The sequence below is a fragment of the Ruegeria sp. AE4 genome (genome assembly GCF_056542185.1).
Window position 1 is genome coordinate 57,672 of record NZ_JBQFZK010000014.1, and the last position, 54,390, is coordinate 112,061.

The following is a 54,390-nucleotide window of genomic DNA, read 5'->3' on the forward strand; positions in this document are numbered from 1 at the left end:
AAAGTTGCTTCCTGATCCCAAAGGTGACGAATAAGCCAGGGTTGCCAAGAACATGAGAAACCCCTCTCCACCCTACAGGTGGATGCTTGCCGGAATGGGTATCTGGTTAGTGCTGTCCCCATTTGTACTGTTCAGCCAGAAAACCCTAGCTCACGGTTCGTCTGACCGTGAGTCGCTCGCCTTCATGACGATCGGTATTGGTGTGTTGGTCATGTCAGGCGCTAGCGGCCGGGGCCACCTTCTCGCACGGGTGGCTCCGGTATTGGCGGTCGGGGCATTGCTGATCGCCGCGCCCGAGGTGCTGCATTTTACCGGTCATGGTGTGGCAGTGGCAAATGCTTGGCTCACGGGATCTGCGCTGATCGCGCTCGCCGCTTGGGAGGCGCTGGCGAGCAACAGATTGCGTGCGATCCTGTAGGCTGGCGCGGGGCAGGCAACTGCCCCGCGTTTCTTTTGGCTCCGGCGTCTAAATGATCTCGTCCTCATCGAACATCGGATCGCCGTCAAGCTGGCTGGCAATTGTATCGACCCGCATTTCGACATCCGAGCCGGTCGTTTCCGCAATATGAAACAACGCGTCACCTTCATGAACGACAGGCAGATTAGTGCGCCCCACGATGATACCCGTGGTTTCGCAGATGATATCGGTCCTGAGTTCTCCGAACGGGTCGGAAATGCGTCCAAGCAGGTCACCGGCGGCCACGTATTCTCCGGTCGCTTTGAAAGTCCGCAACAGGCCACCGGCGGGCGCGCGCATCCATGAGCTTGACCGGACATGGACAGGCTTTTCGCGCACAGCGGCGATGCCACGCTTGGCAACCATGCCCTTTGCGTTCATCACCCGAAGGATGCCTGCAACCCCCGCCCGCGCAGACAGTTCGTCGAAACGCAGACCCTCACCGCCCTCGAACAGCAGGATATCCACACCACGCTCTTGCGCGGCCTTGCGCAGTGACCCGTCGCGCAGCTTTGAAATCATCACCACGGGCGCACCGAAGGCATCCGCGTATCTAAGGGTGACATCCGAAGCCGGAGAGACGCGGATCTGCGGCAGATTGGTGCGATGAATCGCGGCAGAATGAAGATCGATCCCCAGGTCCGACCGCTCGACGATCTCGGTCATGAAAAGATGCGCCAGCCGACCGGCCAGCGACCCCCCCTCGCTGCCGGGGAAGGAACGGTTCAGGTCGCGCCGGTCGGGAAGGTATCGGGAATGTGTCATGAAACCAAAGGCATTCACGATCGGGATAACCAGCAAGGTACCCGCAAGCTTGTCAAGTTGTGGCGCCCGAAGCAGTCGCCGCGCGATTTCCACGCCGATCACTTCATCGCCGTGAACGGCGGCACTGACGAACAGGACCGGTCCGGGGCGGCGACCGTGAACCACGTGTACTGACATGCTTACCGGCGTGTGATCCGACAGTACGCTAACCGGCAAATCCAGAGTGGTTCGTGTGCCGGGCGGTACGCGAAAACCTCCGATTTCAAAGGGACCGCGCATCACCTTTACCCACGGCCTCGTGTCTTTGTGTTGCCTTTGGCTGCATTCTTTTCGAGAAACTCGATGATTTTGCCCGCGACATCAATGCCGGTGGCCTTTTCAACACCTTCAAGCCCGGGCGAAGAGTTTACTTCCATCACCACGGCGCCGTGATTGGCGCGCAGCATATCGACACCGCACACATTAAGACCCATGGCCTTGGCCGCACGCACGGCTGTCGAGCGTTCCTCGGGTGAGATTTTGATAGGCTTGGCGCTGCCACCCCGATGCAGGTTTGATCTGAACTCGCCCTCTGCCCCTTTTCGTTGCATCGCCGCGATCACCTTTCCACCGACCACAAGCGCACGAATATCCGTGCCGCCTGCTTCCTTGATGAACTCCTGTACCATGATGTTGACCTTGGCGCCGCGAAACGCCTCGACCACGGATTTTGCCGACCGGTTTGAATCCGCAAGCACCACTCCGATGCCCTGCGTGCCCTCCAGCAGCTTGACCACCAGCGGAGCGTCCCCCGCCAGTTTGAGAACTTCGTCGGTCTGTTTCGGGTCATGCGCGAAGGTGGTGACCGGCAATCCGATCCCGTCACGTGCCATCAGCTGCATGGACCGCAACTTGTCACGGGATCTGCCAATTGCAACCGACTCGTTGAGCGGAAATACACCCATGATTTCGAACTGCCGCAACACGGCCAGCCCATAGAATGTGACCGAAGCGCCGATCCGTGGGATCACCGCGTCATAGCGCCCAAGCTTTTTGCCGTCGTAATAAACCTCGGGTCGGCGCGACGCGATATTCATGTAACAGCGTAGCGTGTTCACGATATCCAACTGGTGCCCGCGTTGTTCAGCAGCCTCTTTCAGACGCTGGTGGGAATACAGGTTTGGATTTCGGGCAAGCATGACAAGCTTCATTGATGTCGTCCTTCTGCGTCCTTGGATCTTGTCTTGCTCTTCATCTTTTTCGGGTCTTTTCGTGCATCCAGAAGATATGAGTGGCCGGGATCGACAAGGATCCCGCGCCGTCGAATGGCGGTACGGCCAAGGATCAGATCAAACTCCATCCTCGCGCGATTGGCCAGCGAAACGTCGATCAGCCAGCGATGCCGTCCAAGCAGAAGTTGCGTTCTGACAATCAACCGGCGTTCCGGAATGCCACCAGTGTTCTTGATTTCCCGCTCGTCTACAACCCGCGTGCGCACCCGACCCGATGAACGGCGGTTATGGACCGGGATCATGAACTCGACCCATCGTTCGCCATCAACCTCGAACACGGTCTGGTCCACGGCATGCAGGGCCGCGGTTCTGGCGCCTGTGTCTATCTTTGCTGGAATATGCTCGATCCCGAACTCGGGCAGGCTGATCCGCTCGCGCCATCCTATGACTTCGGGGTATCCTGTTTGTTTAGCCATGGCGACTAAGCCACGCAGTCATCATTGGCGCGCCGGTAATTCACAAACGAATTCGCGCTCATCACAACGTAAAAACTATCCATATCGATTAACACATACCCAAGTTCAAAAAGTGCGATCGACAGGGCGCGGATATCTGCTTCATACAAACGCCTGCGCCCGGCGATCCGACGCACCAGCTTGTCCGGAATGCGATACCGTCCGCTGGCCTTGCCGCCAAACTCCTGATCGTACAAGACGGCCAGACGTTCGGCTGCGGCGGATATCCAGTCATTTTCCTGCATGCACTTTCTTACAAATCAAAAATTTTTTTGTCTATAGGCAAATAATTTCTGCTATATCGGCGTAAGTTAAGAATCTATACCCCCACAGGTCGGCGGATGAGCGATACGGACTCCTTACCAAAGGAAACAGGGACGCAGCTTCAGCTGGCGTTGGAAAATCGCGACGGGGCGGCGCTGGCAGACCTGCTTGATCCGCTTTCGTTAAGCGATGCACTGCGGGAATTGCTCAACCTGCCCGTTGACCAGCGAAGCGCCGCGCTCTCGTTGCTGCCACCGGAACGTGCGGCCGAACTGGTCGAAGAAGCGCCAAACGCGCTGGCGGTCGATCTTGTCGAACGCTTGGTATCCGATCAGGCCGCCGAGATCATCCTTGAGCTGGATTCCGACATTCAGGCGGATGTGATCGGTGAACTGGAAGACGCCGATGCAGAAGCGATCCTTGCCCGGATGGACCCGGAAGATGCGGCGGATGTCCGGCGGCTGGTTGAATATGACGACGATGTCGCCGGTGGTCTGATGGTGGCCGAAGCCTTTACCTTTTCCGATGGCGATACAGTCGGAAAGGTTTTGCGGCGTTTCGCTCATGAAGAATACGATCTGGAACGTTACCGTGGCCAGCACCCCTACGTTTTGAATTCCGATGGCGTGCCTGTCGGAGTGCTGTCCTTACGCAGCCTGCTGTCCACACGGCGAAGCATCAAACTCACCGATATCATGGTGCCCCCTATCACGGTTCCGGCCAGCATGCCGCTGGAAGAACTGGAGGACCTTTTCGATGAGCACCCTTTTCTTGGGTTGCCGGTTGTCGAAACGGACGGGAATCTTGTGGGTGTCGTTTCCCGCTCTGCCGTGGATGAGGCCCTGCTAGAGCGCGCGGAATCGGCAAGCCTGAAACGTCAGGGTGTCTTTGGGGACGAACTGCGATCGATGCCCTTGCCGCTCAGGGCGCGGCGGCGGCTTCAATGGCTGTCGGCCAACATCGTGCTCAACGTGATCGCGGCCAGCGTGATTGCCGCCTATGAACAGACCCTTGCCGCCGTGATCGCTCTGGCTGTGTTTCTGCCGATGGTCTCGGATATGAGCGGTTGTTCCGGCAATCAGGCCGTTGCTGTCAGCATGCGCGAGCTGTCGCTTGGTCTGGTTCGGCCCATTGATGCTATGCGGGTCTGGTTAAAAGAGGTCTCGGTCGGCATCATCAACGGCTGTGTCCTTGGCCTGCTAATCGGACTCGTTGCTTGGATGTGGAAAGGAAACCCGTTTCTGGGTTTGGTGATTGGCGGCGCGCTGGGCCTGAACACGATCATCGCGGTATCGATCGGTGGCGTTCTGCCATTGTTGTTAAAGCGCATCGGTCAGGACCCGGCGGTCGCCAGTGGCCCTTTGCTGACAACGATCACTGACATGGCGGGTTTTTTTCTGGTCCTGAGCCTTGCAACGGCGATGATGCCGCTCCTGAATTAGTGTTTTTCATGCGCCCTGATCAACACAAGGGTCGGGCGCTCAGCCACGAGGAAGACATGACGATCTCAAGCATTGTCAAAACGCAGAACCTGAAAAAGCCGCCATTTTGCGATACTGACACAACGGTGTTCGATGCGGCCGTCACCATTGCGTTGCTGGACGTGAATGCGCTGGCGGTTCTCAGCGATGGGAAGCTGGTCGGGATTATCACGGATCATGACGTGCTGCTGTGCCTGGCGGATTCCGGCTCGGCTTTTTACAAGCAGACTGTGGGTGACTGGATGACGGAAAAACCCGTCACCTGCGCGCTGGGCTCGAAGTTGTCCAATGGCCTTAATCTGATGGCCAAACACAAGATCCGAAACCTTGTCGTAACTCAGAATGGAAAAGCAATTGCCGTTGTGAGCAGTAAAGAAATCCTGGCACGGGTGCATGAGGAAGACGAGCTGGAGCTGAAGGTGTTGCGCGATATCGCCCGCGGGGCTCAGGGCCAGTCAATAGCCTGACACCGCGGTTCCATGTCTGCTCACTCTCTATTCAGGGCCGCTAAGGAAGGTCACTGTTGAAGATGGAAATGCTGACTTTCCAGGTGCCGTCCGTCTGGCGTTTCAGGACGTTCACAAACTTCCCTTTTTCCGGCGGATCAGAGTCAGCAAATGCAAAGGATCCGACCTGATAGGCGGTATCACTATCGACACCGAAATCGATCAACTCATTTGTATGTGTTCCGCCGATGTTTTCCTTCATTCTTTCCTTATAGGCTTCGATGAACGCTTCGCGCCCGCGCAGCAGGGGCTCGCCGGGCGCCAACAACATGACGTCTTCGGTAAAGAACGCAGCTGACGCGAACAAACGTCCCGGCCACCGCCAGGATTCTGAATTGCGCGACCTGCCAAAGCAGGCTTGATCGCACATATGCACTGCGTTAGGCACCGAGGATGAGGAGACTTGCTGAAATGCTGTGCCGCAATGGCTTACGCCCGCCCGCATGTTGCGGGTATCCGACGGCACGGGTCGGGATCGCGACTCTTCTTTTTCATTCGCCCAAGTCACCAAGCTGACACTGCCATGCTGCACATCACCGATGATATCGCGCTGCAAGACTGGGAAATGACCGAAAGCTTTGTACGGTCGTCCGGTCCCGGAGGGCAGAATGTCAACAAGGTGTCGACCGCAGTCGAGCTGCGCTTCGAAGCTGCACGCTCGCCGTCCTTGCCCGATCCGGTCAAGGCCCGGTTAAAGCGACTGGCCGGGCGACGCTGGACCAAAGACGGCGCAATCATCATTCAATGTGAGGAAACACGCTCGCAGGCCCGCAACCGTGAAATCGCGCGCGCAAGGCTGGCAGAACTGATCTCCCGCGCGCTGGTCAAACCTAAACGGCGGATCGCAACGAAACCGACCTATGGCTCGGTCAAGCGTCGGCTTGCCGCGAAAAAGGCGCGTGGCGACGTCAAGGCGCTGCGGGGCAAGGTGTCTGAAGATTGATCTGGCATCTTGCCGGGGCGTTGATAGTCTGGCCCGCAAAGGCTGCAAAAGGGTAACGTCATGAGGCTGGAGGGAAAAACCGCAATCGTCACCGGCGGCGCATCCGGGTTCGGTGCGGGGATCGTGCAGAAATTCCAAGCCGAAGGCGCACGCGTCATGATTGCGGATATCAACGGTGACGCAGCCGCTGAGATGGCGGCGCAACTTGGGGCCGGGGCATTGGCGCATCAGGTCGACGTCGGCGACGGGGCTTCGGTTCAAGTGATGGCGGACACGGCACTTGCCGCCTTTGGGGCGCTCGATATTCTGGTAAACAATGCAGGTGTCACCCACTTGCCAACCCCTCTGGAAAACGTCACCGAGGATGATTTCGACCGGGTCTTCAACGTGAACATGAAGTCCGTCTATCTGACCGCCCGGGCATTTGTTCCCCATATGAAGGTGCGCGGCGCGGGCGCAATTCTGAACGTGGCCTCGACAGCGGGCCTGTCACCGCGCCCGAATCTGAACTGGTACAACGCGTCCAAAGGGTGGATGATCACGGCAACCAAAACTATGGCGGTCGAACTGGCCCCAACCGGCATTCGCGTGAACGCGATCTGTCCAGTCGCGGGTGAAACACCGCTGTTGAAATCTTTCATGGGCGAAGACACGCCCGAGATTCGCGCCAAGTTCCTGGCGACCATCCCATTGGGACGGTTTTCAACACCCGAAGACATGGCCAACGCCGCCTGTTTCCTGTGTTCGGACGAGGCCAGCATGATCACCGGCACCGCGCTCGAGGTTGATGGCGGCCGATGTATCTGATCCGCTCTTCATCTGGCCAAAAATATCCCCGCCGGAGGCAGCGCGCGCCCGCGCGCTTCCCCGCACCAATCCCGAGTTCAAGATGATCCCTGGACCAAGAAACCTGATTACCGATGTCCCCGGCCTGAAGGTTGGAAACGCACAGGACGACGCTCTGAAGTCCGGGACCACGGTTCTCACGGCAGATAAACCGTTTGTAGCGTCGGTCCATGTGATGGGCGGGGCACCGGGTACGCGCGAAACCGATCTGCTTGCGCCTGACAAAACCGTCACAGGGGTGGACGCGCTGGTTCTGTCCGGCGGATCGGCATTTGGACTGGACGCCTGCTCGGGTGTTTCAGATGCGATGCGGGCCGAAGGGCGCGGATTTCCCGTTGGGTCCGCGAAGGTTCCGATCATTCCCGGCGCGATCCTGTTTGATCTGCTCAATGGCGGTGCAAAGGATTGGGCGGAAAACCCCTATCGTGCGCTGGGGCGAGCCGCTTATCTGGCCGCTTCAAAAGATTTTGATTTGGGGTCCGTCGGGGCGGGCACCGGGGCGTTGGCCGCAATGCAGAAGGGCGGGCTTGGCTCTGCTTCGTCCATTCTGCCTGATGGGGTCACGGTCGGGGCCCTCGTTGCGACGAACCCGCTGGGCAGTGTCACAACACCGGGTGACCGGCACTTTTGGGCGGCACCCTTTGAACAAGGTGCAGAATTTGGCGGGCTGGGCCCCGATATGTCGCCGGATCAAAGCCGGATCCGCCCCAGCCGCAAAGCGATGGCCATGAGTCCAGCGCAACCCGAACAGACAAACACGACCATCGCCATCGTTGCCACGGATGCCGCATTGACCAAACCACAATGCCAAAGATTGGCCGTTGCCGCCCACGACGGAATTGCCCGGGCGATCCTTCCCGCACACACACCCGGCGACGGTGATCTGGTTTTTGGCATCAGTACCGGCGCCCGCCCCATCGCATCCGAGGCCGATCTCGCTCTGATCGGGCACGCGGCTTCGCTGTGCCTGTCCCGCGCCATCGCGCGGGCGGTTTATCTGGCGACCCCGGCGGAAGGAGACCTGTTGCCCTGCTGGACCGCTGTACATGACTTAAGTTAAGGACACACCATGTGTCGCAGTGGCACTGTAGATGCGCGCGGCAATCCGCGCGTTGACACTTTTATGCGCCGGGGGTCCATTCGGTGCAGCCAATTTGTATCGGAGCACAAGCTATGAATCGTATCCTCACTATCGCAATCGCTGGCCTGCTGGCGCTGCCCGCCCATGCCGAAGGCGATGCCGAAGCCGGTGAGAAAGCTTTCAACAAATGCAAGTCCTGCCACATGATCGCTGACCCGGCCGGAGAAGTCATTGTCAAAGGCGGAAAAACCGGTCCCAACCTCTTTGGTGTCGCCGGCCGCACTGCCGGAACCTACGAAGACTTCAAATATGGCGACAGCATCGTCGCAGCCGGTGAGAAGGGTTTGGTCTGGGATGAGGCCTCCTTTGCGGAATACACGCAGGACCCTAAGGGCTTCCTGAAATCGTATCTGGACGACACCGCTGCCAAGTCGAAAATGACCTTCAAACTGAAAAGCGGCGGTGAAGACGTCTACGCCTATATCGTCAGTGTATCAGGCGAATAAACGCTAGCATTGTGCACCCATGCACAAGGACCAAAGGCCGCAGCCCCTGCGGCCTTTGGTGCGATTGATACCAGTGTAGAACAGCGCCACTTTGGTATCTGACGGCAAACCGCAGAGTGTGCCGCAACGCCAAGCCGACCCGGCAACAGCTAAACCCAACATCAGCGCCCGTCAGGCGGATTGGCAACAGGAGAGGACAGATGGGCATTATGATCCCGGCTTGGGTCAATGGTGAATTGACCCCGGTAGACAAACTTGAAGCTCACGAAAAGGGCCTCAAGCACAAGGCCGTGTCGGTGTTTGTCGTTAGGGGCACCGAGATTTTGTTGCAGCGTCGGGCGCTGGGCAAGTACCACACGCCCGGCCTGTGGGCGAACACTTGCTGCACACACCCCGACTGGGACGAAAGCTCGTCAACCTGCGCCGTGCGCCGTTTGAACGAAGAACTGGGGATCACAGGTCTTTATCCTGAATACCGTCACCGTTTGGAATACCACGCCGATGTTGGGAACTGCATGGTGGAAAACGAAGTGGTCGACGTTTTTCTGGCCCATGTGCGCGGACCGCTGAAAATCGCGCCTGATCCGGACGAAGTCATGGATATCCGCTGGATCGACTACCATGACCTGTTGGCCGAAGTGGCCCGCCACCCGGATCGGTTTACACCGTGGCTCAAGATCTACCTGCACAACCATGCGGACACGATTTTCGGCCCGGACCTGATCATTTCAGCTAAATCCTGAGGCACACCGAAAATCCCTGCCTTGCAAGGGCGGCCCAAGCCGCCTAAATCAACGCGTCATGGCCAAGCAGAAGACAGACCCGAATTACAAGGTAATCGCCGAAAACCGGCGCGCCCGCTTCGATTACGCAATCGAAGAGGACATTGAATGTGGCATCATCCTGCAGGGGTCCGAGGTCAAATCCCTGCGCGCGGGCGGCTCGAACATCGCCGAAAGCTATGCCACGGTCGATGACGGAGAACTGTGGCTGGTCAACAGCTATATCGCGCCGTATGAGCAGGCCAAGATGTTCAAGCATGAAGAACGTCGCCGCCGGAAACTGCTGGTGTCCCGCAAGCAGATGTCGAACCTGTGGAACGCGACGCAGCGCAAGGGCATGACGCTGGTGCCGCTGGTTCTGTATTTCAACCACAGAGGACTGGCCAAGATCAAAATCGGCATCGCCAAGGGTAAGAAAACCCACGACAAGCGCGAAACCCAGGCCAAGCGCGACTGGTCACGGCAAAAGCAGCGCTTGTTGAAAGATCACAGCTAGAACGCCATCGCCGCCTGAACCGCCCGTTGCCAGCGATCATAGGCCGCGTCGCGTTCGGCTTGCTCTTGCGTTGGCTCGAACCGGCGGTCCAGCGCCCATGTTTCGGCAAAACCGGCCTGATCCGGGTAAATCCCGGCTTTCATACCTGCCAGCCATGCGGCGCCTAGGGCGGTCGTTTCCTGCATAACCGGGCGATCCACCGGGGCACCCAGACAATCTGAAAGACCCTGCATGGTCCAGTCAGATGCACTCATCCCGCCGTCGACGCGCAAGATGACATCCGCCTCGGCCCCCCAGTCGCCCTGCATGGCGTGCCACAGGTCGCGGGTCTGAAAGGCGATGCTTTCCAGCGTGGCGCGGGCAATCTCGGCCCGGCCGGAATTGCGTGTCAGCCCGAACATCGCACCGCGGCAATCCGGCTTCCAGTAAGGAGCCCCAAGGCCCGTGAACGCCGGCACCAGAATCACATGCTGGTTCGGGTCGGCCTGCGCCGCCAGATCGCCGCTTTGCGGGGCCGAATCGATGATCTGCAACGCATCGCGCAGCCATTGCACGGCGGCCCCGGCGATAAAGATCGACCCTTCCAGCGCATAGGTGCGCTGACCGTCCAATTGGTAAGCGATTGTTGTCAGCAGGCGGTTTTTCGATTCAACCGGCTGCGCGCCCGTGTTCAGCAGCGCGAAACAGCCCGTGCCATAGGTGGATTTCATCATACCGGGCTGGAAACAGGCCTGACCGATGGTGGCTGCCTGCTGATCGCCTGCCACACCCAGAATGGGGATATTCCCACCAAGCAAGGTGGTTGCGCCGAAATCCGAGGCGCAATCCTGCACGGTCGGCAACATTTGAACGGGTACATCCAGCAATTCGCAAATCTCAGCGCTCCAGGCGCCTTTGTGAATGTCGAACAGCAGGGTGCGGGCGGCGTTGGTGGCGTCAGTGGCATGGACACGACCTTCGGTCAGACGCCAGATCAGGAAACTGTCGATGGTGCCGAACAGCAACTCTCCGGCCTCAGCCCGCGCGCGTGCGCCTGAAACGGTGTCCAGCAGCCATTTGACCTTGGTGCCCGAGAAATAAGGGTCCAGCAGCAGGCCGGTCTGGGCGGTGACGTCATCTTCACACCCGGCTTGCTTGTATCGGGCGCAGATTTCGGCGGTGCGGCGGTCCTGCCAGACAATCGCGTTATGGATGGCCTTGCCGGTCTGCTTGTCCCAGACCACGGTGGTTTCACGCTGGTTGGTGATACCAATACCCGTGATCTGGTCAGCCGAAACACCGGCGCTTTCCATCACCTCGCGACACACATGCATGACGCTGGACCAGATATCCTCGGGGTCGTGTTCAACCCAACCTTCTTGCGGGAAATGCTGGGGGAACTCCTGCTGAGCGGTGCCAACACGGTTCATCTGCCCGTCGAACAGGATCGCGCGCGAGGACGTGGTGCCCTGATCAATTGCCAGAATAAAGGTCATGTCCGCTCTCCCCGGTGTCATTTTGCGCGACTTTAGCGCAAACAACGGCGCCGGGGCCAGAGCAGAAATCAGACCGGATCGACGGGAATATTGTCGATCAGGCGGACGCCATCGGCCCAGGCCGTAACGAACAAGCGCGCGGGTTTGCTGGCATTGGGCAGGCTTTCCAGCGTCTCGGCGCAGCGCAGATCGATATATTCCACTTCGGTAAAACCAGCGTCCAGCAATGCGGCTTTTGCGTCTTGCGCCAGCGCCGCGAAATCCTTGCCAGCGGCAAGCTTATCTGCCACCCGCCGCATGATCTCGTTCATGCGGGACGCGACCTTTACACCCTCAGGCGACAAAAGCAGATTGCGCGACGACATTGCCAGCCCAGAAGGCTCGCGCACGGTTGGGCAGCCGACAACCTCGATGGGAATGTCCAGATCGCGGGCCATGCGGCGCACCACCAGCAGTTGCTGATAGTCTTTTTCCCCGAAGTAGGCTCGGTCCGCCTGCGTTTGCAGGAACAGTTTGGCCACTACAGTGGCCACGCCTTCGAAATGGCCGGGACGAAACGGGCCTTCCATCATGTCGGTCAAACCGGTCACGGATACCGTGGTGGAAAAGCCGTCGGGATAGATTTCCTGAGGGTCCGGCACATAGATCGCATCCACGCCATAAGGGGCCAGCTTTTGGGCGTCTTCATGTTCCGTGCGGGGATAGTTCGCCAGGTCTTCGGGGTTGTTGAACTGCTTGGGGTTCACAAAGATCGTCACGATCACCCGGTCACAGTTCTCCTCGGCGGCCTTCGCCAGCGACAAATGCCCTTCGTGCAATGCGCCCATGGTCGGAACAACGCCGATAACGTCACCTGCGCGGTGCCATTCTGTCGTCTTGGTTCGCAGTTCCGCCAGCGAGCGCAGGATCGGCGCGGTCACGTCTTTGGTCCTTTCGCCGGAGCCTGATCAGCAAACACATGTTCGTCTGCCGGAAATGTTCGCGCACGCACTTCGGCCGCGTAATCTGCGATGGCGGCTTCGGCCAACGGGCCAAGCTCGGCATAGCGTTTGACGAATTTGGGTTTGAAGGCGGTGAAAAAGCCAACCATGTCATCGACGACCAGAATCTGCCCGTCACAACCGGCTGACGCTCCGATTCCGATGGTGGGGATGGAAACCTGTTCGGTGATCCTGTCGGCCAGACCTTGCGGCACTTTCTCAAGCACCACGGAAAACGCACCGGCCTCGGCCACGGCGCGGGCATCTGCCATGACGGTTTCGGCCTGTTCGTCGCGCCCCTGCACCTTGTAGCCGCCCAGCGTGTTGATCGATTGCGGGGTCAGACCGATATGCGCCATCACCGGGATGCCGCGCTTGACCAGAAAGCGGATGGTTTCAGCCATCTCGACACCGCCTTCCAGCTTGACTGCCCCTGCACCGGTTTCCGCCATCAGCCGCGCCGCGTTGCGAAACGCTTGTGCCGGGCTTTCCTCATAGCTGCCAAACGGCATGTCGATGACCATCATCGCCGTGCTCAACCCGCGTGCGACGGCCTGACCGTGCAGGATCATCATCTCCATCGTGACACCAAGGGTGGATTCCAGCCCGTGCAAAACCATCCCGACGCTGTCCCCCACAAGAACAAAGTCACAATGCGTGTCCATCAGGCGCGCCATAGGCGTTGTGTATGCGGTCAGTGAGACCAGAGGCACGCCGCCTTTTCGGGCGCGAATATCTTCGGCGTTCGGGGCCTTTTTGCGGGCGGTGGCGCTCATGGTTGGCTCCTGCAGGGCTTATGTTGCAGTGCGGCATAGCAGATCGGCTGGGGCCAAAGAAACCCCGGTTGCGCGAACATTCCCTTGATTGACCTCAGGTTTAAAGGAACACTGCCGATAAAACGGCCCGAAAAACATGGGCGCAGATTTTCAGTTGGGAGAGTTCACATGACAAAACACGTGCTTCGGACATTCGCGTCGACCGTGGCGATCGGCGCCAGCCTGTTGGCGACGCAGGTTTTGGCCAAATCCGACATCACCATCGCCATGCAGCTGGAACCCCCGCATCTGGATCCGACCAGCGCCGCTGCTCAGGCCATCGATTCGGTTGTCTACACCAACATCTTCGAAGGTCTGACCCGTTTCATGGGCGACGGCTCGGTCGTGCCCGGCCTTGCGGAAAGCTGGGAGATTTCCGAAGACGGCAAAACTTATACCTTCAAACTGCGCGACGGCGTGACCTTCCATGACGGCACGACCATGGATGCCGAGGATGTTAAATTCACCCTTGACCGGGCCACGGCCGAGGACAGCGCCAACGCGCAGAAAGCTCTGTTTGCAGGGATCGAAAGCGTCGAGGCCGTGGATCCGCTGACAGTCAGGATCACCCTGGCCGATCCGAACGGCAATTTCCTGTTCAACCTTGCCTGGGGTGACGCGGTGATCGTCGCGCCTGAAAGCATCGAGAACATCAAGACAAACCCGGTTGGTACAGGTGCATTTACCTTTGGCGACTGGGTTCAGGGCGACAGCATAACACTGAACCGCAACCCCAATTATTGGGGCGATCAACCCGCTTTAGAGACTGCGACGTTCAAATTCATCTCAGACCCGACCGCCGCTTTCGCGGCCATGATGGCCGAAGACGTGGACGTGTTCGACAACTTCCCGGCACCGGAAAACCTGCCCCAGTTCGAGGCTGACCCGCGGTTTCAGGTTCTGGTTGGATCGACCGAGGGGGAAACGATCCTGTCCACCAACAACAAACAGCCGCCATTCGATGATATTCGGGTCCGGCAGGCGTTGGCCCATGCGATTGACCGGCAGGCCATCATCGACGGCGCCATGTTCGGGTACGGCACCCCTATCGGCACGCATTTTGCGCCACACAACCCCGCTTATGTCGATCTGACGGGCCAGTCCGCGTATGATCCCGAAAAGGCCAGGGCTTTGCTGGCAGAGGCGGGATTTGAAAACGGGTTCGAGACAACTCTGCACTTGCCACCGCCATCTTATGCGCGCCGGGGCGGTGAAATCATCGCCGCACAGCTGGCCGAGGTCGGCATCACGGCCGAGATCATCAACGTCGAATGGGCCCAGTGGCTGGAATCGGTGTTCAAGGGCAAGGAATTTGGTCTGACCATCGTCAGCCATACCGAACCGATGGATATCGGCATCTATGCGCGGCCCGACTATTACTTCCAGTATGACAGCATCGACTTTCAGACGCTGATGGAGACGCTGAACACCACCACCGACCCCGAGGAACGGACCCGTCTTCTGGGTGAGGCACAGCGCCTCATCTCGAACGATTATGTCAATGGGTACCTGTTCCAGCTGGCCAAGCTGGGCGTCGCCAAGGCCGGTGTTCAGGGCCTTTGGGAAAACGCACCAACTGCGGCAATCGACCTGACCGCCATTTCCTGGTCTGAATGACATCAGTTGACTGGGCCTGCTTAACGGGCCCAGTCTCACCATTGCGAAATGCGTTTCTAACGATCATGAAAAGCTTGTTTGCAGGTTTCGTTCTTTTGCTTTTCGCGTCTGTCCTTCCAGGCGCTGTTTTTGCGCAGGGCTTGTTCCAAGGGCAGCAGGATACGCTGGTGGGAACCCCGGACAACCCGCTGCAGGTCGGGGTTGGTATCAAGATCGACCAGATTACCGGCGTCGATCAGCAATCCGAAAACTATGGTGCCGTGGTTGTACTGCGGTTCGAATGGACAGACCCGGAACTGGCGTTTGATGCAGCAAGCCTTGGTCGTGATTTTCGGGTTTTTGAACCGCCCGCTTTCGTGCAATACGCCGCTGAGCTGGATGTGGTAACCCCGGCTTTTGTTATCCACAACCAACAGTCCAATCGATGGATTCATGAATCCGCAGTTGCCGTGCGTCATGACGGTCACGTGACTTTTGTCGAAAAATCCTCGCTGACCTTGCAGGCTCCGCATTTCAACTTTCGCAAATACCCGTTCGATACGCAGGAATTTCACTTTGAGGTCGTATCGGTGTTTCCTTCGCAATTCGTTCACTATCACGCGCTTGATGAATACTCCGGCCTGGGTGACATGCTGGGCGAAGAGGAATGGATACTTGGCAATGCCAGGGCTCTGACGTCAACGACGACCGGTTTGTCGGGAAACGAAAGCGACCGGGTCGAACTTGTCTTCGAAGGCACCCGGCACCTGACATATTACACCATCCGCATATTCCTGCCGATGCTAGTGCTGATCACGGTAGGATGGGCGCTTTTCTTTCTGGATGAATACCGAAAACGGATCGAGATCGCAGGCGGCAACCTGTTGGTCTTTGTGGCCTTCAACTGGGCCATTTCCGCCGACTTGCCCAAGCTTGGCTATCTGACGTTTCTGGATTTCATTCTGCAATGCATGTTCCTGATGACAGGAACGATTATCGTCTTCAGCGTGATGTTGCGTAAACTGAAAGTTTCCGGTCGGGAAGAGACGGCCAGAAAGCTCGACAATTACGCGATCAAATGGATTTACCCGTTGGGATATGCCGCCATCATCGGCTATGCCGTCGTTGTCTTTCTGATGACGTCTTAGGCGCTGAATCCCACATCTATGTGGTTCTGAAATCGCGTGTATAGCTTTGGCTACCGGCTGTTCTGACCCTTGTCGGCGCAGCAGGACGGCGTGGCGGACACCGCGCGCTGCCAGCAACAGTAAAAATCGCAAGATTAAGCATACCCTGCTGATTGTTGTGGTGTCTGATTCAACACAGCAGATGTCGGATTCAAGAGTATCCAAAACCCGCTTTTTCGCGGACTCTGAAAAAAAAGGTCCGATTCATGCGATACTCTGGTTTCAAGGTCATCAAAGAGGCTCTTACCGGGCACAAAGGGTGGACACCGGCCTGGCGCGAGCCGGAGCCCAAGCCACATTACGACATTGTCATCATCGGCGGTGGCGGTCATGGCCTTTCAACGGCGCATTACCTGTCAAAGGTATTTGGCCTCCGCAATGTGGCGGTGATTGAAAAAGGCTGGATCGGTGGCGGCAATGTCGGGCGCAATACAACCATTATCCGCTCGAATTATTTGCTGGACGGCAACGAACCTTTCTACGAGTTCTCGCTGAAACTGTGGGAAGGTCTTGAGCAGGACGTAAACTACAACGCGATGGTCAGCCAGCGCGGGATCATCAACCTGATCCACACGGACGCCCAGCGCGACGCCTTTACGCGACGGGGCAACGCCATGATCCTGAACGGCGCGGATGCTGAGCTGCTGGATGCCGAACAGGTGCGCAAGGAATACCCATTCCTGAACTTCAACGATGCCCGGTTCCCGATCAAGGGTGGGCTGGCCCAGCGGCGCGGCGGCACGGTTCGGCACGACGCGGTGGCCTGGGGATATGCCCGTTCAGCAGACAGCCACGGTGTCGATATCATCCAAAACTGCGAAGTGACCGGTTTCCGGATCGAAAACGGAAAATGTCTGGGGGTTGAGACGTCGAAAGGGTTCATTGGCGCAGGCAAGGTTGGCTGTGCCGTGGCCGGAAATTCGGGGCGTGTCATGGGCATGGCGGGTATGCGGTTGCCAGTTGAAAGCCATGTCCTGCAAGCCTTCGTGTCAGAAGGTCTGAAGCCGGTTCTGCCCGGGGTGATCACTTTTGGCGCGGGGCATTTCTATGTCAGCCAGTCCGACAAGGGCGGGCTGGTCTTTGGTGGCGATATCGACGGGTACAATTCGTACGCACAACGCGGCAACCTGCCCGTGGTCGAAGATGTCTGCGAGGGCGGCATGGCCCTGATGCCGATGATTGGTCGCGCGCGCCTGCTGCGGATGTGGGGCGGGATCATGGATATGTCCATGGATGGATCGCCCATCATCGACCGGACCGGCATAGATGGCCTCTATTTCAATGGCGGCTGGTGCTACGGCGGGTTCAAGGCAACTCCGGCGTCGGGGTTTTGCTTTGCGCATCTACTGGCAAAGGATGAACCGCACCCGACCGCAACCGCCTACCGGTTCGACCGGTTCCGCAAAGGTCGCATGATCGACGAAAAAGGCATGGGCAATCAGCCCAACCTGCACTGAGGGGAGCAGCACCATGATCATCCATCATCCCTTGCTGGGCCCGCGTGACAGTTCCGAATTCGTCTATCTGGGAGACGCTTCGCTGATCAACAGGCCCGACTGGCAGGCCGAAAACGCGGCCGAAGCGTTTTTTGACTACGCCTATCTGCGCGACAATCCAGCTGGCGAACACCGCGAGTTGTGGTTCCACGAGGGGGGCGACCGATCCTGGCTGGTCGTGACCCGCAATACCGCGACACATGAGATTTCCAAAGTGGAACTGGCCCGTGACGTGGCCCGGGCACAGGGGCGCTCCAAATGACTCAAGACAACAGGCTGAGCGGCGGTCAGATCGACCGCACCAAAACCCTGAACTTCAAATTCGACAACCGCAGTTACACTGCGCATCCGGGCGATACGCTGGCCTCGGCCCTTCTGGCCAATGGCGTGCGCCTGATGGGCCGGTCGTTCAAATACCATCGCCCGCGTGGCGTGCTGACTGCCGGTTCGGAAGAACCCAATGCCCTTGTCGAGCTGCGCACCGGCAACCGTCAGGAACCCAACACCCGTGCCACGACCGTTGAGATGTTCGAGGGGCTTGAGGCCCATTCCCAAAACCGCTGGCCCAGCCTGAAATTCGATGCTCTGGCGATCAACGACAGATTCTCGACCTTTCTGACGGCGGGGTTCTACTACAAAACCTTCATGTGGCCTGCTGCGTTCTGGGAAAAGCTGTATGAGCCGATGATCCGCCGCGCTGCGGGACTTGGGTCGTTGTCGATGCAGGAAGACCCCGATGAGTATGACAAAGGGTTCCGGCATTGCGATCTGCTGATAATCGGCGCGGGTCCAGCCGGATTGATGGCGGCACTGACTGCGGGCCGGGCCGGTTCCGAGGTCATTCTTGCGGATGAGGATTTCGCACTTGGTGGGCGGCTCAACAGTGAAACCTTTTCGCTGAACGACGGCGATGCGACCGAATGGGTTAAGCAGAGTGTCGCTGAACTGTCAGCAATGCCCAACGTCCGCCTGATGCCGCGCACGACCGTGATCGGTGCCTTTGATCACGGCATCTATGGTGCAGTTGAGCGGACGGGCGATCATCTTGCTTCTCTGCCTTCCGGTAAACCGCGCCAGATACTCTGGCGCATCTACGCCAAACGCGCCCTGTTATGCGCTGGCGCGACCGAGCGGCCCATCGCGTTTGAAAACAACGACAGGCCTGGCATCATGCTGGCAAGTGCTCTGCGCACCTATGCCAATCGGTTTGCAACCACGGCGGCGCAACGTGTCGCCATCTTTACGAACAACGATGACGGCCACCGCACAGCTGCGGATCTGCACGCAAAAGGTATCAGGATTGCTGCCGTCGTCGACGTTCGTGACGACGCTCCGACCAGCCATGACTATGAGGTTCTGCGGGGCGCGCAGGTCAGGGACACCAAAGGCCGACTGGGGCTGACCTTTGTCGAGGTTGAGCTGGCAGACGGGTCGTCGCGCACGCTGGACTGCGGGGCGCTTGGCGTCTCGGGTGGCTGGAACCCCAACGTGCATCTGACCTGCCATCAACGAGGGCGTCCCGCGTGGAACGACGATCTGGCGGCCTTTGTCCCCGGAGCGGACTTGCCGCCTGGGCTGTCCGTCGCGGGGGCGGCAAATGGTGTGATGTCCACCCATGGCGCCCTGCAATCCGGGGCAGAAGGCGCGGCGCAGGCGCTGGGCCTGAAAGGCCCGCTGCCCGATCTGCCTAAGGCCGAGGATACCCCGATCTCGCAGATACCGTTCTGGTATGTTCAGGGTTGCAGCCGCGCGTGGCTGGATCAGCAGAATGACGTGACCGTCAAGGATGTGAAGCTCAGCCATCAGGAAGGGTTCCGCTCGGTCGAGCACTTGAAACGCTATACCACCTTGGGCATGGCCACCGATCAGGGCAAGACGTCGAACATGGGCGGGCTTGCAATCATGGCCGAGCTTGCGGGTAAGTCCATTCCGGAAACCGGCACAACGATCTTCCGCCCGCCCTATACGCCCGTTCCGATTGCAACCTTTGCTGGCCGGATGAAAGGCAAGGAGTTTCATCCCACTCGCCTGACCCCGTCACATCACTGGGCCAAGGAACGCGGCGCGGTGTTTGTCGAGGTCGGCAATTGGCTGCGCGCGCAGTGGTTCCCGCTGCACGGTGAAACCCATTGGCGCGAATCCGTGGACCGTGAAGTGCGCCAGACCCGCGCCTCGGTCGGGGTGTGCGACTGCACCACGCTTGGAAAGATTGATGTTCAGGGTGCGGATGCGGCGGATTTCCTGAACAGGGTCTATTGCAACGGATTTGCCAAACTGGCCGTCGGCAAAACCCGTTATGGGCTGATGTTGCGCGAAGACGGAATTGCGATGGATGACGGTACCGCCGCACGTCTGGCCGAGGATCATTTCGTGGTCACCACCACAACCGCCAATGCGGTCAAGGTCTACCAGCATATGGAATTTGTCCGGCAATGCCTGTTCCCGGACATGGATGTGCAGCTGATCTCGACCACCGAAGCCTGGGCACAATACGCGGTAGCCGGGCCCAATTCGCGCAAACTTCTGCAAAAGATCGTGGACCCCGAGTTCGACATCTCGAACGAAGGCTTCCCGTTCATGGCTTGCGGCAACATCACCGTATGCGGCGGGTTGCGGGCGCGGTTGTTCCGGATTTCCTTCTCGGGCGAGTTGGCCTTTGAAATCGCGGTCCCATCGCGATACGGCGACGCGCTGATGCGGCGGTTGATGCAGGAAGGCGACGAGTTCGACGTCGTACCCTACGGCACCGAAGCGCTGGGCGTCATGCGGATCGAAAAGGGTCACGCCGCAGGCAACGAGTTGAACGGAACCACCACCGCCCTGAACCTTGGAATGGGTCGGATGGTATCCAAGAATAAAGACAGCATCGGCTCAATCCTGTCCGAGCGTGAAGGGCTGAACGAACCAGGCGCTTTGATGATGGTTGGCATCAAGCCTGTGAACGCTGGCGACAAGGTAACCGCCGGAGGGCATCTGATGGATGCCACGGGTCCCGTGGATGCTGCCCATGATCAGGGCTATGTCACATCGGCGGCATTTTCGCCGTCGCTGGACAGCCATATCGGCCTTGGCTTTTTGAAAAACGGCGGCACACGTCAGGGCGAAAAGATGCGCCTTGTGTCGCCAGTGACCGATCTGACGATCGAGGTTGAAATCGTCTCGGCCCATTTCGTCGACCCCGAGGGAGAACGGCTCCGTGCATGATCTTGTAGCAATAACCGCGCTGGGTGGAACCGAACCCAAGATCGACAGGGTCGGAAGCGTGACCTGTACCGAAACTCCGGGTGTGGCGCTGGCCTCGATCGCCGCTCGGCTGGGTCGGGAAGACAAAACCCGGAATGCCGTATCCCAAGTGATCGGAGCGGAAACGCCTGCCGTCGGGCAATTTACCGGCGGGCCGATCATTGCCTTCTGGACCGGGCCTGATCAATGGATGATCGAAGCGCCCTTTGAGACACATGAAGATCTGGCGCATCTGGTGAAAGAAAACACTGGGGACAACGCATCGGTTTCCGAACAGACAGACGCATGGGTCAGGTTTGATCTGGACGGAGAGGGCGTGTTGGCAGTGCTGGAGTTGCTAAGCAGTCTGGATTGCCGAAAAATGGCGGCCGGTGCCGCATCCCGCACGTCTATCCATCACCTGGGGTGTTTCGTCCTGTGCCGCGCTTCTGGTTCGTTCAGCGTCTACGGGCCAAGATCGTCTGCCGGGTCACTGCATCATGCGATTGTGGCCGCAATGAAATCGGCGCTTTGAAGGCAAGATCAGCTTGAGGGTAGCGGAGCGTTATCCTCGACCCGAAACCGGTTGATCCGTCGCCGGTCCTCGCTGGGGCTCAAACCAAAGGCAGATCGGTAGTGCGTCACCAACGGCGTGACCGAGCTGTATCCGATGGCCGCGGCAATGTCGGCAATAGGGTCCTTGGTATAGACAACCATCTGACGGGCCGCCTTCATCCGCATGGACCGGAAATAATGGCTGGGGCTTTGCCCTGTGGCCTGTTTGAAGGCGCGCTCGATCTGGCGGGGGGTGACGCCCGTTTGATCCGCTATGTCCGCGATCGAGATTGGATTGCCGATACGGCTTGCGAACAGGTCGACACATCGGGCCACAAGCGGCGGCAGCTTTTCACCCGTGGCAGGTTTGCTTGCACTGGGCACCTGTTGTTGAACACCTTCCCCTCGCATCATCGGATGCTGGAACCAGCAGGCCACCTCATGCGCGACTTCGCCGCCCAACCGGTCCTGAATCAGATGCAGGGCCAGATCAAACGCGGCCGCCGCCCCGGCCGCTGTATACCGCGTGGCATCCGACACGATCACTTCGCGCCTTGCATCGATCTGTGGAAACTCGGCCAGAAACGCGGCTTCGTAGCACCAGTGCACCGATACCGGATGGCCAGTCATGACTCCCGACCGCACGAGCGGGAAAACGCCGCCGCTGATACCGCCCAGAATTGTCCCGTGGCGTGACAAAGCCCTCAACGCACCATTCCCCTGGGTCGGGTTTCTGAAGCCCGAGGTCGGACTGCTGAGCAGGAACAGAATATCAATCGGCTTACAGTCTGCGAGGTTGCGTTCAGCCTCAAAACGCACATGAGCGCTGGAGCTGACCTTTCCCCCGTTTTCCGCCACAAGAGACCAGCGAAATGCCTCTTGCCCGGCGATCTCATTTGCAGCGCGCAGCGGTTCGATGACCGAGGTCAGGCAAGCCATCGGAAAGCCATCGAACAGCAGAAACCCGATCTCAATTCTATTTTCTGTCAGCATGAGCGCTACACTATCAGTAAATCCTGGTTCGGCCCGGATTGCTCCTTGGCCGCTCTGGCCTGCGGAAACGGTTCGAACAAGTGTAGCAAAACTCGGAACGTGCGAAATCGAAAAAACGCGCAACAAACATGGTGAAAATCGGGGTCAGGTCCTGCATTCGGATTGACAGGCGGAAAGGAACAAAGGTTGCGCAGCGCCATTTGCCGGTCTGCCGATGCCGTAGATGCTGGACCCGTGACGGCTGAGACCCTAACGTGGCCTCAATGCTTCGCTATACCCTTAAACGACTGATCTCATTGCTTGCCAGCCTTGCCGTCGCCTCGGTGGTCATCTTCGCCGTGATCGAGGTCGCACCGGGGGACCCGGCATCGTTCATGCTGGGTGTCAACGCGCAGGAGGATACGTTGGCCGCGCTGCGGGCTGAACTGGGTCTGGATGGATCCAGGGTGCAGCGGTATTTCAACTGGGTCGGAGGGATGGTAGCCGGAGATTTCGGCACCTCGTACACCTATCGCACACCGGTGTCGCAGATGATTGCGGACCGGCTGTGGGTATCGTTGCCCTTGGCTTTGTATGCGCTCACGCTGTCCACGCTCATCGCCTTTCCTGCCGGGATCTATGCCGCCGCGCGCCGGGGCAAGCCCGGGGATCTGGCGGTGATGGGGGCGACACAGCTTGGTATCGCTGTGCCCAATTTCTGGTTCGCGATGATGCTGGTGCTGATCTTCGCCATAAACCTGCGCTGGTTCAATGCCGGTGGGTTTGTTGGCTGGGGCGAGGGCCTTTGGGCGGGGCTGCGTTCGCTGACTTTGCCCGCCATTGCGTTGGCCCTTCCTCAGGCCGCGATCCTGGCCCGCGTTATGCGATCAGCGCTGCTGGATATTCTGGGTGAGGATTTCATGCGCACCGCGCGGGCCAAGGGATTGTCGCGTCGTCAGGCTCTGTGGCGGCATGGGGTGCGGAACGCGCTGATCCCCGTGCTGACGATCATCGGCTTGCAGTTTTCCTTCCTGCTGGCCGGGTCGATCATCATCGAACAGGTGTTCTACCTGCCGGGCCTCGGGCGGTTGGTGTTTCAGGCCATTTCGGCCCGCGATCTGATCGTGGTTGAATCGGTGGTGATGCTGCTGGTCTTTGCGGTGATCACCGTGAATTTTCTGGTGGATCTGGCCTACGCAGCCGTTGACCCACGGTTGAGGAGCCGGTCATGAGCCGCAACCTGATTCTGGGCGCGGCGCTGTCGTCGCTGGTGGTGCTGGCGGCGCTGATCTCGTTTGTCTGGACACCCTACGACTATGCCGCGCTGGATATCCCCAACAAACTTCAGACGCCCGATGCACAACACTGGTTTGGAACAGATCACTTCGGCCGCGACATGTTCTCGATGATCATGGTCGGTGCACGCACTTCGATTGCGGTGGCTCTGGTGGCCGTGGGGATTGGCATGGCGCTGGGCGTACCCCTTGGCCTGACAGCCGCCGCACGCAAAGGGTCGTGGTTGGATGAGGTGATCATGCGTGGCAACGATCTGGTCTTTGCCTTTCCCTCGCTGGTCATCGCCATCCTGATCACGGCTGTGTTCGGTGCCGGTGCCATCAACGCGATCATTGCGATCGGTATTTTCAACATCCCCGTCTTTGCCCGCATCACCCGAGGGGCCGCATTGTCGCTGTGGGAGCGCGAGTTCATCCTTGCCGCCCGTGTGTCGGGCAAAGGTGCCGCACGGATATCAGCCGAACACATCCTGCCCAATGTCGCCAACTTGCTGATCGTTCAGGGCACCATCCAATTTTCGCTGGGCATACTGGCCGAGGCGGGCCTGTCCTATGTCGGTCTGGGCGCGCAACCTCCGACGCCCAGTTGGGGCCGGATGCTGGCGGACGCCCAGACTATGGTCAGTTTTGCCCCGCATTTGGCTCTGATTCCGGGCTTGGCGATTATTGTCACGGTATTGGGTTTGAACCTGCTGGGTGATGGTCTGCGCGACTGGCTGGACCCAAGGATCAGGGTGGCGCGGGCATGACGTTGCTGCAAGTCGAAAACCTGTCCCTGTCGATCCACGGGGTGCCGATCCTGAAGCGGGTCAACTTGTCCATCGACCCGGGCCAAATCGTGGCGGTGACAGGTGAAAGTGGGTCGGGCAAATCCATGACAGCACTGGCTGTGATGCAGCTTCTGCCAAACGGGGCAACGGCAGACGGCGCAATCCGACTGGACGGCAAAGACCTGCTGACCCAATCCGAGGCCGAGATGTGCGCCTTGCGTGGCGCGTCCATCGGGATGGTATTTCAGGAACCGATGACCGCGCTCAACCCGGTGAAAACCATCGGCGATCAGGTGATGGAGACCATCCTGATCCACAAGGCGATGCCTCCTGCTCAGGCCCGGACCCGCGCTGCCGAGGTGCTCACGCGGGTTGGACTGCCGCCCGACAGGTTTCCTCTGTCGCGCTATCCGCATGAGCTGTCGGGCGGGCAGCGTCAGCGTGTCGTCATCGCAATGGCCATCGCATTGCGTCCCAGGCTTTTGATCGCGGATGAGCCGACCACGGCGCTGGATGTCACCACGCAGGCGCAGATCCTTGATCTGCTGAAAGGGCTGGTTCGCGAATATGATATGGGCCTGCTGATGATCACCCATGATCTGGCTGTGGTCTCGGACATGGCCGATCAGATTGTCGTCATGCGTCACGGCGAGGTCGTCGAAAGTGGCGCGACGCGAAACCTGTTTCGAGATATGCAGCACCCCTATACCCGTATGTTGTTCGAAGCTTCGGGTCATCAGGTCACTCTGCCTGAACCTACACAGCAACGCCCGCTTCTGGAGGTTTCGCAGGTCGTCCGGGATTACCGCCTTCCCCGCAAAGGTCTGCTGGACGCGCCGGGCCACCACCGCGCGGTGGATGGTGTCAGCTTTACCCTTAACCGAGGGGAGCGTTTGGGGCTGGTGGGCGAGTCAGGTTGCGGAAAATCGACCCTAACACGGGCTATTTTAGGGTTGGAAGAGATCCAATCCGGTCAGATTATGCTGGATGGTCAGCCGGTTTTCACCGGCCACAGGCCCAACCTTGCGGTACGTCGCAAGATGCAGGTCGTGTTTCAGGACCCCTATGGCAGCTTCAATCCCCGCCACCGTGTCGCGCGCCTGATCACTGAACCTTTTCACCTGTTGGAAACGCCACCAAAGGGTTCCGAACGCCAGGACCGGATCACAGAGATGCTGACGGCAGTGGGCCTCGGCCCTGATGATGCGGGCAAGTACATTCACGAGTTTTCGGGCGGGCAACGCCAGCGGATCGCCATTGCCCGCGCCCTGATCATTCGGCCGGAACTGATCCTGTTCGATGAGGCGGTTTCAGCCCTCGACGTATCGGTGCGCGCCCAAATCCTCGATCTGCTTGCCGAACTCTGCGAGGCTTATGATCTGACTTACCTGTTCATCAGCCACGATCTGAGCGTGGTGCGCACCATCACCGATCATGTTCTGGTGATGCAATCCGGACGAATTGTCGAACAAGGCAAGACCGAACAGGTATTCTCGGACCCGCAGCATTCCTACACGCAAACCCTGATCGCCGCCGCGCCCCAATTGCCTGAAATCGGGAAGTTATCGGCGTAAAACCATTTGTTAGAGCCTGAACGGAGGCCAAAATGACCCAACCACTCTGGTTTGATCCCACCCTGTGCCTGATTGGCGGAAACTGGATACCTGCGACATCAGGCGACTCATTGCCTTTGACCAACCCGTCAGACGGGACCGAGATATGCAGGATTGCACGCGGCTCGGGTGTGGATATTGACGCGGCGATCGCCGCCGCCAGATCTGCGCTAAAGGGCGACTGGGGGCGCAAGACGGCCTTGGAGCGCGGCCGCATCCTGACCCGGCTGGGCCAGCTGGTGCTGGAACGGGTGGACGATCTGGCGCGGCTTGAGGCGATGGATGTCGGCAAGCCCCTGACGCAGGCCCGCGCCGATGCCATCGCGCTGGCGCGCTATTGTGAATTCTACGGCGGTGCAGCGGATAAGGTGATGGGTGAGACCATTCCCTATCTCGATGGCTACACCGTCTATACCCTGCGCGAACCCCATGGGGTGACGGGCCACATCGTGCCCTGGAACTATCCAATGCAGATCATTGGGCGCTCGGTCGGGGCCGCGCTAGCCATGGGCAACGCCTGTGTTCTGAAACCTGCGGAAGAGGCCTGCCTGACCGCGCTGGCCTTTGCCCATCTCGCGCAGCAAGCGGGTCTGCCAGCAGGTGCGCTGAATGTTGTGCCCGGTCTGGGGGCCGAGGCCGGTGCCGCATTATCCGGGCATCCGGGGGTCAACCATATCTCGTTTACTGGTTCGGTGGCCACGGGTGCATTGGTGCAGCAGGCCGCAGGGCGAAACGTTGTGCCTGTGACACTGGAACTGGGCGGAAAATCCCCGCAGCTGGTGTTTGACGATGCCGATCTGGATGCCGCCCTGCCGTTTCTGGTGAATGCGGGCATTCAGAACGCAGGACAGACCTGCTCGGCCTCCTCCCGCATTCTGGTACAGCGCGGTGTCTATGATCAGGTCAAATCTCGCATGGCCGAGGCCTATGAACAGCTCAGCGTTGGACCCGCGATGCAGGATCTTCGCGTTGGACCGCTGATTTCCGAGCGGCAAAAACAGATCGTAAACAGTTTTCTGGACAAAGGCGCCGATCTGACCATTGCGGCAGAAGGGACGATCATAATGGATGCGCCGGAAACCGGGGCTTATGTCCGGCCCACCTTGTTTGCGAACGTGCCACCGGATCACCCGCTCGCCCGTGATGAAATCTTCGGCCCGGTCCAGGTTCTGATCCCGTTTGACACCGAAGAACAGGCTCTAAATATAGCCAATAGCACTGATTACGGTCTTGTCGCCAGCGTCTGGACACGTGACGGTGCGCGGCAGATGCGGTTGGCAAAAGGGCTGCACGCGGGTCAGGTGTTCCTCAACAACTATGGGGCAGGTGGCGGCGTTGAACTGCCATTTGGCGGCGTGGGCAAATCCGGCCATGGCCGCGAGAAAGGCTTTGAGGCGCTTTATGGCTTTTCGCAACTCAAGACAGTGGCTGCCTATCACGGGTAACAGCGCCCCGGTCTGTCAGATCAACGTTTCTTTCGCGCATATGCGCCCCAGAACAATCTCCTTGATCTCTTTAAGGGAATGGGCAACGGACAATCCAAAGGGCGGTTGGTATCAGTGATTTGTCGTCTCAAGTCACTTTTGAAGCAAAGACCGTTCGGGTCAGGACCAGAAAATCGCAATGAAGGACCCGGGTGGCGCTTGGCATTCCCGCTCTGTTCTGGATTGTCGGCCTCCTGCTTGTAAAAGCGTCGAAACCAAAAGCGGGCGTCTCAACGCCGCTATTACGCGCGCTTTTCACCGATCGAGGTTACGCCCAGAACATCCAGCACCCTGGCTTCGATCTGCTCGGCATTCATACCCGCAACGGCATACATGTCCGCGGGGCTGGCCTGATCGATGAAGATGTCAGGCAAGACCATCGAGCGGTATTTCAAGCCCCGGTCAAAAACACCCTCATCCGCCAGAAGCTGTGCCACATGGCTGCCAAACCCGCCAACTGCGCCTTCTTCGATGGTGATCAACGCCTCATGATCCGCAGCCAGGTCCAGGATCAGTTCCCGATCCAGCGGCTTGGCAAATCGGGCGTCGGCGATGGTTGGGCTAATGCCTTTGGCGGTCAGAGACTCGGCTGCTTTCTGAACTTCCGCCAGCCGCGTGCCAAAAGACAAAAGCGCGACGCGCGCGCCTTTTCGGATCATGCGGCCTTTGCCGATCTCCAGTACCTCACCGCGTTCGGGCAGGTCCACTCCGACACCTTCGCCGCGCGGATAGCGAAAGGCAATCGGCCCTTCATCATGCGCGACAGCGGTTGCCACCATGTGCATTAATTCCGCCTCATCCGCGGCGGCCATGACGACCATGCCCGGCAGATTGGCCAAATAGGCAATATCGAACGACCCGGCATGGGTGGCACCGTCAGCACCCACCAAACCCGCGCGGTCAATGGCAAACCGAACGGGCAAGCGCTGGATTGCGACGTCATGCACAACTTGGTCGTACCCCCGCTGCAGAAAGGTCGAATACATGGCGCAGAATGGTTTCATCCCCCCTGCCGCGAGCGCAGCCGAGAAGGTCACGCCGTGCTGCTCGGCAATCGCCACATCGAAACAGCGCGACGGGTACCGTTCGGCAAACAGGCCCAACCCGGTGCCATCTGGCATCGCGGCAGTCACCGCAACGATCTTGTCATCGCGCGCGGCGGCATCCACCAGAGCCCTGCCAAAGACAGACGTGTAAGAAGGGGCGTTTGAAGGGGCCTTTTTCTGCTCGCCCGTAACCACATCGAATTTGGCTGTCGCGTGGCCTTTGTCGCGGGCCTGTTCGGCTGGTGCGTACCCTTTGCCCTTCTTGGTCAAGACGTGGATCAGGATCGGCCCGGTTGCCCGCGCCTTGACGGTGCGCAGAACCGGCAACAGCTGATCCAGGTCATGCCCATCAATAGGCCCGAGATAGGAAAACCCGAGCTCTTCGAACAGGGTCCCGCCCACGGCCATACCTTTCAGCATTTCCTTAGCGCGTTTGGCCCCTTCGCGGAACGGTTCGGGCAAAAGTGAAACAGCGCCCTTTGCGGCGGCTTTCAGATCGTGGAATGGCGCCTCGGCGTAGATTCGGGACAGATAGCTGGACAGGGCACCAACAGGGGGGGCGATGCTCATTTCATTGTCATTCAGAATGACGATCAGGCGTTTCTTCAGGTGACCTGCGTTATTCATCGCCTCAAAGGCCATGCCTGCGGACATCGATCCATCACCGATCACGGCAATCGCGTCACCCAACCCTTCAGGGGTTACACCGCCCAGATCACGCGCGACGGCAAAACCCAGTGCCGCACTGATCGAAGTGCTAGAATGCGCGGCGCCAAACGGGTCATAGGGGCTTTCGCTGCGCTTGGTAAAACCGCTCAGGCCATCTTTCATGCGCAGCGTGCGAATGCGGTCGCGCCGTTCGGTCAGGATTTTGTGCGGATAGCACTGATGGCCCACATCCCAGATGATCTTGTCGCGCGGCGTGTCGAAAACAGCGTGCAGCGCGGTTGTCAGTTCCACAACACCCAGACCCGCGCCCAGATGCCCGCCGGTCACAGAAACCGCCGAAATCGTCTCGGCCCGCAATTCCTGCGCAACCTGATGCAGCTGCGCGTCCGAGAACCGCTTGAGATCAGCGGGGCGGTTCACAAGGTCCAGCAGGGGCGTTTTGGGGCGGTCAGACATTTGGCGCGTTCCTGGCTTAGCTGTCCCGGGCAATAACGAAGCGAGCGGCTTCCTTCAAGGTTTCTGCCGTCGGGCCATACCCGTCCAGTGCGGCGCAGGCCTGATCAACAAGTTCACTGGCGCGGGTTCTGGCAGCATCCAAACCCAGAAGCGATACGAAAGTGGCCTTTCCCGCATCCGCATCTTTCTGAAGGCGTTTGCCTGCCTTTGTCGCATCACCTTCAACATCAAGGATGTCGTCTGCAATCTGAAAAGCAAGACCAAGGGCTCGGGCATATTGGCGCAAGGGCTCTGGATCCGCTTTCGCCAGACGCGCACCCGCACAGGTGGACCATTCGATCAAAGCGCCCGTTTTGCCGCCCTGAAGCCGTGTTATCGCATTCAGCGTCAGAGGTTCAGAAGCGGTTTCCGCCGCGATATCAAGCGCCTGCCCCAAAACCATACCTTGCGCACCGCTTGCCCTGGCCAGTGTCAGTGCCAGATCAGCGCGAACGTCTGCATCTCCAACCTCGGGCCGGGTACACAGCTCAAAGGCCAGTGTTTGCAGCGCGTCCCCGGCAAGTACAGCCGTGCCTTCATCCCATTTCACATGCACCGTGGGGCGTCCGCGCCGCAGATCGTCGTCATCCATGCAGGGCAGATCGTCGTGAACCAGCGAATAGGCGTGCAGGGCCTCTATCGCGGTCGCGGGCCAGATCGCGCGGGACTCGTCGATTTGGTGCAGGCGCGCACTTTCCAGAACCAGAAACCCGCGCAGCCGCTTACCGCCCCGGGTGGCGTAGGCCATTGCCCGTGTCACATCCAGATCGTCCAGCGCGCCCATTATCAGGTCAAAATGATCCTGAAGGCGCGCCGCGTCCTGCGCCAGTCTTTCCTGAAACATTTACTGACCTTCGACAGGTGTGGTCCCGGTCGGTTGGCCATTCGCGTCCAGAGTGATCGCGGCCACTTTTTCCTCGGCCCGCTTCAACTCGTCCTCGCAACGTTTTTTCAAAGCGGCCCCGCGTTCATAAAGCGCAATCGACTGATCCAGCGCCACGTCGCCGCGCTCAAGCTGACCAACCACGGTCTCAAGCTCTTTCATGGCCTGCTCGAATGTCATCTGCTCAACTGGGGTATCGGTCATCGTGCTGCCTTCATCAGTTCTTCCACATGGGCGCGTGTCGCCTCGGCCAGTGCGTTCAGATCATACCCGCCCTCCAGAGTCGAGACGATACGGCCCTGACACACCTCATCGGCTATCCCGCACAGCTCTGCCGTGATCCAGGCGAAATCGCCAGTCGACCAGTTCAGATTGGCCAGAGGGTCGTCCTGATGCGCATCGAACCCGGCCGAGATGATGATCAGCTCCGGCCGGAATGCCCGCAGGCGCGGAAAGGCCTGCGTTTCATAGGCGGATCGCATCTCAGCCCCGCCGGTGCCCGGGGCCAGCGGGATATTCAGAACGTTATCGTAAGCGCCTGCCTCGTCCGGGCGGCCTGATCCGGGCCATAACGGCATTTGCTGGCTGGTGATCACAAGGGCCCGATCTTCATCCCACAGCAGGTCCTGCGTGCCGTTGCCATGATGAACGTCGAAATCGACCACAGCGACCCGCTTCAGCCCGTGGTAATCCAGCGCGTGTTTCGCAGCCAGCGCCGCGTTGCCAAACAGGCAGAACCCCATGGCTTTCTCGGCTTCGGCATGGTGCCCAGGCGGGCGAATGGCACAAAAGGCGTTCGGCGCCTCACCGCCCAAAACCAGATCAACGGCGCGCACTGCCGCACCCGCCGCGCGATAGGCCGCATCCACGGAACCCGGCGACATGAAGGTGTCCCCGTCGATCTGCGCAAACCCGTCAGTGGGGCGCGACGATCTGATGTCGCGGATATGGCTTTCGGGATGAACACGCAGCAAATCATCGTCTGCCGCCAGCGGAGCGGTCACGCGCTTCAGATCCAGCCCCTCCAGCGCGTGCAGGATATGCTCCAGCCGCGCCACCTGTTCCGGATGACCCTGGGGTGTGACATGTCCAAGGCAATCGGCATGTGTCAAAAGGGCGGTTTTCATCGGGATCCCATCTTCATCTGGCTAAAAATATCCTCGCCGAAGGCATTAATCGCCGCGCAGCGGCTCATTCAATCGGGTGCCAGCATATAGCCTGCGCCCCGGACTGTCTGCAGATACCGGGGCTGTTTCGGGTCCTGTTCGATCTTCCGGCGCAGGCGGGTGATCTGCACGTCCACGGCACGTTCTTGCGCCTGTCCTTTATCCCGGCCCAGATCTTCCACCAGTTTTGCACGGCTGATCGGCTCGCCAGGTTGGGCCGAGAAAATTTTCATCAGCTGGCTTTCGGTTGCCGTCAGGCGGACCGGCATTTCGCCCTGCCACATTTCACCACGTTCAATGTCATACCGGATGGGACCAAGATGCAGGATCTTCGCCGCTGTTTCCTCGGCCGGGGTTTCCGGCATTCGGCGCAGGATCGCATTGATCCGCAGCAACAACTCTTTCGGCTCGAAAGGTTTGGCGAGATAATCATCCGCCCCGGCTTCAAGCCCTGCAATCCGATGCTCGGTCTCGCCCTTGGCGGTCAACAACAGGATCGGTGTCGTATGGGTGTCACGCAGTGATCTGGTCAGACTGACGCCATCTTCGCCCGGCATCATCACATCCATGACGATCATGTCGAAATCCAATCCCGACAGAACCCGCCGCGCATGGGCCGCATCCCGTGCCGCTGTCACCAGAAACCCGTTTCGCATCAGGAATTTCTTGAGCAGATCGCGAATGCGTTCGTCATCATCAACAATCAGCAGATGGGCATCCATTTCGCTCATGAACTCGTATCCCGCAATTTCGTATAGGCATGACGCATATCAGCATCCATCATTGCTTCAAGTACTTTGCGAAACCCGGCCACGGCCTCGGGACCGGCATCCTTGAAGGCTGCGCGCATTCTTGTTCGTTGCGCATCTGACAACGTGGCCTCCAACGTTTCGCCCTTTTCCGTCAGAAATAGGTGCCGTTCGCGTTTATCCACGGTTCCGACCCGGCTTTCCACCAGACCATCCTCGATCAATGTCCGAAGAACCCTGTTCAGAGACTGTTTTGTAACCCCGAGGATCGCCAGCAAATTGTTCACCGTGGTGCCCGGAGCACGGTTGATAAAATGGATCGCGCGGTGATGGGCGCGGCCATAGGCCATCTCGGACAGGATACGATCAGGATCCGCGGTAAAGCCGCGATAGGCAAAGAACATGGCCTCGATCCCCTGGCGCAACTGTTCATCCGTCAAAAACAACAGGCTCTCGCCCCCATATCGCGGGGCTGGGCGGATTTCGGACATATCATGCCTCATTCGTTACTCGGGTTTGACTTTATGTCAGCGTTATTGACATTCCAAGGGCGGAGCGGTATCGAATCGCAGTTTTTGCGCAACATTGTGTCCGCATCGGACCTAAGTAGCGCAACAATCGGAAATTTAACCCGGTTCAGGAGGTTTCGCATGGCGGGGTATGATGATCGTGACGGTGTCATCTGGATGGATGGTAAGCTGGTGCCCTGGCGCGATGCCAATGTGCATATTCTGACCCACGCGATGCACTATGCCTCATCCGTGTTCGAGGGCGAACGGGCTTATAACGGCAAGATTTTCAAAAGCCGCGAACATTCCGAACGTCTTATCGCCAGCGCCGAGGCGCTGGACATGCCGATGCCTTACACAGTCGATCAGATTGAAGCGGCCAAGGAAGAGACCCTGAAAGCCAGTGGCCTTCAGGATGCCTATGTCCGCGCATTGGTCTGGCGCGGGTCTGGCGAAGACATGGGCGTGGCGTCGGCCCGCAACCCGGTACGGATGGCCATCGCGGTCTGGCCCTGGGGCGCCTATTACGGCGACGCCAAGATGCAGGGCGCAAAACTGGACATCGCCGAATGGAAACGCCCCAGCCCGGAAACCATCCCGGTCCACGCCAAGGCAGCGGGCCTTTACATGATCTGCACCATTTCCAAGCACAAGGCCGAAGCCAAGGGATGCTCGGACGCGCTGTTCATGGACTGGCGTGGTTACGTGGCCGAGGCAACAGGTGCCAACGTGTTCTTCGTCAAGGATGGAGAGGTTCACACCCCGCTGGCGGATTGCTTCCTGAACGGCATCACCCGTCAGACCGTCATTCAGATGCTGAAGGATAAAGGCATCACTGTGCATGAGCGGCGCATCAAGCCCGAAGAAATGGCTGATTTCGAACAGTGCTGGCTGACCGGAACCGCCGCCGAGGTCACTCCGGTCGGGCAAATCGGAGATTACACTTTCGAAGTCGGCGACCTGACCCGCGAAATCGCAGAAGATTACGAAAAGCTGGTCCGCTCGTAATAACTTGCAAAACCCCGCTTCGGCGGGGTTTTTGTTGCAGATCGTGCAAATTGTCGTGCAAAGCGTTCCGTGATCTGGACGATCGGATCAGTTCCCGTATCTTCACCGCATGTTGGACCTTCTCAGCGATATTCTCACCCGTCTGTCCCTGCGTGGCACGTTCTACTTCCGCACCTCGTTCACACCACCTTTTGGTATTCAGGTGCCGGAATTCGAAAACGTCGCGCGGTTTCATTTTGTTCAACGGGGTGAGCTCAAGGTCCATGTCTCATCCACCGGAGAAACGTTGAGGCTGCGGCAGGGGGATCTGATCCTGATCCCTCATGGGGCGCCACATGCGTTGTTGTGTGCTGAGGTCAGGCCACCGGATGCGCTTCCTCTGGAACAGGTTCTTGAGATTGCCGGCTACAAGGGCGATGGCGTCCTTGTCTATGGCGGTGCAGACGAGGACCGGGACACGCAACTGATCTGCGGTCATTTTTCTTTCACCGGCCCGGCAGGGCGAAAAGGCACCGGGCATATGCTGATCGACCGACTGCCGCCCTACATCCTGATCGAGAATTATGGTGAAGAGGCGGGATCGTGGATGGAATCGACCCTGCGCATGATCGGATCCGAAGTGTCCGGGGCCCGTATTGGCGGCGATCTGATTGCGCTGAAGCTGTCCGAAGTTCTGTTTGCGCAGGCGATCCGAACCTACCTGGAACGGCAAAGCCCGCAGGACACCGCCCTTGCGGGCTTTGCGGATACGCGCATCTCACGCGCATTGACGGCGTTCCACCAAGCCCCAGCGCAAGACTGGAGCGTTGCAACACTGGCACGCGAATCCGGCATGTCCCGCACAGCCTTTTCTCAGTTGTTTGCCCAGAAGATGGGCACGACGCCGATGCAATACCTCACCGACTGGCGCATGCAGATTGCGTGCCATGGCCTTACAGAGGCACGATGGAACGTCGCAGATGCAGCAGCCGAAGTTGGATATGCCTCTGAAGCCGCGTTTTCCCGTGTTTTCAAGAAGCAGGTCGGCTTGTCACCAGCCGCATACAGGTCCATGCACTAATACGCCAAGAATTCTGTACGATCTGCAAGATTTTTAAAACGATCGAGAATTCAGCGTTCGGGTCAGGCTTTCTATCTTTCTTTCATCACTGATTGAAAAGAGGAAAATCCTATGTCCCTGCGTTTCGTTACCCGCTCTGTCCACGCGTATCTGGACTACCCGGTTGCCATTGCCCTGATGACACTGCCTTTCCTGCTGGGATTGGGTCAGTCCAATCCGCTGGCGCTGTGGCTTTCGGTTGTCACCGGCGTCGCCGCCTTTGTCCTGACGGTTCTGACCGACCATCATTTGGGAATTTGGCGCGTTCTACCCTACAAATTTCACCTGGCCGTGGACCTGATTGTCGGCATCACCTTTCTGTTTGCACCCAGTGTACTGGGGTTTTCAGGATTGGATGCGGCGTTCTACTGGCTGAACGGTGCGGCTGTGGTTCTCGTCATCTCGCTCAGCGCGCCCGAGCAGGAAGTCGCTGCCTGAGCGCTGTTCCTCAGCACTGGCAAATTTGTCCAAATACTACCGAAATAGCTGAGCCGCCCGTTTTGCAAATCGGCGGCTCAGAGCAGAGAAGCGTGTTGACCGGTCGGGCGAATTTACTTGAAAAAGCCGACTGAATTCATCAGATTTATCCCTGCGCGGGGTGAGGTCACAGATGACAGACACGCTTGACGAAATCATGGCCCGACATGATGCGCTGGTTGCGTGCGGGTGCAATTGTTGCGAAGGCGACTATTGCGCCTATGCCGACCGCCAGAACCGGGACACAGCAACCGCTGAAGAAGCCCGCACACAAGGCACCGCCCATCAACGCAAGTCGTTGCGATATATTTTTGAAACTGTGCGAAGCGGCAGAGGATAGCAGCGCAGCAGTTTAGGCTGCGCTGTTGCAAGGTTCAGAAATCCACCCCGCGCTGGGCTTTGATTCCCGCCTGGAACGGGTGTTTTTCTTCGGTCATCTCGGTGACCAGATCTGCATAATCACGCAGCGCCTGCGGTGCGTCACGGCCTGTCAGGAACACACTCGTCTTGTCCGAACGCGCGTTCAGCCCGTCTATCACCTGCTCGACCGAGAGATATTCATAGCGAAGCGCGATGTTGATCTCGTCCAGAACCACCAGATCGTATTCGCCACTTGCCATAAGGGCGCAAGCCTTGTCGAAGGCGGCGTTGGCGGCTGCAATGTCGCGCTCGCGGTCTTGTGTGTCCCAGGTAAACCCCTCACCCATCGTGTGCCAGGTGACCAGATCACGTTCTTCGAAGAAACGGCGCTCGCCGGTTTTCCACTTGCCCTTGATGAACTGCACCACGGCGACCTTCTGACCCCAACCAAGCGCGCGGATGACCACGCCAAAGGCCGCAGATGACTTGCCTTTGCCCTTGCCGGTATTGATCAGAACAAGGCCGCGTTCGGGGTCGACGGCCTCGGACACTTTCTTGCGGTGCTGGGCCTGCACCTTTTGCATCTTTTCCTTGTGATCCTGCGCGTCGCTCATTGGGGAACCTCTTTGATTGTCCGGCCCAACCTAGGGAAAGAATGCAAAAGGTAAAGTCACGCTTTGGGGTCCGTGACAGAACGCGCCTTGCCACGCTCAAGCCCCAGCTGGTGTTCGCGCCAGATCACAACAACATTGCCTGCGATCACCAATGCGGCCCCGATCAGGATCGCAACGGTGGGCAATTCATCAAACGCGAAATAACCGATCACAATCGCAAAAAGCATTGTTGCATAGTCATAAGGTGCCAGCATCGATGCTTGTCCAAACCGATACGAGGACGTGACCAAGATCTGTGCAACTCCGCCAATTAGCCCCATGGTGATCAGTATTAGAGCCTGATTCAGGGTAGGCATTGTCCATCCCCAGATCGCCGTCAGGGCCGAAAGCAGCGTCGCTGTCAGCGAGAAATAGAACACGATTGCAGCAGGGTGATCGACCTTGACCAGTTGGCGGATGTGGATCTGCACGAAGGCCCGGGCAAAGGTCGCGCCCAGTACGCATAGCGCTCCGATGGTTGCAGCCGTTTCCATCTGAGTGCTGCCAAGCCGGGGCCAGATCATGATCATCACGCCAAGCAACCCAAGTGCCACGGCACCGATGCGAATCATGCGGATGCGCTCGCCCAGCATCACAGCGGCCAAAATCAGGGTGAAGATCGGTGTGGCGTAACCGATTGCGGTGACTTCGGGCAGCGGCAACAGGCTAAGGCCGGTGAATGTCAGCCCCATGGCGCTGGTGCCCAGAACACCGCGCCAGAAATGACCCATGGGTTTCTTGACGACAAAGCCTTGCGCCAGCTCTCGGCGCGCGATCAGCCACAGAATGATGACCGGAATAGCAAACAGGGACCGGAAGAACACCAATTGGCCCGGCGGGAATTCGTCAGATAAGGCTTTGACCAGGGCCGACATCGACGTGAAAAGGAACAGCGCGCCAAGCTTCAGCGCCACAGCCAGCAAAGGTCGATGCGATGTTAAGGGTTTTGTCATCGGCGCGACCCTGCGCCTTTGCAGAATAAAGATCAACGGGGTGGATCAGGTGATGGTCCACGACTTCGGTATTGATGCGCCGATTTCCGCTGCAAAATCCTCAAGGAACTGAAACATTCGGCCCGCCCTTACCTGCGCAATCTGCTTGCCTGCATCCGTCAGCATGTCGTCCGGCAGGGTCAGCAGCTTAACCTTCCAGTGATCAATCGAATACCGCAGATCGTCCAGCGGGCGCGCTTCTGCGAATGGATCAGCCGGATCATAGAGAACACGCCCCAAAGCACCTGATACAGAAAATGTGCGCGCAATCCCAATGGCCCCCAAGGCGTCAAGGCGATCTGCATCCCTCAGAATCCGGGCCTCGAGCGTTTCGGGTGGGATGTTGGCCGAGAAGCTATGGGCCTCTATCGCATGTTGCGCGGCCTGAACCTGATCGTCGGAAAAGCCCAGTTTTGCCAGAATAGGCCCTGATTCAGCAGCTGACCGGCGTGAGGCAAACAGTCGGTTCGGGTCATTCTTGGGTAGGTTGACCAGATCATGAAGATAACAGGCTGCCAACAGGACGGGGATGTCCGCCTGAGCGCCTGCAATGGCCTGAGCATTGGTCCAAACACGATCCAGATGGGCCAGGTCATGGGCCGGATCAGTTTCCATGCGTTGCGCGACAATGGCACGCAAACGCGCGCGCAGATCAGCCGATCCGTCCACGGTTTTCTCCGATCTGACCACGGTGCAGCAGTAGGTGGTCCAGGATGACACAGGCCATCATCGCCTCACCGACGGGAACGGCGCGGATGCCAACACAGGGGTCATGACGGCCCTTTGTGATGATCTCGGTCTCTTCACCGGATTTTGTAATGGTTTTGCGGGTGGTCAGGATCGAAGAGGTCGGTTTGACCGCAAAGCGCACGACAATGTCCTGCCCGGTCGAGATGCCGCCCAGAATGCCGCCTGCGTGGTTTGAACTGTATTGCGGACCATTCTGACCCATGAAGATTTCGTCGGCATTGGCTTCACCAGTCAGTTCGGCGGCAGCCATGCCTTCGCCGATCTCGACACCTTTGACAGCGTTGATCGACATCATCGCGGCCGCGAGATCGGTGTCTAACTTGGCGTAGATCGGCGCCCCAAGCCCTGCCGGGACTCCACGTGCCACAACCTCGACCACGGCCCCGACCGAGTTGCCGGATTTGCGCAGGTCATCCAGATAGGTCGCCCAATCCCCGGCCGCCTGTTCATCAGGCGCCCAGAACGGGTTCTGTTCAATCTGCGCCCAGTCGAATTTGACGCGGTCGATCTTGTGCGGACCGATCTGGGTCATGTATCCGGTGATCTGCACATTCGGCGCGATCTGCCGGATGGCCTCGCGCGCCAGTCCACCCGCGGCCACGCGCGACGCGGTTTCCCGGGCTGAACTGCGCCCACCCCCGCGATAATCGCGGATGCCGTATTTCTGCCAGTAGGTGATATCGGCATGGCCCGGACGGAACTTGTCCATGATGTCGCCGTAATCTTTCGAGCGCTGATCGGTGTTTTCGATCATCAGTTGCACGGGCGTGCCTGTAGTTTGGCCTTCGAACACGCCAGAAAGGATCTTGACCTGATCTGGTTCGCGCCGCTGCGTTGTGAACTTGTTTTGCCCCGGTTTGCGCTTGTCCAGCCAGTGCTGGATCATCGCCTCGTCAATCGCAACGCCCGGCGGGCAACCGTCGACAGTGGCGCCCAAGGCGGGCCCATGGCTTTCACCCCAAGTGGTGACGCGGAAAAGATGGCCAAAGCTGTTCATCGACATGGGGCGTGCTCCTTTGCGGATCGTGATTAGCGGGCAAGGCCCCCGGCCTCAAGCGGATTTGGCCGTTGACGGTTTGAACGCCGCCCGTCGGGCGGCGCATTTTTGAGTATTTTCGAAAAGATGAAGATCAGGCGGCCTGCGCGACTTTCGCACGGGTTTCTGAGATCATCAGCGCGGCCTGAGCCGCTTCGCGCCCTTTTTGTACGAAATGGTCGAGGTAGATCGCATTGTGATGATCGGTTTCCTGATATTGGTGCGGGGTCAGCGAGACCGAAAGGACAGGAACCCCTGTATCAAGCCCGGCGCGCATCAGACCATCGACCACGGCCTGCGCAACGAAATCGTGCCTGTAGATGCCACCATCAACGACAAAGGCAGCGCAGGCGACGGCGGCATAGCGCCCGGTCCGGGCCAGATCACGGGCCAGCAGGGGCATCTCGAACGCGCCGGGAACGTCGTAGACATCGACTTGTTCCGAGGGGACGAGTTCGAGGAAGCCGTCGAGCGCGCGGTCAACAATATCGGAATGCCAGTTGGCTTTTACAAAAGCATAGCGGGTGTGTGTCATCATGATCTCCTTTCAGTTTGGTGGCCTGCTGGCAGTCGCGAGAACCGGTTCCCACTTTTCGCTGCCAGCCCGGCATGACACGTCACCCAAGGCGATCACGAGCAGGCGCGCCGTGTTACCGGCGCGGCTTGCACGTTCTCTTTCATCCGGACTTTGACCGTCGGCTCTGGCGTCTCACCAGATCTGCTGACACCCCGAAAGCCGGGGCCGCTCGCGGGCTTACGGGCCGTGGCCCGCACACCGCCGGTGGGGAATTCCACCCCGCCCTGAGAACGAGGCGGACCTTGCCAAGAACTGTCCGACGCTGCAAGAGATTTGACAGGAGGACACTCATGCACCCTAACCCCGTTTTTCGCGCCGAGGATCGTGCGCGTCATGTTGAACTCGCCCGCGACCGGGCGTTTGGCGTTCTGGCACTCTCTGCGGAAGAGGGCCCGTTATTAAGTCATGTCCCGTTTTTGTTGTCCGAAGACGGATCAATGGCTGACCTGCATCTTGTGCGCTCGAACCCTGTCGTGCGTGCGCTGCACGAACCGCAGCGCGCAAAGATCGCGGTGCAGGGGCCGGATGCATATATTTCGCCCGATTGGTACGGTGTCGAAGATCAGGTTCCGACATGGAATTATGTCGCCGTACACCTGATCGGAAAGCTTGAGCTACGCCCGCAGGACGAGTTGCGTGACGTACTTGACCGCCAATCTGCATTCTACGAAAAGCGGCTGCTGCCCAAGGCCCCATGGGTCACGGCAAAAATGTCCTCGGACGCGCTGAACAAGATGATGCGCATGATCGTTCCGTGCCGCATGCAGGTTGAAGATATTCAGGGCACGTGGAAGCTTGGTCAAAACAAACCCGAAGGTGCGCGAAATGCTGCCGCTGATCAGGTGTCCTCTGGCTTTGGCAGTGAAATCGCCCAGCTGGCCGCCTTGATGCACAAGGCTTAACCAGCATCAGGCGCCGGGTTTACTGGGGGCTGAAGGTAGCCAGATAAGCGGCAATGTCGTCTGCACCGGTCTTGAGTTTGACGCTCATGTTCGGACGGGCAGTTTCGTCATCCAGAAATTCCTTGATGAAGCCGATCGGATCCTGCGCATAAGCAACGATGTTTTCCTCGGTCCAGACCAGACCCGCTTCGCCGGCACGGATCATGTCATCCGTGAACATGCCGATCGGCAGGCGCTCGCTGCCATAGCGATAATCGTTTTCGGACCCGGCCACGCGACCGACGACGCCATACAGATTCGGGCCGGTGATTCCACCTTTGACCAGAACTTCTCCATCCTTGATGATCGCATGACACGAAGAACAACGGTTATATATTGCCTCACCGTTCGCGGGGTCGCCCGCGGCAAGGGTCTGAGAGGGCAGGGCCAATGTGCACAAGGCAGCGGCCAGAATGATCTTTGACATTGGGGTCTCCTTGCAGGAGTTCGCACGCCTTTTGCGCTGTCCTTTATTCGCGCGGAAAGTGCAACAGGTGAGGCGCGTGCAATTTGTAATTTAAATCATCTATTTAGCGAGTATGTTTTTGCTGAAAACAATCTCCGTTTCGAAGTCTTGATTATGTACCTTTTGGGCGCAAATCAGCGGCACCCAGGACAGGCTTCAAATACCCAACCCGGGTGGCGGAAGGCGGGGTGCGAAAGCGAATCAATGACGCATGAATCGAAGTTGCCGACAAAGTCGCACGCGAGATTCACCAAAAAACACTCTCCGCAGCTGCTGGAAACGACACATGCGGCGTATTGCGCGTTTATGAACGCTGGACGAACACTATTCTCCCCGATAGTAAGCGCGGTTAAGACACCGCATTCGTGCGGTGCGCGAGCTATTTGCCCGTCCGCGGGCGCCAGACAATCGGAGATAACCTCGTGTCCCACGCAGAAGACCACGAAGGCACCCGCAGAGATTTCCTGTACTACGTCGCTGGCGGCGCAGGTGTCGTTGCAACGGGTGCAGCCGTATGGCCCCTGATCAACCAAATGAACCCATCGGCAGACGTTCAGGCGCTGTCCTCGATCCGTGTGGATGTGAGCGGTGTTGAGCCGGGTACGCAGCTGACCGTCAAATGGTTGGGAAAACCCGTCTTTGTCCGTCACCGCACCGGTGCCGAGATTCAGGAAGCTCAGAAACAGGACGCCGAAGGTGTTGATGCGCTGCCCGATCCGCTGGCCCGCAACTTTAACCTGAGCGCCGATGCCCCTGCGACCGACGCAAACCGTGTGATGCCGTCGCCGGAAGGCGAAGCGCCGGGTGCATGGGTCGTCCAGATGGGTGTTTGTACCCACCTCGGCTGTGTGCCTCTGGGTGATGCAGGCGACTTTGGTGGCTGGTTCTGCCCCTGCCACGGTTCACACTACGACCTTGCTGGTCGTATCCGCAAAGGCCCCGCGCCTGAGAACCTGCCCATTCCGCCCGCAGAGTGGGTGGACAACGGCACAATCAAACTCGGCTAAGGGAGACCCAAACTTATGTCCGGAATTCCCCACGATCATTACGAGCCGAAGACAAACGGCGAGAAATGGCTGAACAGCCGCCTGCCGATTGTTGGCCTGCTGTATGACACCCTCATGATCCCGACCCCCAAGAACCTGAACTGGTGGTGGATCTGGGGCATCGTTCTGGCGTTCTGCCTGGCGCTGCAAATTGTCACCGGTATCATTCTGGTGATGCACTATACGCCGCATGTTGATCTGGCATTTGCCAGCATCGAACACATCATGCGCAACGTAAATGGCGGCTACTTCATCCGCTACCTGCACATGAATGGCGCATCGCTGTTCTTTGTTGCGGTCTACATCCACATCTTCCGCGGCTTGTTCTATGGCTCATACAAAGCCCCGCGCGAGATCACGTGGATCGTCGGCATGCTGATCTACCTGATGATGATGGGCACCGCCTTCATGGGCTATGTTCTTCCATGGGGTCAGATGTCCTTCTGGGGTGCGACTGTGATCACCGGTCTGTTTGGTGCCATTCCGTTTGTGGGTGACGCGATCCAGACCTGGCTGCTGGGCGGACCCGCGGTGGACAACGCCACGCTGAACCGCTTCTTCTCGCTGCATTACCTGCTGCCGTTCATCATCGCGGCTTTGGTCGTGGTACACATCTGGGCCTTCCACACCACGGGCAACAACAACCCCACAGGTGTTGAAGTGCGTCGCGGCTCGAAGGACGAGGCGAAGAAAGACACGCTGCCGTTCTGGCCGTATTTCGTGATCAAGGACCTGTTCGCGCTGGCCGTAATCCTGGTCGTGTTCTGGGCCGTTGTCGGTTTCATGCCGAACTATCTGGGCCACCCGGACAACTACATCGAAGCCAACCCGCTGGCGACACCCGCACATATCGTGCCTGAATGGTACTTCCTGCCGTTCTACGCGATCCTGCGTGCCTTTACCGGTGAAGTCTGGGTTGTTCAGTTTGCCAGCTTCATCACCGGTGGTATCGTTGACGCCAAGTTCTTCGGTGTTCTGGCGATGTTTGGTGCGATCCTGGCCATGGCGCTGGCGCCCTGGCTGGACACGTCGAGCGTGCGTTCGGGCAAGTACCGTCCGATGTTGAAATGGTGGTTCTACCTGCTGATCATCGACTTCTTCGCCCTGATGTGGCTGGGTGCGATGCCTGCGGAAGAACCCTATGCGACCTTCTCGCTGATCGCATCGGCCTACTGGTTCGCCTATTTCTTCGTGATCCTGCCGATCCTTGGTGTGATCGAGAAACCTCTGGCCCAGCCCGAGACCATCGAAGAAGACTTCAACGCGCATTATGGCAAGGCTGACGCCGACGCCACGCCGGCCGAGTAAGAAGAGGGACCGGAAACATGTTCAAGAAACTTGCAATCGGCGCCGCGCTTGCTCTGGCCCTGACCCCTGCTGCATCCATTGCAGCAGGTGGTGGTGAGCAGCATATCGAAGATTTCGCCTTCTCGTTCGAAGGCCCGTTCGGCACCTGGGATCAGCAACAGCTGCAACGCGGCCTGCAGATCTATACCGAGGTCTGCGCGGCTTGCCACGGTCTGCAATACGTGCCGCTTCGTGACCTGGAAGCGTTGGGTTACTCGGAAGAAGAAGTCATCGCATACGCTGCTGGCAACTTCGAAGTCTTCGACCCCGAGCTGGACGATTTCCGCCCGGCGATCCCCACCGATCACTTCCCGGCCAATACCGGCGTCGGCGCTCCGGACCTGAGCTTGATGGCAAAGGCGCGGGCTGGCTTCCACGGGCCTTACGGCCTGGGCATAAACCAGCTGGTCAAAGGCATGGGTGGCCCGGAATACATCGCCTCGCTGCTACACGGCTACACTGGCCACGAAAAAGAAGAAGCGGGTGCAGTGCTCTACGAAAACACCGCCTTCCCCGGCGGCTGGATTTCGATGGCGCCTCCGCTGGCTGACGAGCAGGTCGAGTTTGCGGACGGGCACTCGAACACGGTTGAGCATATGGCCGAGGACGTTGCCGCATTCCTGATGTGGGCGGCCGAGCCAAAGCTGACAGACCGCAAGAACGCAGGCTTTGTCGGTGTCATCTTCCTGACCGTTCTGTCGGTGCTGCTGTACCTGGTCAACAAGCGCCTCTGGGCACCGCACAAGGGCAAACTCCGCAAGGAAGATTGATCCGATCCGTCCTACCGGATTTTACTAAATCAGCCCCCGCGCCGTCAGGTTGCGGGGGTTTTCTTTTTCCAAGCCTCCATCAGCGCGCGCTTATTTGACCGAAATAAGCGCCGGGTCAATGGATTGGACAGCTTCACAGGCGCACATCAGCCACAACGGCTGATCAACTGCCGTTTGTCTGAAACACGGAGTCACGACAATGAAACTTCCTATTCTTTTTGCCTCAATTCTATTTGCAACGCCGGTATTGGCACTGGATCTCGCACCCGATGCCGAGCTTGGAAAGTCCGAAGCCGAAATTCGGCAAACTCTGACAGGCATGGGATTCGATGTCCGCAAAATCGAGACGGAAGACGGCAAGATCGAAGCCTATGTCGTCAAGGATGGTAAACTGGCCGAGGTTTACGTCGACCCCGCAAGCGGCAAAGTCGTCAAGATTGAGGATCAGTAACCAGAATGTCCGAAACAGAATTGATGCATCGTGGGCGCACAGGCGCCCACGAAGTTCAGGTCTGGGATCCTTTGGTCCGGCTGGTTCACTGGGTCGTAGCCTTGTGCGTTCTGATCAATGCGGCGATATCCAATCCCGAGGGCGCGTTCCACGAATATGTGGGCTATGTCGTGCTGGCTTTGGTCTTGTTGCGGTTGCTTTGGGGGTTAACGGGTCCGGCTTTTGCCAGGTTTGCAGCCTTCCCTTTCAGCCCCCGTTCGGCACTCAACCACCTGCGCGACATGGGGCGGGGTGACCAAAGCGTGCACCTTTCACACAACCCTCTGGGGGCCTTAATGGTCTATAACCTCTGGGCGACACTGCTGGCTTTGTGTGTGACAGGGTTCATGATGGGGACGGTTCGGTTCTTTGGCATCGAATGGGTCGAAGATCTGCACGAACTGGCCTTCAACTGGCTGATGCTGTCTGTTCTGCTGCATGTTGCCGGGGTTGTCATTGATCAGAGGCGAACAGGTGTCGCTTTGGCAAAGGCTATGATAACAGGGCGGAAGAAAATACCTGAGGATTGGTCAACCAAATGATCAAATGGATCAGCAGCCATTGGCGGCCCGGCGATGCAGACGCTCACCGGGCTGTACTTATGTCGATAATGATCATTGTTCAGGTACTTTGCGTGGTGTTTTACCTTGGCGACGTCGCTCTGGATTTGAAGGAAGGCGAGGGGCCTTCTCATGTAAGTCTTGAGGCTTTTGTCGCATTTGTTCTGCTTGCCGGAGTTGTTTTTTTCATGATTGAACTTCGACGCCTGCTGGCAAGGGTGGAACAGACCAAGCTTGGCCTACAGGCCGCGCAGGGTGAAATGAGCGTGGTTATCAACACGTTCTTCGACCGTTGGGGACTTACCACCGCCGAGCGTGATGTGGGTCTATTGGTTCTGAAAGGGTTGGATAACGAAAACATCGCGCGCATCCGGGGGCGGGCCGTAGGAACCGTGCGCGCGCAGACCGCCTCGATCTATGCCAAAGCCGGGGTTGACGGACGTGCGCAGCTAATAAGCGTATTCATGGAAGAATTGCTTGTCGCAGATGGCGAGGCTGCGGACCTTCAGACAACCAAACTGTGATCATTCGCCCCAATGGCTCGGGCGGTTACGATCTGGCCTTCGGGCTGAGGTGCATTGAACGTAACTTCGGTGAATTGTTCCGTCCGCCCCTTATGCGGGTTCTCCATCAGGATCCGGTGGGTTTTGCCGATCTGTTCTGACAGGTGTTTCCTGACCTGAACGTCCCCAGCCGCACGCAGACGGGCGGCGCGATCCTTGATTACATTTCCGTTCACCTGTTGCGGGATGCGAGCCGCTGGAGTGCCTTCGCGTTTCGAATATGGGAAAACATGCAGCCAGGTCAGATCGCAATCGGTAACCAGTTTCAGCGAGTTCTCGAAATGCGCTTCGGTCTCGGTCGGGAAACCTGCGATGATGTCGGCACCAAAGGTCATGTCGGGGCGCAGTTTCCGGGCCTCTTCGGTAAACCGAATGGCATCGTCGCGCAGGTGGCGGCGTTTCATGCGCTTCAGGATCAGATCGTCGCCATGCTGAAGCGACAGGTGCAGATGCGGCATCAGGCGTGGTTCGGTTGCGATGGCCTGCATCAGATTCTCGTCCACTTCGATCGAGTCGATCGAACTGATCCGCAGGCGGGCCAAATCCGGCACTAGTTTCAGGATGCGCATCACCAGATCGCCAAGTTTGGGCTGTGCAGGCAGATCGGCCCCCCATGAGGTCAGGTCGACGCCAGTCAGCACCACCTCATGATAGCCCCGATCCACCAGCCGCTTGATCTGATCCACCACAACGCCGGCAGGCACGCTGCGGGAATTGCCCCGGCCATAGGGAATGATGCAAAAGGTACAGCGGTGATCGCAGCCGTTCTGAACCTGCACATAAGCGCGTGAGCGTGTGCCAAACCCGTCGATCAGGTGCCCGGCCGTTTCGGTGACAGACATGATGTCATCGACCTGAACGGCCTCGGTCTCGCCGATAAAGTCGGCGGCCATGCCTTTCCAGGTTTCTGGCCGCATCTTTTCCGTGTTGCCGATCACCGCATCGACCTCGGCCATCTGCGCGAAGGTGTCGGGTTCTGTCTGGGCGGCGCACCCGGTAACAATCAGCCGGGCGTTCGGATTTTCACGACGCAGTTTCCGAATCTCCTGCCGTGCCTTGCGCACAGCCTCAGCTGTGACGGCGCAGGTGTTTATCACCACGGCATCCGTCAGTCCGGCTTGTTGCGACAGCTCTTTCATCGCCTCGGTTTCATAGGCGTTCAGGCGGCAACCCAATGTGGTGAATTTAGGCGGGTTCATCCCAGCGTCCCTAAGAACTCGGGCGACAACGTGCCCGAGAAGACGTGACAGGTTGACCCGGTCATCCAGACACCATCCTCGCGCCAGTCAACCCAAAGGGTTCCCCCATCAAGATCAATCTGCACCTTTCGCCCCGTCAGCCCACGCCGCGCCGCAGCCACCGCGGTTGCACAGGATGACGACCCTGATGCCAGGGTGATGCCCACGCCCCGTTCCCACACCCGCATGCGGATGTGATCCGGACCCACAACCTGAACCACCTGCACATTGGTGCGCTCGGGATACAAAGAATGGTGTTCATAGCGCGCGCCGAACTCGGCCAAGGGAATCGCCTCGGCGTTTTCAACAAAGAACGTGCAGTGCGGATTGCCCATACCCGTCGCTGTCGGGGTTCCCTCGATGGGCAGTTCCAGCGTGTCCATCTCTTCAGCCAGCGGAATTTCGTGCCATTCCAACTGAGGAAGACCCATATTGACCGAGGTCAGCCCATCACCTGCGTCCTGCGCAAAAAGCGTTCCACGTTGTGTTGTCAACGTCAGCTGGGTTTTGCCCGTCTCATCCATCAACATTCGTGCGATGCATCTTGTGGCGTTGCCACACGCCGCCGAAGTTGATCCATCCGAATTATAAAACACCAGATGCGCGTCCGCCGCACCGTTTTCGATTACGGCCAGCTGATCGAATCCCACACCAAAATGCCGATGCCCGATTCCTCGGGCCAGAGCCGGGGTAATCGAAACATCCTGCATGCGCGCGTCAACGACGACGAAGTCATTTCCCAGCCCATGCATCTTAACAAAGGGCAATCCGGTATCGAGTTTCTGTTGCATGGCGGCGATATAGCGTCGGTCGGAACATGAATCCACCCTGTCGCGTCGAATCGTGAAAAAAGGGGTTGACCCCCCTGCGCCACCTGCCTAAGTAGGCCGCCTATCGGGTCGCCGGAAACACAGGTTGTTTCAGCGAAACGAGGCGCAAATTAAGGGCTTGAACCCGGTTGGGAAATTGCCGTAAAGAGCGCCACGGATCGAGAAGATCCAATAAAAGAGTGGGCCGTTAGCTCAGTTGGTAGAGCAACTGACTTTTAATCAGTGGGTCGCAGGTTCGAATCCTGCACGGCTCACCACTTATTGAATAAAATCAAGTACTTGCGCGAGCGCCGAAGATGGCGTTGAGAATTGGTCAATCCGTGTCCGCCTTGTGTCCGCAGATTCAAGATCCAAATAATAGTTTCTTAGTATGAATCATGGAGTTTGACCATTTGGGTCACTTTTTTGGTCATTTTGCTTCCTAGACTTGGTCATCACCTACACAGGGTGGGCTGCGACGCGATGCTTGCATAGATCCGACTTAACTGAGATCTGTGCCTTCGTCTTTTCAAAGCGTAATTTCAATGATGAATATTGATGCGTGGTGAAGGCTGTCATTGATTATTGCAGGTTCTGTCATTCGCTATAAAGCGCGAGATTTACTTGGTTTCGAGCCCACTCAAGTTGCTGGCCGGTGCATTGAACCTGACGGAAAACCAGAATTCACCTTTACGAACTTTTGGAATAGCGGTAGACCTAGACCACAAGATATTGTGGTTTGATTGGAACTTAGAGATTGATAGTTCCTCGCATTGCTTGAATATTGAAGACCTAGCTCTAGCGGAGGATGAGCGCTAAATGCCTCTCGTAGCGCCCAAAGAATCTGATCCGCTAACAAAGGAACCGCCGCAGATTGTTGATACGCAGCTCACAAAGCTGCTTGATGACAGGGGAGCAGACCCTGACTACTGGTCTTCCAGGGACAGAGATCGGTCTGACAGCGCCCATAGAATCTTTCAGTACCCGGCTATGATGGTTCCAGTAGTGCAACGCCGGTTACTCGGAGCGGTTTTGGAAGCGCGACCGGATATACAATCAGTCTACGATCCATTCATGGGATCAGGCACCTCTCTCGTTAGCGGGATGCACTATGGTCTGAAAGTTTATGGAAATGATATTAATCCACTAGCTGTGTTGATTGGCCGTGTCCGGACGTCTCGTTTGGTCGAACCTGATGTTGGGGCGATTGCAGAGCAAGTCGCTAGTAATGCGGCAGCTGACACGCATGAAACTATCGAAACTTCTCTGTCAAACTTGGAAAAGTGGTTCCAACCGGGAGTCTCTGTAGAATTATCCCGTTTGCGTCGCGCAATTCGGGATTGCAAGGATCTTTGGGTTCGCCAATTCCTTTGGGTCACTTTAGCTGAAACGGTAAGACTGACCAGCAACGACCGAACTTCAACCTATAAGCTTCATGCTCGTCCGCAGTCGGAAATCGCCAAGAGAAATTTATCGCCTATCGCCGTGTTTCGTGAACTAGCGAGCAACAATTCCGAGAGCTTCTCCGCTTTTAGGCGCCGGTTAGATGAGTCACATCGGCTAAATTCAGGAAAATACGTAACCGACACAGACGTTCGTTTGGGAGATACTCGCCGAGCTAAAGACCACTGGCAAGATATAGCGCCGTTCGATCTACTGATGACGTCTCCTCCCTACGGGGACAATCTAACCACTGTTACTTACGGGCAGCACTCCTACTTGCCCCTGCATTGGATTGACTTCAAAGATATTGATCCATCGGCTGACGAGGCAACCCTCCGCACCACTCAAGAGATTGACAGACGTAGTTTAGGCGGTGCCGTGAAGGAAAATCTATGGAGCGAAACGAAACTGCTTGAAGCTTCACCTCGTCTTGCTCGTTTCGCTAGTGGCTTGCCTTCTAAGCCTGCTGATGGGCGTTCCAGGCTTATTCGGTTCTATAGAGACGTTGGAGCGAGTTTCGAGAGCATTCTCGACGCAATGAAGCTCAATAGTTATATGATTTGGACCGTTGGAAATCGTAGCATAGCAGGGCAACAGGTCCCGACAGATTTAGTTCTCAGTGAACTTTCTGAGGGGCTAAAATGCAAGGTAGTCACGACGTTGACACGACAGATACATCACAAACGCATGCCCGAAAGAAACGCCAGTTCGTCAACTATGCGGGAAGAGAAAATTCTCTTGATTCGCAAGGCTGAGGTTTGACCTGAATGGCCAATCCGCATTTTGATATTAGCGCTGCTGTTGTACGGCAATTGGGAGACGAGCTAGTCTCCGATGAAGTCACGGCAATCGTCGAGCTCGTCAAAAATTCTTACGATGCAGATGCCAACTATGCGCATGTGGTTGTAGACACAGCCGAGTCGCCACCAGGCGAGGATAGCAAGTTTTCTGGTGCCGTTGGCTACGTGACAATAGAAGACGACGGCATGGGGATGGATCGCGCCGACATTGAACGCGGTTGGCTGATGATTTCGCTGTCAGGCAAGCGAGTCATGAAAGCGTCTGGAAAAACGACTCCTAGGGGACGAACGCCTTTGGGTGACAAGGGTTTAGGACGCTTGAGCACCCAAAAGCTTGGGCGAAATCTGGAGCTCTACACCCGCAAGGATGGTCAGACAAAAACTCTGCACGTCGCATTTGCTTGGGATGCGTTTACCGATGATAAAAGTCTTAGCGAGGTGCCGGTTTCGATTGATCCTGTAAAGGGTCCTGGGCGGAGTAAAGGAACTAGGCTGGTAGTTTCCGGATTAAGGAACCCTGAAGTCTGGGGAGGCAACGCAGTTGAAAAACTAATTGCTGATCTCTCTCAGGTCATTTCACCGTTTCCCGAAGCACGACCCTTTCTCGTGACGCTACGCATCAATGGGCGGCCGATTGATTTGGGGCAGGTTTCTACGAAAGTGCGCAATGCCGCCGCGGCAAAATTCACTATCGATTTTGCTGATGGCACCTTATCTCTGACCGGTAAATTCCGACTCATGAAGCTTCGCGGAAATCAGGACCTTGACTCATTCGAGGCTCTATTGGCTAGTGATAATGGGCGGTCGTTCTTTGAATACCTTAAAACCAAGAAGGCTCCAGCGAATTTTAAGCTTAGTGATGACCCAAATTACTTTCTAGAATTTGATTACAGCGTCCCATTATCATCACTCGGCGGCGCAGAAAAAGAACCTTCTGACGATCCAGACACACCGCCTGTTATTGCTGATCCTGGTCCATTCAATGCTGAAATCGATGAGTTTGTACTTCGCGGCGATGAAATGGGCGCGAAGCTAGGTGGGCTGGCGAACACAAACGAAGTTAGAGAAATTGTAAAGCTACACGCAGGTATTAAAGTTTTCAGAGATGGCTTTGCGATCAAACCTTATGGTTTGAATGGTGAAGACTGGCTCCGCTTAAGCGCTCAGCAAACGAGTGGAAGTTCATACTATGGACTACGCCCACAGAACGTAGTCGGGTTTGTGGCGATTAGTGAGGCAACGAACGGCAACTTGAAGGAGAAGACAGACCGAGAAGGTTTTGTTTCTAATCCATACTCCCAGAATTTTCGGCGTCTAATGAACAAAGCCGTCGAAACCATCGGCGACTTCTACGAATGGACTCGCCGAAACTACAACAAGTTTAAGGCGAGTCAACCTGAGGCAACAAGGCCCTTCGAAGGCGGGCGGAAGGCAATCGCTGATGCTGAAAATGTTGCAAATCGCCTAGCCAGTTACAGTAAAACTGCCAAATCACTTGAAACTAATACAGCAGCTGCGCGGCAAAAAATTGCAACTGTGACAAGCCGTATCCAAAATACACCTTTGCTGACTAGTTCTGCTGAAAGGGAAATGGCTGAATTGCTTACCGAAGCGCAACAAGCGCTTCAAGAATCTCAAGCTCTGTTTTCTGATTTGACGAAATACGCGGCAGAGGCGAAAGACCTCGCGGCGATTGTTGCGGTTCTTTCCCCGCGCTTGGATGTGCTGTCCGACCAATTGCAGGACTTTTCTGAGCTGGCGGGTTTGGGACTTCTGGCTGAAGCGCTTTCACACGAGGTTCAAAATCAAACCGACCGGTTGATGCAAAAGGCTTCAGCGGCCGTTAAGCGTGCCAAGAAGACAACCCCACCAAACATGGATCTCTTAGTGCTGGGCCAAGAAGTTACGACGGCGGCGGCTGCACTTCGGCGACAGATTGGCCACCTGTCCCCTTCATTACGCTATCAGCGGGACAAGATTGAGGTTTTTTCTGTTTCGCAGCTCATTGATGACATTCGCGCCCACTTCGTGGATCGATGGGGAGCCAGCGGGATTCAGTCCGAAGTTGATCCTGACAGCTCTGATTTTTCCATTAAAACCAATCGTGGAAGATTGACGCAAGTTGTCGACAATATCGTTCTAAACTCAGAGTATTGGCTCAAAGAGGCACAAGCTAAACAGGCAAGCTTTAGCCCTAAGATAACCTTTAGCTACAAGTCACCGCGGCTTCAGATTTGGGACAATGCAGGCGGGGTAGACCCTGCGGTCGAAGACGCTCTATTCGAACCCTTCATTACCCTTAAACCGAAGGGTGAAGGTCGGGGTCTTGGCCTTTTCATATGCGCTCAAATATTAGAGTCGATGGGTGGAACTATTTCGCTTCTCAGTGTGAGAAATGAACACAATCGCAGGTACGTTTTTGAACTAGATCTTTCAGGAATAGTGGATGGCTAAGACACCGGAGCCTGATGCGAATGTCGCAGGCACATCTATTGAGGAAATTTTGGAAACTACCGCCGGACGGCCTATTGCCGAGATAGAAGCGGTAAACGAAGAAGGAACCGAGGCTGTTATGGATAGCCCCAGCGACAAGCTTGCTGAACTTTTTGACCATTTAAAAATTTTTAAAGTCGTCTTTGTAGACGACAAGGCAGAACAGCCGGTAGATGCAGGAAGCGTTTTCAAAGTTCTAGTGGAAAAAGACACCGCCAAAGAACCATTAGCCGCGTATTTTCCGAGCATTGAGTTGACAATAGAGAACGAAGCGCTTTTGGACCAGCTGGCCATGCGGCTGGGCGAACTCGATGCCGGAGATTTGTTGGGACTTCGTGATGTATTGTCTAAACACAGCGATGACGCTGCTGAGCGGGAAGCATTAGTTCGGCTAAAAGACCTTTTGCCGAAAAATACTGAAATACAACTCCTAACGCCGCATGCATGGCTCGATCAGCGAGATGCATTAATCGAAGAGTGTACAGAAGAACGAAGAAATCTGTTCTTTTTCGATCAAGAGTTGGAAGGTGACCAAGCAACTTTAGGATTCTCAAAGGGGTCCGATATCATTCGGGACATGGCTGAAAAAGAAAAGGCTGGCTTTGGAACTAGGTGGTTCTGCGGAATGTTGACCCATACTGTACAGTTGGGCAGCGAAGTAGAAGCCTGGCTCGCTTTGGAGAAGTCAGAAAATCTGGATCTTCAATATTTCATGCCAATAGCTAAGGCCACCTTAGACGATACATCTGCGTTCTACGGTGCCGTGTATCGCACGCTAATCACCACGTACAGTCAAACGATGAAAGGACTAGCGCAAGGCGCTTTTGAGGAGGCATTGAAAGATGCTTTGGAAAAATTTGCCAGCCTGGATCCAATCGACTTTGAACATATGGTGGTGAAGTCTTCTGAAATTGAAGGTGTATCCGAGCTAGACACTCTCATCCGGTTGTATGGAATAATCCAGAAGGACCAAGTTAAGTCGCAAATTCTTCAGGAGGCAAGAGTTGGCGAATTCACTTCTGCTGCCCGTTCGGCCAAGGAGATTGCCGACATCGGCCGTGAATTGTCCTCAACTTCGAAGGAGCGTCTCCAACAACTTCGCCGTGAGGAGCTTTACGAGAGCGATCAACTTGTAAACAGCTATAATGACCCGCTTCGAAACGGTGACTTGTTCGAGATCGGCGAAGGCGAAGCTGTTAAGCTCTGGGTCCTCATCGCGCAGCCTTGCGATTTAATGGTTCGTAGTAATGGCAAACGTGTACGAGAAGAAAACTTCAAGGTGGCTGTTCTTGCACCCGTTCGAACCAGGCCTCGAGGAAAGGCCGAGGTTGTCAAAGGTGGGTTGCACTTTTCGCTGGAACACTACGATCATGCAGGTGCTCAGTCAGCAATCGTTCAATTCGCTGACGCTACTCCAGCCAACTTACAAGTCCTTGACCTAGCCGTTTTTAAGAAGGACGGGCGTTGCCAACTATCTTCGGCTGCCGACCCAAACCTTAACCTTCCTAGTAGCGCTTGGGAAAAGCGGGACGCAGAACTAAGAAAGCACTTTGGACGTGTCGCGGTTTGCTGCCGCTCCTTTGATAGCATTTATTGCAGCAAAGGAGACGAACTATGGGACTGAAACGGACGGACGAATTTC

The 54,390-nt window shown here is 57.5% G+C and carries 57 protein-coding genes, 1 tRNA gene and 1 riboswitch (1 of these 59 cut by a window edge); of the genes, 35 read left to right on the forward strand and 23 right to left on the reverse strand.

Translation table 11 applies throughout. From position 1 onward, the window contains the following. Nucleotides 1–34 carry the 3' end of an EF-hand domain-containing protein gene (locus ACR0EK_RS15660; protein WP_480487879.1) on the forward strand. 215 nt of this gene lie to the left of the window's left edge, so 34 of the gene's 249 nt are visible here — the last part of the coding sequence; its start codon lies off the left edge, out of view; the stop codon is at nucleotides 32–34. 18 nt (nucleotides 35–52) lie between these two features. Next, on the forward strand, nucleotides 53–418 hold the full coding sequence (locus tag ACR0EK_RS15665; protein WP_480546905.1) for an SPW repeat protein: 366 nt from the start codon (nucleotides 53–55) through the stop codon (nucleotides 416–418). Between the two features lie 48 nt (nucleotides 419–466). Here the strand turns inward: ACR0EK_RS15665 and ACR0EK_RS15670 are convergent, their stop codons facing one another. Genes ACR0EK_RS15670 through ACR0EK_RS15685 form a run of 4 tightly spaced genes read right to left on the reverse strand, consistent with a single transcriptional unit; the run spans nucleotide 467 to nucleotide 3,193 of the window. Further along, complete coding sequence (locus ACR0EK_RS15670) at nucleotides 467–1,501, reverse strand: succinylglutamate desuccinylase/aspartoacylase family protein (RefSeq protein WP_480487875.1); 1,035 nt, start codon at nucleotides 1,499–1,501, stop codon at nucleotides 467–469. Nucleotides 1,502–1,506: 5 nt separating this feature from the next. Next, a complete protein-coding gene (gene rimK / locus ACR0EK_RS15675) occupies nucleotides 1,507–2,412 on the reverse strand; it encodes a 30S ribosomal protein S6--L-glutamate ligase (protein WP_480487873.1) in 906 nt (301 codons plus the stop codon). Further along, on the reverse strand, nucleotides 2,409–2,909 hold the full coding sequence (locus ACR0EK_RS15680) for an ATP-dependent zinc protease family protein (RefSeq protein ID WP_480487871.1): 501 nt from the start codon (nucleotides 2,907–2,909) through the stop codon (nucleotides 2,409–2,411). The genes rimK and ACR0EK_RS15680 overlap by 4 nt, the downstream gene beginning before the upstream one ends. A gap of 5 nt (nucleotides 2,910–2,914) precedes the next feature. Further along, a complete protein-coding gene (locus ACR0EK_RS15685; protein WP_480482704.1) occupies nucleotides 2,915–3,193 on the reverse strand; it encodes a hypothetical protein in 279 nt (92 codons plus the stop codon). A 96-nt stretch (nucleotides 3,194–3,289) separates the two neighbouring features. On the opposite strand from ACR0EK_RS15685, the gene mgtE reads away from it, so the two are divergent. Together mgtE and ACR0EK_RS15695 are read left to right on the forward strand one after the other, a co-directional pair. Next, nucleotides 3,290–4,654 carry a magnesium transporter gene (mgtE, locus tag ACR0EK_RS15690; protein WP_480898810.1) on the forward strand — a complete coding sequence of 455 codons (1,365 nt, stop codon included), beginning with the start codon at nucleotides 3,290–3,292 and terminating at the stop codon, nucleotides 4,652–4,654. 8 nt (nucleotides 4,655–4,662) lie between these two features. Beyond that, on the forward strand, nucleotides 4,663–5,160 hold the full coding sequence (locus ACR0EK_RS15695) for a CBS domain-containing protein (protein ID WP_480898813.1): 498 nt from the start codon (nucleotides 4,663–4,665) through the stop codon (nucleotides 5,158–5,160). A 40-nt stretch (nucleotides 5,161–5,200) separates the two neighbouring features. Here the strand turns inward: ACR0EK_RS15695 and ACR0EK_RS15700 are convergent, their stop codons facing one another. After that, entirely contained in the window at nucleotides 5,201–5,506 is a 306-nt protein-coding gene (locus ACR0EK_RS15700; protein WP_480967935.1) for a YybH family protein, read from the reverse strand. A 216-nt stretch (nucleotides 5,507–5,722) separates the two neighbouring features. On the opposite strand from ACR0EK_RS15700, the gene arfB reads away from it, so the two are divergent. From arfB to smpB, 6 genes are all read left to right on the forward strand, one after another. Then, the gene (gene arfB / locus ACR0EK_RS15705) at nucleotides 5,723–6,142 is read left to right on the forward strand and encodes an alternative ribosome rescue aminoacyl-tRNA hydrolase ArfB (RefSeq protein WP_209505170.1); all 420 of its coding nucleotides are present in this window, start codon (nucleotides 5,723–5,725) and stop codon (nucleotides 6,140–6,142) included. Nucleotides 6,143–6,202: 60 nt separating this feature from the next. Then, entirely contained in the window at nucleotides 6,203–6,949 is a 747-nt protein-coding gene (locus ACR0EK_RS15710) for an SDR family oxidoreductase (RefSeq protein ID WP_480772980.1), read from the forward strand. Nucleotides 6,950–7,031: 82 nt separating this feature from the next. Continuing rightward, nucleotides 7,032–8,048 (forward strand): P1 family peptidase, encoded by a 1,017-nt coding sequence (locus tag ACR0EK_RS15715; protein ID WP_480482714.1) that lies wholly within the window; start codon nucleotides 7,032–7,034, stop codon nucleotides 8,046–8,048. A 113-nt stretch (nucleotides 8,049–8,161) separates the two neighbouring features. Further along, complete coding sequence (locus ACR0EK_RS15720; RefSeq protein ID WP_480482716.1) at nucleotides 8,162–8,575, forward strand: c-type cytochrome; 414 nt, start codon at nucleotides 8,162–8,164, stop codon at nucleotides 8,573–8,575. 200 nt (nucleotides 8,576–8,775) lie between these two features. Further along, nucleotides 8,776–9,318, forward strand: coding sequence for an isopentenyl-diphosphate Delta-isomerase (idi, locus tag ACR0EK_RS15725; RefSeq protein WP_480487859.1), 543 nt, complete (start codon nucleotides 8,776–8,778; stop codon nucleotides 9,316–9,318). A gap of 58 nt (nucleotides 9,319–9,376) precedes the next feature. Continuing rightward, entirely contained in the window at nucleotides 9,377–9,853 is a 477-nt protein-coding gene (smpB, locus tag ACR0EK_RS15730; protein WP_209505165.1) for an SsrA-binding protein SmpB, read from the forward strand. On the opposite strand, the gene glpK is transcribed toward smpB, so the two are convergent. The 3 genes from glpK to panB form a co-directional block, all read right to left on the reverse strand. Beyond that, nucleotides 9,850–11,328: a glycerol kinase GlpK gene (gene glpK, locus ACR0EK_RS15735; RefSeq protein WP_480487857.1), complete on the reverse strand. Its 1,479-nt coding sequence runs from the start codon at nucleotides 11,326–11,328 to the stop codon at nucleotides 9,850–9,852. The genes smpB and glpK overlap by 4 nt on opposite strands. Before the next feature lie 68 nt (nucleotides 11,329–11,396). Further along, the gene (panC, locus tag ACR0EK_RS15740; protein ID WP_480560114.1) at nucleotides 11,397–12,248 is read right to left on the reverse strand and encodes a pantoate--beta-alanine ligase; all 852 of its coding nucleotides are present in this window, start codon (nucleotides 12,246–12,248) and stop codon (nucleotides 11,397–11,399) included. Continuing rightward, a complete protein-coding gene (panB, locus tag ACR0EK_RS15745) occupies nucleotides 12,245–13,084 on the reverse strand; it encodes a 3-methyl-2-oxobutanoate hydroxymethyltransferase (RefSeq protein ID WP_480898816.1) in 840 nt (279 codons plus the stop codon). The genes panC and panB overlap by 4 nt, the downstream gene beginning before the upstream one ends. Nucleotides 13,085–13,252: 168 nt before the next feature. Between panB and ACR0EK_RS15750 the strand changes: the two genes are divergently transcribed. The 6 genes from ACR0EK_RS15750 to ACR0EK_RS15775 all read left to right on the forward strand — a co-directional run bounded on the left by ACR0EK_RS15750 (nucleotide 13,253) and on the right by ACR0EK_RS15775 (nucleotide 21,159). After that, nucleotides 13,253–14,740 carry an ABC transporter substrate-binding protein gene (locus tag ACR0EK_RS15750; protein WP_480482725.1) on the forward strand — a complete coding sequence of 496 codons (1,488 nt, stop codon included), beginning with the start codon at nucleotides 13,253–13,255 and terminating at the stop codon, nucleotides 14,738–14,740. A 167-nt stretch (nucleotides 14,741–14,907) separates the two neighbouring features. After that, nucleotides 14,908–15,867, forward strand: a complete 960-nt coding sequence (locus ACR0EK_RS15755; protein WP_480587567.1) for a ligand-gated ion channel — start codon at nucleotides 14,908–14,910, stop codon at nucleotides 15,865–15,867. A gap of 245 nt (nucleotides 15,868–16,112) precedes the next feature. Then, a complete protein-coding gene (locus ACR0EK_RS15760; RefSeq protein ID WP_480914791.1) occupies nucleotides 16,113–17,363 on the forward strand; it encodes a sarcosine oxidase subunit beta family protein in 1,251 nt (416 codons plus the stop codon). A 13-nt stretch (nucleotides 17,364–17,376) separates the two neighbouring features. Next, nucleotides 17,377–17,664 (forward strand): sarcosine oxidase subunit delta, encoded by a 288-nt coding sequence (locus ACR0EK_RS15765; RefSeq protein ID WP_480506551.1) that lies wholly within the window; start codon nucleotides 17,377–17,379, stop codon nucleotides 17,662–17,664. Next, on the forward strand, nucleotides 17,661–20,606 hold the full coding sequence (locus ACR0EK_RS15770) for a sarcosine oxidase subunit alpha family protein (protein ID WP_480967936.1): 2,946 nt from the start codon (nucleotides 17,661–17,663) through the stop codon (nucleotides 20,604–20,606). The genes ACR0EK_RS15765 and ACR0EK_RS15770 overlap by 4 nt, the downstream gene beginning before the upstream one ends. Continuing rightward, complete coding sequence (locus ACR0EK_RS15775; protein WP_480898824.1) at nucleotides 20,599–21,159, forward strand: sarcosine oxidase subunit gamma; 561 nt, start codon at nucleotides 20,599–20,601, stop codon at nucleotides 21,157–21,159. The genes ACR0EK_RS15770 and ACR0EK_RS15775 overlap by 8 nt, the downstream gene beginning before the upstream one ends. A gap of 8 nt (nucleotides 21,160–21,167) precedes the next feature. Here ACR0EK_RS15775 and ACR0EK_RS15780 read toward each other — a convergent pair whose 3' ends face one another. After that, nucleotides 21,168–22,172, reverse strand: coding sequence for a GlxA family transcriptional regulator (locus ACR0EK_RS15780; protein WP_480898826.1), 1,005 nt, complete (start codon nucleotides 22,170–22,172; stop codon nucleotides 21,168–21,170). Between the two features lie 263 nt (nucleotides 22,173–22,435). Between ACR0EK_RS15780 and ACR0EK_RS15785 the strand changes: the two genes are divergently transcribed. Genes ACR0EK_RS15785 through ACR0EK_RS15800 form a run of 4 tightly spaced genes read left to right on the forward strand, consistent with a single transcriptional unit; the run spans nucleotide 22,436 to nucleotide 27,274 of the window. Continuing rightward, a complete protein-coding gene (locus ACR0EK_RS15785) occupies nucleotides 22,436–23,383 on the forward strand; it encodes an ABC transporter permease (protein WP_480487848.1) in 948 nt (315 codons plus the stop codon). Then, nucleotides 23,380–24,195: an ABC transporter permease gene (locus tag ACR0EK_RS15790; RefSeq protein ID WP_480487846.1), complete on the forward strand. Its 816-nt coding sequence runs from the start codon at nucleotides 23,380–23,382 to the stop codon at nucleotides 24,193–24,195. Before ACR0EK_RS15785 ends, ACR0EK_RS15790 begins: the two co-directional genes overlap by 4 nt. Beyond that, nucleotides 24,192–25,790 (forward strand): ABC transporter ATP-binding protein, encoded by a 1,599-nt coding sequence (locus ACR0EK_RS15795; RefSeq protein ID WP_480914785.1) that lies wholly within the window; start codon nucleotides 24,192–24,194, stop codon nucleotides 25,788–25,790. Before ACR0EK_RS15790 ends, ACR0EK_RS15795 begins: the two co-directional genes overlap by 4 nt. Before the next feature lie 32 nt (nucleotides 25,791–25,822). Then, nucleotides 25,823–27,274: an aldehyde dehydrogenase family protein gene (locus tag ACR0EK_RS15800; RefSeq protein WP_480967937.1), complete on the forward strand. Its 1,452-nt coding sequence runs from the start codon at nucleotides 25,823–25,825 to the stop codon at nucleotides 27,272–27,274. A gap of 281 nt (nucleotides 27,275–27,555) precedes the next feature. Here ACR0EK_RS15800 and dxs read toward each other — a convergent pair whose 3' ends face one another. The 6 genes from dxs to ACR0EK_RS15830 form a co-directional block, all read right to left on the reverse strand. Next, nucleotides 27,556–29,484, reverse strand: coding sequence for a 1-deoxy-D-xylulose-5-phosphate synthase (gene dxs / locus ACR0EK_RS15805; RefSeq protein ID WP_480898834.1), 1,929 nt, complete (start codon nucleotides 29,482–29,484; stop codon nucleotides 27,556–27,558). 16 nt (nucleotides 29,485–29,500) lie between these two features. Continuing rightward, the gene (locus tag ACR0EK_RS15810; RefSeq protein WP_480898837.1) at nucleotides 29,501–30,367 is read right to left on the reverse strand and encodes a polyprenyl synthetase family protein; all 867 of its coding nucleotides are present in this window, start codon (nucleotides 30,365–30,367) and stop codon (nucleotides 29,501–29,503) included. Beyond that, entirely contained in the window at nucleotides 30,368–30,610 is a 243-nt protein-coding gene (locus tag ACR0EK_RS15815; protein ID WP_267363166.1) for an exodeoxyribonuclease VII small subunit, read from the reverse strand. After that, complete coding sequence (locus ACR0EK_RS15820; protein WP_480487836.1) at nucleotides 30,607–31,533, reverse strand: histone deacetylase family protein; 927 nt, start codon at nucleotides 31,531–31,533, stop codon at nucleotides 30,607–30,609. The genes ACR0EK_RS15815 and ACR0EK_RS15820 overlap by 4 nt, the downstream gene beginning before the upstream one ends. Nucleotides 31,534–31,601: 68 nt before the next feature. Then, nucleotides 31,602–32,303: a response regulator gene (locus ACR0EK_RS15825; RefSeq protein ID WP_209506983.1), complete on the reverse strand. Its 702-nt coding sequence runs from the start codon at nucleotides 32,301–32,303 to the stop codon at nucleotides 31,602–31,604. Further along, nucleotides 32,300–32,812, reverse strand: a complete 513-nt coding sequence (locus ACR0EK_RS15830; RefSeq protein ID WP_209598920.1) for a MarR family winged helix-turn-helix transcriptional regulator — start codon at nucleotides 32,810–32,812, stop codon at nucleotides 32,300–32,302. The genes ACR0EK_RS15825 and ACR0EK_RS15830 overlap by 4 nt, the downstream gene beginning before the upstream one ends. 159 nt (nucleotides 32,813–32,971) lie before the next feature. Between ACR0EK_RS15830 and ACR0EK_RS15835 the strand changes: the two genes are divergently transcribed. From ACR0EK_RS15835 to ACR0EK_RS15850, 4 genes are all read left to right on the forward strand, one after another. After that, nucleotides 32,972–33,838, forward strand: a complete 867-nt coding sequence (locus ACR0EK_RS15835; protein WP_480506925.1) for a branched-chain amino acid aminotransferase — start codon at nucleotides 32,972–32,974, stop codon at nucleotides 33,836–33,838. A gap of 109 nt (nucleotides 33,839–33,947) precedes the next feature. After that, nucleotides 33,948–34,898 carry an AraC family transcriptional regulator gene (locus ACR0EK_RS15840; RefSeq protein WP_480538489.1) on the forward strand — a complete coding sequence of 317 codons (951 nt, stop codon included), beginning with the start codon at nucleotides 33,948–33,950 and terminating at the stop codon, nucleotides 34,896–34,898. Between the two features lie 111 nt (nucleotides 34,899–35,009). Beyond that, nucleotides 35,010–35,375 carry an SPW repeat domain-containing protein gene (locus tag ACR0EK_RS15845; protein WP_050604526.1) on the forward strand — a complete coding sequence of 122 codons (366 nt, stop codon included), beginning with the start codon at nucleotides 35,010–35,012 and terminating at the stop codon, nucleotides 35,373–35,375. A gap of 172 nt (nucleotides 35,376–35,547) precedes the next feature. Next, nucleotides 35,548–35,754, forward strand: a complete 207-nt coding sequence (locus ACR0EK_RS15850; RefSeq protein ID WP_267363171.1) for a hypothetical protein — start codon at nucleotides 35,548–35,550, stop codon at nucleotides 35,752–35,754. A gap of 34 nt (nucleotides 35,755–35,788) precedes the next feature. Here the strand turns inward: ACR0EK_RS15850 and cobO are convergent, their stop codons facing one another. The 5 genes from cobO to ACR0EK_RS15875 all read right to left on the reverse strand — a co-directional run bounded on the left by cobO (nucleotide 35,789) and on the right by ACR0EK_RS15875 (nucleotide 39,740). Further along, nucleotides 35,789–36,388, reverse strand: coding sequence for a cob(I)yrinic acid a,c-diamide adenosyltransferase (gene cobO / locus ACR0EK_RS15855; RefSeq protein ID WP_480474573.1), 600 nt, complete (start codon nucleotides 36,386–36,388; stop codon nucleotides 35,789–35,791). A gap of 56 nt (nucleotides 36,389–36,444) precedes the next feature. Continuing rightward, the gene (locus ACR0EK_RS15860) at nucleotides 36,445–37,380 is read right to left on the reverse strand and encodes a DMT family transporter (RefSeq protein ID WP_480898840.1); all 936 of its coding nucleotides are present in this window, start codon (nucleotides 37,378–37,380) and stop codon (nucleotides 36,445–36,447) included. Between the two features lie 45 nt (nucleotides 37,381–37,425). After that, complete coding sequence (locus ACR0EK_RS15865; protein WP_480898843.1) at nucleotides 37,426–38,088, reverse strand: HD domain-containing protein; 663 nt, start codon at nucleotides 38,086–38,088, stop codon at nucleotides 37,426–37,428. Next, a complete protein-coding gene (gene aroC / locus ACR0EK_RS15870) occupies nucleotides 38,072–39,172 on the reverse strand; it encodes a chorismate synthase (RefSeq protein ID WP_480898846.1) in 1,101 nt (366 codons plus the stop codon). Before aroC ends, ACR0EK_RS15865 begins: the two co-directional genes overlap by 17 nt. Nucleotides 39,173–39,299: 127 nt before the next feature. Beyond that, nucleotides 39,300–39,740 (reverse strand): 6,7-dimethyl-8-ribityllumazine synthase, encoded by a 441-nt coding sequence (locus ACR0EK_RS15875; protein ID WP_480898848.1) that lies wholly within the window; start codon nucleotides 39,738–39,740, stop codon nucleotides 39,300–39,302. Nucleotides 39,741–39,870: 130 nt separating this feature from the next. Beyond that, a riboswitch (FMN riboswitch) is annotated at nucleotides 39,871–40,018 on the reverse strand. Nucleotides 40,019–40,072: 54 nt separating this feature from the next. Between ACR0EK_RS15875 and ACR0EK_RS15880 the strand changes: the two genes are divergently transcribed. Then, nucleotides 40,073–40,684, forward strand: a complete 612-nt coding sequence (locus tag ACR0EK_RS15880; protein WP_480772963.1) for an FMN-binding negative transcriptional regulator — start codon at nucleotides 40,073–40,075, stop codon at nucleotides 40,682–40,684. 19 nt (nucleotides 40,685–40,703) lie between these two features. Here ACR0EK_RS15880 and ACR0EK_RS15885 read toward each other — a convergent pair whose 3' ends face one another. After that, nucleotides 40,704–41,150, reverse strand: a complete 447-nt coding sequence (locus ACR0EK_RS15885) for a c-type cytochrome (protein WP_480898850.1) — start codon at nucleotides 41,148–41,150, stop codon at nucleotides 40,704–40,706. A gap of 461 nt (nucleotides 41,151–41,611) precedes the next feature. Here ACR0EK_RS15885 and petA point away from each other — a divergent pair, with 461 nt between their 5' ends. The 6 genes from petA (at nucleotide 41,612) to ACR0EK_RS15915 (ending at nucleotide 45,926) form a co-directional block, all read left to right on the forward strand. Then, entirely contained in the window at nucleotides 41,612–42,196 is a 585-nt protein-coding gene (petA, locus tag ACR0EK_RS15890) for a ubiquinol-cytochrome c reductase iron-sulfur subunit (RefSeq protein WP_267363183.1), read from the forward strand. 15 nt (nucleotides 42,197–42,211) lie between these two features. Beyond that, entirely contained in the window at nucleotides 42,212–43,543 is a 1,332-nt protein-coding gene (gene petB / locus ACR0EK_RS15895) for a cytochrome b (RefSeq protein WP_480772961.1), read from the forward strand. A gap of 17 nt (nucleotides 43,544–43,560) precedes the next feature. Continuing rightward, a complete protein-coding gene (locus ACR0EK_RS15900) occupies nucleotides 43,561–44,352 on the forward strand; it encodes a cytochrome c1 (RefSeq protein ID WP_480967938.1) in 792 nt (263 codons plus the stop codon). A 199-nt stretch (nucleotides 44,353–44,551) separates the two neighbouring features. Continuing rightward, nucleotides 44,552–44,803: a PepSY domain-containing protein gene (locus tag ACR0EK_RS15905; protein ID WP_480506915.1), complete on the forward strand. Its 252-nt coding sequence runs from the start codon at nucleotides 44,552–44,554 to the stop codon at nucleotides 44,801–44,803. 5 nt (nucleotides 44,804–44,808) lie between these two features. After that, entirely contained in the window at nucleotides 44,809–45,384 is a 576-nt protein-coding gene (locus tag ACR0EK_RS15910) for a cytochrome b/b6 domain-containing protein (protein WP_480898855.1), read from the forward strand. Continuing rightward, nucleotides 45,381–45,926, forward strand: a complete 546-nt coding sequence (locus ACR0EK_RS15915; protein ID WP_480898857.1) for a helix-turn-helix transcriptional regulator — start codon at nucleotides 45,381–45,383, stop codon at nucleotides 45,924–45,926. The genes ACR0EK_RS15910 and ACR0EK_RS15915 overlap by 4 nt, the downstream gene beginning before the upstream one ends. On the opposite strand, the gene mtaB is transcribed toward ACR0EK_RS15915, so the two are convergent. Then, on the reverse strand, nucleotides 45,908–47,164 hold the full coding sequence (gene mtaB / locus ACR0EK_RS15920) for a tRNA (N(6)-L-threonylcarbamoyladenosine(37)-C(2))-methylthiotransferase MtaB (RefSeq protein WP_480898860.1): 1,257 nt from the start codon (nucleotides 47,162–47,164) through the stop codon (nucleotides 45,908–45,910). The genes ACR0EK_RS15915 and mtaB overlap by 19 nt on opposite strands. Then, nucleotides 47,161–47,994, reverse strand: coding sequence for a diaminopimelate epimerase (dapF, locus tag ACR0EK_RS15925; protein ID WP_480898862.1), 834 nt, complete (start codon nucleotides 47,992–47,994; stop codon nucleotides 47,161–47,163). Before dapF ends, mtaB begins: the two co-directional genes overlap by 4 nt. A 220-nt stretch (nucleotides 47,995–48,214) precedes the next feature. Here dapF and ACR0EK_RS15930 point away from each other — a divergent pair. From ACR0EK_RS15930 to ACR0EK_RS15945, 4 genes are all read left to right on the forward strand, one after another. After that, nucleotides 48,215–48,290: transfer RNA gene (locus tag ACR0EK_RS15930), tRNA-Lys, on the forward strand. 796 nt (nucleotides 48,291–49,086) lie between these two features. Next, nucleotides 49,087–50,217, forward strand: a complete 1,131-nt coding sequence (locus ACR0EK_RS15935; RefSeq protein ID WP_480967939.1) for a hypothetical protein — start codon at nucleotides 49,087–49,089, stop codon at nucleotides 50,215–50,217. Nucleotides 50,218–50,222: 5 nt separating this feature from the next. Next, nucleotides 50,223–52,709: a sensor histidine kinase gene (locus ACR0EK_RS15940; protein WP_480967940.1), complete on the forward strand. Its 2,487-nt coding sequence runs from the start codon at nucleotides 50,223–50,225 to the stop codon at nucleotides 52,707–52,709. Then, on the forward strand, nucleotides 52,702–54,372 hold the full coding sequence (locus ACR0EK_RS15945; protein WP_480967941.1) for a hypothetical protein: 1,671 nt from the start codon (nucleotides 52,702–52,704) through the stop codon (nucleotides 54,370–54,372). The genes ACR0EK_RS15940 and ACR0EK_RS15945 overlap by 8 nt, the downstream gene beginning before the upstream one ends. Nucleotides 54,373–54,390: the final 18 nt, after the last annotated feature.

What these genes read in the sequence shown, in the direction of transcription:
- ACR0EK_RS15815 (WP_267363166.1), bottom strand. Translation starts at nt 30,610, where the DNA reads ATGACCGATACCCCAGTTGAGCAGATGACATTCGAGCAGGCCATGAAA.
- ACR0EK_RS15880 (WP_480772963.1), top strand. Translation starts at nt 40,073, where the DNA reads ATGCACCCTAACCCCGTTTTTCGCGCCGAGGATCGTGCGCGTCATGTT.
- ACR0EK_RS15765 (WP_480506551.1), top strand. Translation starts at nt 17,377, where the DNA reads ATGATCATCCATCATCCCTTGCTGGGCCCGCGTGACAGTTCCGAATTC.
- ACR0EK_RS15860 (WP_480898840.1), bottom strand. Translation starts at nt 37,380, where the DNA reads ATGACAAAACCCTTAACATCGCATCGACCTTTGCTGGCTGTGGCGCTG.
- dxs (WP_480898834.1), bottom strand. Translation starts at nt 29,484, where the DNA reads ATGTCTGACCGCCCCAAAACGCCCCTGCTGGACCTTGTGAACCGCCCC.
- ACR0EK_RS15790 (WP_480487846.1), top strand. Translation starts at nt 23,380, where the DNA reads ATGAGCCGCAACCTGATTCTGGGCGCGGCGCTGTCGTCGCTGGTGGTG.
- panB (WP_480898816.1), bottom strand. Translation starts at nt 13,084, where the DNA reads ATGAGCGCCACCGCCCGCAAAAAGGCCCCGAACGCCGAAGATATTCGC.
- ACR0EK_RS15770 (WP_480967936.1), top strand. Translation starts at nt 17,661, where the DNA reads ATGACTCAAGACAACAGGCTGAGCGGCGGTCAGATCGACCGCACCAAA.
- ACR0EK_RS15665 (WP_480546905.1), top strand. Translation starts at nt 53, where the DNA reads ATGAGAAACCCCTCTCCACCCTACAGGTGGATGCTTGCCGGAATGGGT.
- rimK (WP_480487873.1), bottom strand. Translation starts at nt 2,412, where the DNA reads ATGAAGCTTGTCATGCTTGCCCGAAATCCAAACCTGTATTCCCACCAG.
- mgtE (WP_480898810.1), top strand. Translation starts at nt 3,290, where the DNA reads ATGAGCGATACGGACTCCTTACCAAAGGAAACAGGGACGCAGCTTCAG.
- ACR0EK_RS15695 (WP_480898813.1), top strand. Translation starts at nt 4,663, where the DNA reads ATGCGCCCTGATCAACACAAGGGTCGGGCGCTCAGCCACGAGGAAGAC.
- ACR0EK_RS15900 (WP_480967938.1), top strand. Translation starts at nt 43,561, where the DNA reads ATGTTCAAGAAACTTGCAATCGGCGCCGCGCTTGCTCTGGCCCTGACC.
- ACR0EK_RS15935 (WP_480967939.1), top strand. Translation starts at nt 49,087, where the DNA reads ATGGGATCAGGCACCTCTCTCGTTAGCGGGATGCACTATGGTCTGAAA.
- ACR0EK_RS15720 (WP_480482716.1), top strand. Translation starts at nt 8,162, where the DNA reads ATGAATCGTATCCTCACTATCGCAATCGCTGGCCTGCTGGCGCTGCCC.
- ACR0EK_RS15810 (WP_480898837.1), bottom strand. Translation starts at nt 30,367, where the DNA reads ATGTTTCAGGAAAGACTGGCGCAGGACGCGGCGCGCCTTCAGGATCAT.
- ACR0EK_RS15715 (WP_480482714.1), top strand. Translation starts at nt 7,032, where the DNA reads ATGATCCCTGGACCAAGAAACCTGATTACCGATGTCCCCGGCCTGAAG.
- ACR0EK_RS15750 (WP_480482725.1), top strand. Translation starts at nt 13,253, where the DNA reads ATGACAAAACACGTGCTTCGGACATTCGCGTCGACCGTGGCGATCGGC.
- ACR0EK_RS15945 (WP_480967941.1), top strand. Translation starts at nt 52,702, where the DNA reads ATGGCTAAGACACCGGAGCCTGATGCGAATGTCGCAGGCACATCTATT.
- ACR0EK_RS15825 (WP_209506983.1), bottom strand. Translation starts at nt 32,303, where the DNA reads ATGAGCGAAATGGATGCCCATCTGCTGATTGTTGATGATGACGAACGC.
- aroC (WP_480898846.1), bottom strand. Translation starts at nt 39,172, where the DNA reads ATGTCGATGAACAGCTTTGGCCATCTTTTCCGCGTCACCACTTGGGGT.
- idi (WP_480487859.1), top strand. Translation starts at nt 8,776, where the DNA reads ATGGGCATTATGATCCCGGCTTGGGTCAATGGTGAATTGACCCCGGTA.
- arfB (WP_209505170.1), top strand. Translation starts at nt 5,723, where the DNA reads ATGCTGCACATCACCGATGATATCGCGCTGCAAGACTGGGAAATGACC.
- cobO (WP_480474573.1), bottom strand. Translation starts at nt 36,388, where the DNA reads ATGAGCGACGCGCAGGATCACAAGGAAAAGATGCAAAAGGTGCAGGCC.
- mtaB (WP_480898860.1), bottom strand. Translation starts at nt 47,164, where the DNA reads ATGAACCCGCCTAAATTCACCACATTGGGTTGCCGCCTGAACGCCTAT.
- ACR0EK_RS15685 (WP_480482704.1), bottom strand. Translation starts at nt 3,193, where the DNA reads ATGCAGGAAAATGACTGGATATCCGCCGCAGCCGAACGTCTGGCCGTC.
- ACR0EK_RS15830 (WP_209598920.1), bottom strand. Translation starts at nt 32,812, where the DNA reads ATGTCCGAAATCCGCCCAGCCCCGCGATATGGGGGCGAGAGCCTGTTG.
- glpK (WP_480487857.1), bottom strand. Translation starts at nt 11,328, where the DNA reads ATGACCTTTATTCTGGCAATTGATCAGGGCACCACGTCCTCGCGCGCG.
- dapF (WP_480898862.1), bottom strand. Translation starts at nt 47,994, where the DNA reads ATGCAACAGAAACTCGATACCGGATTGCCCTTTGTTAAGATGCATGGG.
- ACR0EK_RS15820 (WP_480487836.1), bottom strand. Translation starts at nt 31,533, where the DNA reads ATGAAAACCGCCCTTTTGACACATGCCGATTGCCTTGGACATGTCACA.
- ACR0EK_RS15885 (WP_480898850.1), bottom strand. Translation starts at nt 41,150, where the DNA reads ATGTCAAAGATCATTCTGGCCGCTGCCTTGTGCACATTGGCCCTGCCC.
- ACR0EK_RS15760 (WP_480914791.1), top strand. Translation starts at nt 16,113, where the DNA reads ATGCGATACTCTGGTTTCAAGGTCATCAAAGAGGCTCTTACCGGGCAC.
- ACR0EK_RS15780 (WP_480898826.1), bottom strand. Translation starts at nt 22,172, where the DNA reads ATGCTGACAGAAAATAGAATTGAGATCGGGTTTCTGCTGTTCGATGGC.
- ACR0EK_RS15905 (WP_480506915.1), top strand. Translation starts at nt 44,552, where the DNA reads ATGAAACTTCCTATTCTTTTTGCCTCAATTCTATTTGCAACGCCGGTA.
- ACR0EK_RS15845 (WP_050604526.1), top strand. Translation starts at nt 35,010, where the DNA reads ATGTCCCTGCGTTTCGTTACCCGCTCTGTCCACGCGTATCTGGACTAC.
- ACR0EK_RS15680 (WP_480487871.1), bottom strand. Translation starts at nt 2,909, where the DNA reads ATGGCTAAACAAACAGGATACCCCGAAGTCATAGGATGGCGCGAGCGG.
- smpB (WP_209505165.1), top strand. Translation starts at nt 9,377, where the DNA reads ATGGCCAAGCAGAAGACAGACCCGAATTACAAGGTAATCGCCGAAAAC.
- ACR0EK_RS15910 (WP_480898855.1), top strand. Translation starts at nt 44,809, where the DNA reads ATGTCCGAAACAGAATTGATGCATCGTGGGCGCACAGGCGCCCACGAA.
- ACR0EK_RS15850 (WP_267363171.1), top strand. Translation starts at nt 35,548, where the DNA reads ATGACAGACACGCTTGACGAAATCATGGCCCGACATGATGCGCTGGTT.
- ACR0EK_RS15835 (WP_480506925.1), top strand. Translation starts at nt 32,972, where the DNA reads ATGGCGGGGTATGATGATCGTGACGGTGTCATCTGGATGGATGGTAAG.
- ACR0EK_RS15785 (WP_480487848.1), top strand. Translation starts at nt 22,436, where the DNA reads ATGCTTCGCTATACCCTTAAACGACTGATCTCATTGCTTGCCAGCCTT.
- ACR0EK_RS15915 (WP_480898857.1), top strand. Translation starts at nt 45,381, where the DNA reads ATGATCAAATGGATCAGCAGCCATTGGCGGCCCGGCGATGCAGACGCT.
- ACR0EK_RS15940 (WP_480967940.1), top strand. Translation starts at nt 50,223, where the DNA reads ATGGCCAATCCGCATTTTGATATTAGCGCTGCTGTTGTACGGCAATTG.
- ACR0EK_RS15710 (WP_480772980.1), top strand. Translation starts at nt 6,203, where the DNA reads ATGAGGCTGGAGGGAAAAACCGCAATCGTCACCGGCGGCGCATCCGGG.
- ACR0EK_RS15840 (WP_480538489.1), top strand. Translation starts at nt 33,948, where the DNA reads ATGTTGGACCTTCTCAGCGATATTCTCACCCGTCTGTCCCTGCGTGGC.
- ACR0EK_RS15875 (WP_480898848.1), bottom strand. Translation starts at nt 39,740, where the DNA reads ATGACACACACCCGCTATGCTTTTGTAAAAGCCAACTGGCATTCCGAT.
- ACR0EK_RS15795 (WP_480914785.1), top strand. Translation starts at nt 24,192, where the DNA reads ATGACGTTGCTGCAAGTCGAAAACCTGTCCCTGTCGATCCACGGGGTG.
- ACR0EK_RS15800 (WP_480967937.1), top strand. Translation starts at nt 25,823, where the DNA reads ATGACCCAACCACTCTGGTTTGATCCCACCCTGTGCCTGATTGGCGGA.
- petB (WP_480772961.1), top strand. Translation starts at nt 42,212, where the DNA reads ATGTCCGGAATTCCCCACGATCATTACGAGCCGAAGACAAACGGCGAG.
- ACR0EK_RS15670 (WP_480487875.1), bottom strand. Translation starts at nt 1,501, where the DNA reads ATGCGCGGTCCCTTTGAAATCGGAGGTTTTCGCGTACCGCCCGGCACA.